This is a genomic window from Flavobacterium sp. TAB 87, assembly GCF_001529295.1.
GTDB lineage: Bacteria > Bacteroidota > Bacteroidia > Flavobacteriales > Flavobacteriaceae > Flavobacterium.
Window position 1 is genome coordinate 807,400 of the sequence record NZ_LLWK01000038.1, and the last position, 57,671, is coordinate 865,070.

Sequence of the window (57,671 nt, forward strand, 5' to 3'; positions counted from 1 at the left end):
AACCCATTTACTTATTGTCATCGCTTTTGTTTTTGGAGCTTTTTTCTCCGCCTTGGCAGGAAATATGGGAATGAAGATTGCAACCAAAACCAATGTTAGAACTACACAAGCGGCAAGAACAAGTTTGCCACAAGCTTTAAAAGTTTCGTTTGGTGGAGGAACCGTTATGGGACTAGGAGTTGCCGGTTTAGCCGTTTTAGGTTTAACCGGTTTTTTTATTCTTTTCTTTCAAATTTTTATGGATGGCGCTTGGACTTCTACTGATGACATGACCAAGGTTTTAGAAACATTAGCAGGATTTTCTTTAGGTGCGGAGTCTATTGCTCTTTTTGCCAGAGTAGGAGGCGGAATTTACACCAAAGCTGCTGATGTGGGAGCCGATTTAGTTGGAAAAATCGAAGCTGGTATTCCAGAAGATGATCCAAGAAATCCCGCTACAATTGCGGATAATGTAGGTGACAATGTAGGTGATGTAGCCGGAATGGGAGCCGACTTGTTTGGTTCGTATGTTGCAACCGTTTTGGCTGCAATGGTTTTAGGAAATTACGTCATCAAGGACATGGGCGGTAATTTACAAGATGCTTTTGGCGGAATTGGTCCTATTTTATTGCCAATGGCCATTGCTGGTTTCGGAATTCTATTTTCTATTATAGGAACCATGTTGGTAAAGATATCAGATGAAAATGCTAAAGAAGCACAAGTACAAAAAGCATTAAATGTAGGAAATTGGATTTCTATAGCCTTAACTGCCCTTTGTTGTTTCTTTTTAGTACAATATATGTTGCCCGAAACCATGCAAATGAACTTTTTTGGAGAAGGAACAAAAGATATATCTTCCATGCGTGTATTTTACGCAACAATTGTCGGACTTATTGTTGGTGGAGCTATCTCTTCAGTAACCGAATATTATACGGGTTTAGGAACAAAACCTGTTATGGCCATTGTTCAGAAGTCTGCTACAGGAGCAGGTACAAATGTAATTGCCGGTTTAGCCACCGGAATGATTTCTACGTTTCCAACGGTGCTTTTATTTGCCGCAGCCATTTGGTCTTCTTACGCCTTAGCGGGGTTTTACGGAGTAGCTTTGGCTGCTTCAGCAATGATGGCGACTACGGCGATGCAATTGGCAATTGATGCTTTTGGACCAATTTCTGATAATGCAGGAGGAATTGCAGAAATGAGCGAATTGCCAAAAGAGGTACGTATGCGAACTGATATTTTGGATTCAGTAGGAAACACCACAGCGGCGACAGGAAAAGGATTTGCAATTGCTTCCGCAGCGCTTACTTCATTGGCTTTGTTTGCTGCTTATGTCACTTTTACTGGCATTGACGGAATTAATATTTTTAAAGCGCCTGTTTTAGCCATGTTATTTATTGGAGGAATGGTTCCCGTAGTTTTTTCTGCTTTGGCAATGAATTCTGTAGGTAAAGCAGCCATGGATATGGTCTACGAAGTGCGCCGTCAATTTAGAGAAATTCCCGGTATAATGGAAGGTACAGGAAAACCAGAATATGGTAAATGCGTGGAGATTTCTACAAAGGCTGCTTTGCGTGAAATGATGTTGCCAGGAGTGTTAACCATTGGCTTTCCTATAGCAATTGTATTGTTAGGAAAGTTGGTTTACGGAAGCAACAATCAGTTGATAGCGGAAATGTTAGGAGGATATATGGCAGGTGTGACTGTTTCAGGTGTGCTTTGGGCCGTTTTTCAAAACAATGCTGGTGGTGCGTGGGATAATGCTAAAAAATCTTTTGAAGCTGGAGTTTTAATTAACGGAGAAATGACTTTTAAAGGTTCTGAGGCGCACAAAGCAGCAGTAACGGGAGATACAGTTGGAGATCCTTTTAAGGACACTTCTGGTCCTTCTATGAATATTTTAATCAAATTAACTTGTTTAATTGGTTTGGTCATTGCGCCGATTTTAGGGGATGGACACAGTTCACAAACGAGCATGAGTTCTAATGCGTGCTGTTCTGAAATGGAAATGCAGATGGGAAACAACATACACAATAGTTCGGCAAAAATGGCACATATGAGTAAAGAAGAATGCATGCAAATGTGTAAAGAGAAAGGCCATACTGAGGAAGAAATGAAAAAATGTATGGCTAGTCATAATGCTGCAAATGAAAAGGGCAAATTCCAAAAAACTGATTGTTTTGATACCACTAAATATAGTAAAAACAGTGTTGAGGTTAATTTGTCTACTGAAAATGGAGTCACGGTGGGAACGCTAACTAAAACCGAAAATGGTAAAGCCACGACTAGAGTTTTTGAAGGGACAGAGGCAGAAGTAAAAGCAAAAATTGACGCGGTACATTAAATGCTATAATTACTTTGAAATATAAAATGCCTCGTTTATAGCGAGGCATTTAGTTTATAATTTTTTGTAGATTTAAAAAAGGCCGTTGATTTCGGCGTCAATTCTATTAATGATGTTTCCTAAATCTTCAGGATTGTCAACAAAATTGATGTTGTCTACATCGATAATCAAAAGTTTTCCTTTGTTGTAGGTTTGTACCCAAGCTTCATATCTTTCGTTCAATCGGCTTAAATATTCGATCGAGATTGAGTTTTCGTAGTCACGTCCTCGTTTATGAATTTGGCCTACCAAGTTTGGAATCGAACTTCTCAAATAAATCAATAAATCGGGTGGCTTTACTAACGATTCCATTAATTCAAATAATGAAGTGTAATTTTCAAAATCACGACTCGTCATTAAACCCATTGCGTACAAGTTGGGAGCAAAAATATAAGCATCTTCATAAATTGTTCGATCCTGAATTACTTTTTTACCTGTTTCTCTTATTTGTTGCACTTGGCGAAAACGGCTGTTTAAGAAATAAATCTGCAAATTAAACGACCAACGCTCCATTTGATGGTAAAAATCATCCAAATACGGATTGTCAACAACGTCTTCATAATGAGGTTCCCACTTAAAGTGCTTCGCTAATAACTTGGTTAGAGTAGTTTTTCCTGCGCCTATATTTCCTGCTATTGCTATATGCATTACGGTAGTATGAGTTTATAATTTGTCTTCTCAGCAGATGTAAAAATAGATAAAATTTGGTCTTTGTAGTAGAAATTTTCAAAGGTTTTTTCCGAAAGTAAAATGGGCATTTTTACGGAATTTTTCTGATCGATAATTTCAGTAAAAAACAAGAGATTATCCTTCATGTAAATAAATTGGGAATCATTTAAAAGCTGAATTCGATCAAAAAGAGGAGCTTTTGCCAGTAGGATAATTTTCCCGAATGGATCGCAACTGTACCAATTTTTGTCTGTATCAATCCAATAGAAATTATTGAAATCTGTCTGATAATAGATAAAATTACTTTTTAAAGGAATTGATATGTTTTTATATTCATTATTCAAATAATTGTAAAGCCCAATTTGCTGCGTTAAACTATTGTAGACCCACAATTGATTTTGAGAAGCCATTCCGACAGCTGTCGCCATAATAGCATTAGATTTCTCCGAAAAATTGATCACAGTAGTTTCGTTGAGCTGATTGTCGATCAACGCGACACTATTAAAACCTTCGTAAAATACGGCAATTCGTAGCGGATTGATTAAATCGACTGTAGCGATTTTTCCTAAATAAATATTCTTATACGTAAACGTTTGATTTTTATCTGATTTAAAGAGTGTGTTATCTTTGATTTTATACAAATAATCAAAGGAATCTACTCCAACAAACAGAGCTTTATCAATAGTTTGAGTCGAAAGATATGACGCTGAAAAAGTTGGTACTTGAGCCACAACTGCGCTAAGTTGTAAAATCAAAAACAGCAGAACTATTTTTTTCATAATTGGTTAAAAAGCTAAAATACAAAAATTAGCGGTACAACAGCTTTTGATTAATGAGGCTTAGTACCTGCTGTTCTCGCTCTAAATTACTTTTTAACCTTTACCAATATTCTCAAAGAATAAGTATTTATCGACTTTTTAGTACTATTTCTAGTTCCGTTTAAATTTATGTACTGAATTGAAATTTGATATTTTGAATGGTCAACCACCTGTGTTATTCTTTTCTTATCAGATCCCTCTTGATCAAACACGAGATTGTTATTTATAAACTCAAATATCTTTAAAGGAATTACATCATTATTTAAATGTAAATCAAGTCCATACTTGCTTTTCGTTGATTTGATTGAGTAGTTTATTTTGTTAATTGCTATACAATCTGTACAATTAAATTCAGAATAATTAGTAACAGTAAGAGCCATGTCGTAACCGCTTATGTTGTCTACAGTACTATCTGAATTTTCGTAAAAAGAGTAATAAAAATTATTTCTAACATCGTTTTCTGTCGCATATTCAGAATGGTATTCTAAACCTAAAGCCTCCATTATTTCAGTTGAACTGGGATTTTTATTCTTTTGAAATAAATTAGTTAGTTTGTCTTTTGTTTGCGGAATGATGAGGATGTTTGCATCATAATTTTTATCTAAAAAATTCACAATGCTACTTAAGTCTTTCTCTTGATTAAAATTTAATTTCTCTTTTTCTGTTTTTTTAATGTATGATTCATAGCGATTCAATTGACTGTTTTTAGAAACGCTGCTGGCACTTTGTGGGCCAATAATCGAAAGAAGTCCTGCAATACACATACTGATAGGTATGAATTTTATTTTAGGTTCTTTTTGAATTAAAAAATAAGCCACCACAAACGCTAGCCAGATGGAAAGTAATAAAACATAAAAGCGTTCAGGAGTAACTCCGTAAAGGCTGATGCGATAAATAATGGCCCAGAAAAGTAAGCCTAATAAAGGAATTAATAGAAAATAAAACCATCGGTTAAAAGTGCGCATCCAAAGATTTCCTACGTTTGAAGCTATAGGGTACACTAGTAGAAAAGATAGAATTCCGAAAATTGCAAATATCAAAACCAAATAGGAAACCCATCCAATTGGCAGAGAGAACGTCAGAATTATTTGTACTTCATAACCAATTAAAATAATTAGGTATAAACTAATCAATGGTAGCAAAATGAACTGCGTAAAATTTTTAAGTCCGTTCGGATACTTTAATTGCAGCGGTTCTGTGTCATTTTTTATGAGTGGAATGCCGTTTAAAAAGAAGATTGAATTGAAAATTCCTGCAATCACATAAAACAGATAAGCAAAAATTTCGTTTGGAAAAGGAACTTGGAATAATTCTTTAACAGCAAATAGGGCTAATGCTAGTCCAGAATAAAGAACAATACTATATAATGATGCCGTTAAAATTCTAAGGAAAAGTTGCTTATTAAATTCCCAAAACTCATTTTGATTGTATTTTTTCGGTAAAAAAGCGGCAAAAGAAACCAGTAAATGCAAGCAAATACTGAGGACCAAGAATTGTTGTGTTTGTAAAGTTGTTATTTCTTTATCAAAATTAAAAACAAAAGCTACTAAAAGTGCTCCTAAAAGTAAGCTAGTAGCAAAGCGAAGCAAACTATTTTTTTGAGAAGTTACAAAGTATAAACTAACAGATATAAATAATACAAAGCATAAAGAACTGCTTAGGATGGCTTTAATAAAAAGTTCTTTTAAAGGGTTGTCGTATTCAGCATTATCAAGTAAAATAGCAAAAATTGTCCCTAATATAGCTGCAGTAACTTCCAACGGAAATCTTAAAACTGTTTTGAAAGTGGCTTTTAAGACGTTTTTTATGGAGGGAAATTTCGACATTTTTTAATAGTTTGTTAAAAGCACAGAAAAATAGCACAAGTTACAAAAGTAGCTTTTTAAGGATGTTTTCTTCTACAGATTTACAAAAAAAAACCGCAATTAGTTACAATTGCGGTTTTTGATGTATTTATAATTTAAATTTTTACAATCCAAAAGCGGTTTTAATTTGGTCAACAAAATCAAGTTTTTCCCAAGTAAATAATTCAACGGTAACTGTTTTTTCATGACCACCGGGAGCCGAAAAAGTTTTTGTTACTGTTTCTGGCGTACGTCCCATGTGTCCGTAAGCAGCAGTTTCACTGTAAATAGGATTTCTTAATTTTAAACGTTGTTCAATAAAGTACGGACGCATGTCGAAAATTTCAGAAACTTTTTTAGCAATTTCGCCATTAGTTAATTTTAATTTTGAAGTTCCGTAAGTATCAATAAAAATTCCCATTGGTTCAGCAACTCCAATGGCATAAGATACTTGTACTAAAATTTCATCTGCAACACCAGCAGCTACTAGGTTTTTAGCAATGTGACGTGTAGCGTAAGCCGCACTTCTGTCTACTTTGCTTGGGTCTTTACCAGAGAAAGCACCACCACCATGAGCACCTTTACCGCCGTAAGTATCTACAATAATTTTTCTTCCCGTTAATCCAGTATCTCCGTGAGGACCTCCGATTACGAATTTACCTGTTGGATTAATGTGGTATTTAATGGTATCGTTAAATAAATGGGCACTTTGTGGATTTTTAGCAACAATTCTCGGAATTAAAATTTCGATGATGTCTTTCTTGATTTTAGCCAACATTTCTGGCTCACTATCAAAATCGTCGTGCTGTGTCGAAATAACAATTGCCTCAATACGAGTAGGTTTGTTGTCGTCGCTATATTCTAAAGTTACTTGCGATTTTGCATCAGGTCGTAAATAAGTGATTTCCTTATTTTCTCTTCTCAAAATTGCTAATTCTTGTAATAACTTGTGTGACAAGTCCAAAGCCAAAGGCATAAAGTTCTCGGTTTCGTTGGTTGCGTAACCAAACATCATTCCTTGATCTCCTGCACCTTGCTCTTCTTTGTTAGAACGATCAACACCTTGATTAATATCAGCAGATTGTTCGTGAATTGCAGATAAAATTCCGCAAGAATTTGCTTCGAACATGTATTCGCTTTTTGTGTAACCAATTTTCTTGATTACATCACGAGCAATTTGTTGTACATCGAGGTAGGTATTCGATTTTACTTCACCAGCCAAAATTACTTGTCCGGTAGTAACAAGAGTTTCGCAGGCTACTTTAGAGTCGGCATCGAAAGCCAAAAAGTTATCAATTAATGCATCCGAAATTTGATCTGCAACTTTATCAGGATGTCCTTCGCTAACAGATTCTGACGTAAATAAATAAGCCATAATAATTGTAAATTAAAATTAATTAAGAGGAGAATTTAATTGCGGAAAATGCTAAAGGAGAGTTCCTGCTTTAGCATTTTTTACTATCGAAATATTTTTTCAATAGTCATAACGAATCGTTTCATTATGAAGAGGTTGCAATCAGTTCAAATTTTTCCTCTGTATTTGATTGCAAAGGTATGAAACGATTTTGATTTGCAAATTAAAGTTTATGTTTTTTTATTTAAAACAAAAGTTAAATATAGCATCGCACCATTGCCTGAAATATTTGCACATAAGCTTGCATATGTAAAAAACTCTTCGCAGTTTTGTCTTTCTAAAAATAGAAAAAATGAATTTAATGATGGTCAACACGTTTTGCATGAAGTCGAATATATCGGCAGAGCGCTTTATTGACTAAATTTTAATTTTTAAAATATACCGATAAAACCTCTGCCCACAGCAGAGGTTTTTTTGTTTACATAGAAATATACTAAAAGATGATTCAGACACTATTAAATAAAATGATAAAGTGCAACACGAAGTTTATGTCCGTGCCCGTCTGTTATTGCCAAAAGCGAAAGAGTTAACTCTTTTTATAGTTCACTATAAGCCCTTTTGGTCACATTCCAAAAGGGCTTTTTTTATAATCTTAAAGTTAAAAAAATCATGAAAACACACTATATATTTAAAATAATTTATTTTTTATTCCATATCAAAAAAGAGGGCTACCTTTTGCACAAAAATAGATTCGAAGGTTTGCTACATAGTGATGAATCACAGTCGCTGCATTCGCAATTGTATTTGCAAGAAGAAGAATCTCTTTTTATTTGAACCATTAAACTATTAACCTTAAAATAAAATTTACAATTATGAACACGCAACAATTTGAAACTAATGCATTGCATGCTGGACACGATGTTACCAAAACCGAAGGAACAAGAGCGGTGCCTATTTATCAAACCTCTTCTTATGTTTTTAAAAATTCAGAACATGCTGCCAATCTATTTGGATTAACAGAGCCAGGCTACATTTATACTCGTTTAAATAACCCTACCAATGATATTTTAGAACAACGTTTGGCTGCCTTAGAAGGTGGAATAGGAGCAGTAGTAACTGCTTCGGGAACTGCGGCAATTACAACGGCCTTATTAGTTTTATTAAAAGCAGGCGATCATATTGTAGCGTCTAGCAGTTTATATGGCGGAACATTTAATTTATTTAATGTTACGTTGCCAAGATTAGGCATTGCAACCACTTTTGTGGATCCTGCTGATCCTGAAAATTTCGCAAACGCAATTAAAGATAATACTAGAACTATTTTTGTGGAGTCTTTAGGGAATCCAAAACTAGATATTTTAGATCTAAAAGCAATTTCTGTTGTGGCCAAGAAATTCGAAATTCCTTTTATTGTAGATAATACGGTTGCCTCTTCTTATTTATTGCAGCCCATTGAGCATGGAGCAGATATTGTAATTCACTCATTGACCAAATATATTGCTGGAAACGGAACTTCTTTGGGAGGAGCTATAATTGATGCTGGAACCTTTGATTGGAGTAGCGGAAAATTCCCAGAATTTACGACTCCATCAGCTGGATATCACGGATTAATTTATCATGAAGCGCTAGGTAAAGCCGCGTTTATTGCTAAAGCGAGAATTGAAGGATTGCGTGATTTCGGCGCTGCTTTGAGTCCGTTTAACGCTTTTCAAATTATACAAGGATTAGAAACGCTTCCGCTTCGTGTACAAAAACACAGTGAAAATGGTTTAGCATTGGCTCAATGGCTAGAAGAGCAAGAAGAAGTGGCTTGGGTAAATTATCCTGGACTTCCGTCGAGCAAATACTACGACTTAGCAAAGAAATATTTTCCTAAAGGACAAAACGGACTGTTGACTTTTGGTTTGAAAGGTGGTTTTGAAGCAGCTAAAAAAGTAGTAGATAACACTAAATTATTCTCCCTATTAGCAAATATTGGAGATACGAAATCGTTGATTATTCACCCAGCAAGTACAACGCATCAGCAATTATCGACTGATGACCAAGCGGCCTCTGGCGTTTTTGCTGATTTGATTCGCCTTTCGGTTGGAATTGAAGCTATTGAAGATCTAAAAACAGATCTAAAAAATGCTTTTGGTGCTATCTAATTGTAGAGATGTTTCTGCTTTCTAGTATTTAGTTTTTGTAAGAATTTTGAATTTAGTACGCATGCATAGTGTTTAGAGCTGTTTTTTTGCTAACCTATTTGTTTGTAAATGATAAGCCTCAATGATTATCTAAATTTTCTTTGTAAAATCACTAAGAAAACATTGTAAATTATTAGGAAAAATTAAATATATTTTGCACTTTTGTAAAACCCAAAGAAAACCAGAATGAAATTTAATATTTGTAACCTAAATATCGTCCGTTCGGAAAAAAATTCCGGGTTGTGATTGCTTTAAAGTAAAGACTTTTTATATAGCAAAAGCCTCCCGTTTATTCAGGAGGCTTTTTGTGTTTACAAATAGAATATTCAAAATTAAATACTATGAATAGTAATTTTTCAAATAAAAAAAACCTTTTCTCTCTTGTCACCATTCGGTTTCAAGTGCAGGTCAGTTGATATCATAAGATTTAAGTTATAGCGCTTAAACCCTTTTGGTATTACAAATTCCAAAAGGGTTTTTTTATTAAAAAAAAGTACGTAACAATAAGATAAAATTAAAATAAACATATACTAACACGCATCTAAAAATAAAAACATGGAAACTAAAAATTACTTCGCAAGAACCTTCGGTTACTTAAGAACTTTTAGAACAAGAAGAAACGCAACAGCAAAAGTTGTAAATGAATTAATTCATTTAAGATTAGGATTTAATACTACAGCCAAAAAAGACGGGGCAGACACGGCCGACTGTTTAACATTTTTAATGTATTCAAAAGAGAATGAAAACCTTTTCATCTAGTAGTGAAAGGTGATCTGTCTTAATTAGCAATCGTTTAGTACTGGATATATGTTATATTCAGCGATTGCTTGCGTCTATATGTTATATTTTTGTGAGAGTTGTAAATGAAAAATTTAAAATTTGTTTGTTTAAAAAATTAGTAGTTAATTTGCGTTAATAAGTTCACATACGTATTGAAATGTTATAAAGAAAGGACGAGGGATTAGACCCGGCGAATCCTTAGCAACCCTTCGGTAAATCGAAGAAGGTGCTGCATTCTACCACGCTCAACGTGGAAAGATAACAACAAGAATATCTCTAGTTCAATTCTAGTTTTTTCTTTTTAATATTTCCAGATACAAATCAAAAATCACAAAAGATTTGAAATTGGAAAATATAATCAACCCAATCCTGTTACAAAATTTTACTACCGAAAGTGGTGCTGTTTATTCTGAGTTACCCTTAAGCTATGCGCTATTTGGTCAACCTTTGCATACTGCTCCGATAGTTTTGGTTAATCATGCCTTGACAGGAAATGCGCAAGTTATTGGTGAAAATGGCTGGTGGAACGATTTGATTGGTGCAGACAAAACAATCGACATTCATAAATACACCATTTTAGCATTTAATGTTCCAGGAAACGGAGTAGATTCTTTTTTAATCGAAAATCATCAAGATTTTACAGCAAGAGATGTTGCTCGTTTGTTCTTAAAAGGAATTGAAGACTTAAATATTAGTAAGTTACATACTGTGATTGGCGGTTCGGTTGGTGGAGGAATTGCCTGGGAAATGTTGGCTTTGTCTCCAAGAATTACCGAAAATTTAATTCCGATCGCAACCGACTGGAAGTCAACTGATTGGCTGATTGCCAATTGCTATTTGCAGGAGCAAATTTTAAAAAACTCCTCTCAGCCCATCGAAGATGCGCGCATTCATGCGATGTTGTGCTACCGTTCGCCCGAATCGTTTAAAGAGAAATTCAATAGAACGATTAATGAAAATTTAGCAGTTTTTAATGTCGAAAGTTGGTTGCAACATCACGGCACAAAATTACAGGAACGCTATCAATTGGCTTCCTATAAAATGATGAATCAATTATTAAAGACAATTGATATTACGCGGAATTCAGATGATTTTGAAACATTACTTTCAAAAACGGATGCTAACATTCATATTGTGGCGATCAATTCGGATTTGTTTTTTACACCCAGAGAAAATTTAGAAACGTATACTGACTTAAAAAAGTTCAAAGAAAATGTTTTTTACAAAGAAATAGATTCTGTTCACGGACATGATGCGTTTTTAATCGAATACAAACAATTAGACAATTTGCTTAAAGATATTTTTTAAGCCAAACAACATACAACACAATGAAAATATTAAAATTTGGAGGTAAGTCGTTATCAAATGGAGAAGGACTTCAAAAAGTGGTTTCAATAATTACAGACAAAGTTAACAATGGAGAGAAAATTGCTGTGGTTGTTTCGGCACGTGGAAATGCAACTGATACTTTGGAAGAGATTCTGAATGTAGCGGCAAAAAACGGCGACTATAAACCGCTATTAGAAAAATTCAAAACCTATCAAATCTCAGATTATGCAGCAATAGATTTTTCGGAAGAGTTTAATGTATTGGATAAATTGTATGAAGGCGTTAGCTTGATTGGCGATTATAGCAACAAAATTAAAGACCAAATTTTATCAAAAGGAGAAATTCTTGCAGCTAAATTATTAACGTCGATTTTAAAAGAAAAAGGAGTAAATGCTCGCTTTGCAGATTCTAGAGATTTTTTAAAAACTGACTCTAAATTTGGAGATGCACAACCGCTAGAACAACTGTCTAAGAAAAATGTGATTCAGTATTTCAAAGAACATGGTGGCGATCTGGTTAATATTGTGACTGGTTTTATTGGATCTAATAATAACAACGATACTACTACTTTGGGTAGAAACGGTAGTAACTATACGGCGTCTTTATTGGCCAATTATTTGAACGCTGAAGAATTACAAAATTTCACGCACGTAGATGGTATTTACACTGCAAATCCTGATTTGGTTCGTGATGCCAAAAAAATAGAACATTTATCATTCAATGAAGCAAATGAGTTGGCAAATTTTGGTGCTACTATTTTGCATGCAAAAACCATCATCCCTTTATTAGAAAAAAACATTCCACTTCGAATATTAAATACCTTTAACCACGAAAATCAAGGTACATTAATTACATCTGATTCGACTAAAGAAGGAATTAAAACACTTTCAGTTTTAGAAAATGTTTCATTAGTCAATCTAGAAGGTCGTGGGTTACTTGGTAAAACTGGTGTTGATGCTCGAATTTTTAGAGTAATGGGGGATAATGACATTAGTGTGAGCATCATTTCTCAAGGATCTTCAGAAAGAGGAATCGGTTTGGTGGTAGATGCTGACAAAGCGACTACGGCGATGATTGAATTGGAAAAAGAATTCGAAAACGACTTTTATTCAAAAGATGTCAACCGCATTTCCGTAACCGATGATGTTTCTGTAATTTCTATTATTGGACAAGATTTAAGCACTTTTCATAAACCTTACACGGCATTGATCAAGAATAAGATTGTTCCAATTTTATTCAACAATACTGTTACTGGTAAAAACGTGAGTTTGGTCGTTAAAAAATCCGAACTAAACAGGGCTTTAAATGTGATACATGGGGAAATCTTCGGTGTATCTAAAAAAATAAATATAGCAGTTTTTGGTCATGGTTTGGTTGGAGGCACTTTGATCGATCAAATTTTAGCTTCGGCGACAGCCATAGAAAAAAGAAAAGGAATTAAGTTGAATGTATTTGCCATTGCAAATTCTAAAAAAGTGCTGTTTAATAAAAATGGTGTTGGCACTGATTGGAAAAATAGTTTGCAAAGCGAAGGAGTTGCTTACACGATGAAAGATGTGATAGCTTATGCAAATGACAATCATTTTGAGAACCTTATCGCTGTAGATAATACGGCAAGCAAGGATTTTGTAGAAAATTACATTCCGCTAGCAGAAAGCAGTTTTGATTTGATTTCTTCAAACAAAGTAGCAAATACATTGAGTTATGGTTTCTACAAAGAATTGAGAAAAATTTTAGAAGAAAATCAAAAAAATTATCTGTACGAAACTAATGTTGGTGCTGGTTTACCACTTATTGATACCATCAAATTGTTGCACCTTTCGGGAGAAAATATCACTAAAATAAAAGGTGTTTTTTCGGGTACATTGAGTTATTTGTTTAATAAGTTCTCGGCTGTCGATGAACCTTTTAGCGCCGTTTTGCAGGAAGCAATTGAAAGTGGCTTTACAGAACCTGATCCAAGGGAAGATTTATGCGGAAATGATGTAGGTCGCAAATTGCTAATCTTAGCGAGAGAGCTGGATTTGCAAAATGAATTTGAAGAAGTAGCGATTGAAAATTTGATTCCAGCGCATTTGCGAGATGGAAATGTTGCTGATTTCTTGACTAAATTAAAAGAATTTGACCCAATTTATAACAAAATAAAGGCCGATCAGAAGCCAAATCATGTGTTGCGATATATTGGTGAATTGTCTGGAGATTTGCAACATGACAAAGGTGTTCTTGAAGTTAAATTGGTATCAGTTCCAAGCGATACTGCTCTAGGTGGCCTTAAAGGATCTGATTCCTTCTTCGAAATTTACACCGAATCTTATGGCGATCGTCCAATTGTAATTCAAGGTGCAGGAGCGGGATCGGCGGTTACGGCAAGAGGTGTTTTTGGCGATATTTTGAGATTGTCGGATAAGGGATAGCAATGGTCTTTCGAAAGAAAATAAAATTAGTTAAGATAAAAAGAATAGTGCTATTCTTAATATATCGGGTACGCATTTCAAAATAGTAAAATCTTTATTTTCTTTAAAAATTAAAAAAACTCAAACTATGAAACAAATTATAATTTTATTGTTGTTTTCGAATATGATGCTGGCTCAGATTTCAAATGTGCACAGAAATAAAGAAAGCTACACGCAAGATGAGTTTCCTTATAAAGGGGTGAGAGCAATTCAAATTGATGAAGTCAACTTTGTTGATAAAGAAGATAATGTATTTATTTTTTCGAAAATAGAGAAAAATGCTAATCCTGATAAAATGTATTTTCAGCGATTTACAAAGGATCAAAATGGCTGGATTTTAAAATCTTTTGTTGAAATTAGTTATGATGGCATAATTTCTTCGTGGGGAAGCAGAAAGGCATTTGCCGATTATGATGGTGATCAAAGTGTAGATGCGCTTTTTATTTACGGTTTGTATGATGCAAACTTTATACAAAAATCAGTGCATTTAATTTATTCCACAAAAGAGCAATTTTATACTATTGAAGCTTCTGTTTCAGATGGCTTCAAAAAAAATAAATTTTCAGCTAATTTTAATAAATTAGACAGCCGTTCGAAAAAGAAAATCTTGGAATACTGGAATAAATTAGATAAAGCAGACCAATCATAATCTGATGAAGACAATAGCCAACTATCTCGTTGTACTAAGCTTAGCTTGTCTTTTGTGGCAGTGTAAGTCAGAAAACAAAGAGGATAATAAAGAAGAAGTTAAAGCTGAAATTGCTTTTGAAATCGCATCAGATCAAATGATAGATGCCATTGTAAAAGATAATTTGAAAAAAGTGACTTTATATCTTGACCAAGGCGAAAGCGTTGATGGCAGAGGTAAAGGTTATTGGCGAGGTGGCAGGCAAAAGGGTGCAAATGACAAATCTGATCAGGATTGGACCCTTTTAATGATAGCGGTTTATAACAATAACGCCGACATTGTTCAATTGCTTTTGGATAGAAAGGCTGCTGTTAATTTAGTAAATGCAGCGGAACACAGTGCATTATTTATAGCGTGTGCCAATAGAAGCGAAGAAATGGCTTTATTGCTATTAAAAAACAATGCCGACGTAAAAAATTCGGGTTCTGATATAAGTGGGATGTCGGCCTTGCAATGGGCACTCGCTTATGAGTGGAATGAAGTAGCACTTAAAATGATTCGATTGGGTGCTAATGTAAATTCCAGTTCTTCAGAGACAGGACATACCGTTTTGTTAGAAGCGATGTCTGGAGATAGCATACATGATGAAGTGGTTCATTTAATCATTGATTCAGGTGCAGCAGTTAATAAAGTCAACTCAAAATACAAAACGACACCGCTGATGTTGGCTTGCCAGCGCAATGATATTGTTAGTGTTAAAAAAATAATTGCTCAAAAAGTAGATGTCAATGTAGAAGATGAAAATGGCAGTACTGCTTTGTGTTATGCATCCAGAAATGATGCCGATGATTTGATTGTTTTAAAATTTTTAGTTGCCAATGGAGCAAACGTAAATATTAAAAATTCCTACGGAAGAAATGCATTGATAGAAGCGGTGAGTAGTAAGAGTATAAAAAAAGCCAAATATCTAATAGACAAAGGCGCAGAAATCAATAGAAAAAGTGACGGTTTTGGTGGTGTAAATGCAATTGGTGACGCGGTTTCAAATGGCGATTTGGAGATGGTTAAACTTTTAATAGAAAATGGTGCAGACGTTACAAGTGAATCTAGTAATGGCGAAACAGTATTGTTGAGAGCAATTGTGAGTGAGGGTAGTAGTGAACCCATTATAAGGTTGCTGATTGCTAATAATGCTGATGTAAATAGTGCAAATAATGACAAACACACGCCTTTAATGAAGGCTGCACAATACAATATGTATAGCGTTTGTAAATTATTATTACAAGCAGGAGCTGTAAAAGAAGGCAAGGACTTTTTTGGTAAAACGGCCAAAGATTATGCTGAAGAAACTGCCAGTAGAACTGGAGACAATGCTATTTTGTCGCTTTTGAATAATTAGATGGAGCGTAAACTAAATGCTGGTTAAAATTGGCCTTCAAAGATTCTTATAAATTCAATTTTTAGTAATACAAAAAACATAAAAATGAAAATTACATTAAATAGAGTAAACGATGATTACCATTTTCGATTGAAAAATGAACGTGGACATGTGGTAGATGTTGATAACCGTTCTGAATTTGGAGGACACGATTTAGGTGCGAGTCCTATGGAATTGGTTTTGATGGGCGTGGCAGGATGCAGTGCTATTGATATGATTTCTATTTTGAAGAAGCAGCGTCAAGAAATTACGTCTTTTAATGCAGAAGTGGAAGGACTTAGAGTACAGGTGGACGAAGCAAAACCTTTTAAGGAAATTGCAGTAGTCTTTGTATTAGAAGGAAATATTGCAGTAGACAAAGCAGCACGAGCAGCACAACTTTCTTTTGAGAAATACTGCTCAGTTTCTAAAACTTTAGAGCCCACTGCAACGGTAACGTATAAAGTAATTTTAAACGGAGAAGAATTAGCTAAATAATAATAAAATGGAAGAACAAGATTTTGGTTTTGAAACCCAAGCCATCCGCACACATTTAGAAAGATCACAATTTCAAGAACATTCGACACCTTTGTATTTATCGTCAAGCTTCGTATTTGAAGACGCGGAGGATATGAGAGCTTCGTTTTCTGAAGAAAAAGACAGGAATATATATTCGAGATTTAGCAATCCAAATACCACAGAATTTGTAGATAAGGTTTGCGCTATGGAAGGTGCTGAAGCCGGTTTTGCATTTGCGACCGGAATGGCAGCAATTTACTCCACATTCGCAGCCTTACTTGTTTCGGGTGATCATATTGTTTCTGCCGGAAGTATCTTCGGTTCGACTCATAGTTTGTTTATGAATTATTTTCCAAAATGGCACATTACTACTTCGTACTTTGATATTAATAAGCCAGAAACGATTGAAAGTTTAATAAAACCAGAGACAAAAATTTTATACGCCGAAACGCCTACCAATCCAGGAGTTGACGTAGTAGATATGGAGTTATTAGGTCAAATTGCTAAAAAGCATAATTTGATTTTAATTATCGACAACTGTTTTGCAACACCTTACATTCAACAGCCAATAAAATACGGAGCACATTTAGTAATCCATTCGGCGACTAAGTTAATGGACGGTCAAGGTCGTGTTTTGGGCGGAGTAACGGTTGGAGAATCAGAATTGATTCGTAAAATATTTCTGTTTTCAAGAAATACGGGACCGGCAATGTCACCTTTTAATGCTTGGGTTTTATCCAAAAGTTTAGAGACTTTAGCCGTACGCGTCGACAGGCATTGCGAAAATGCGATGATCGTTGCAGAATTTTTAGAAGCACATCCGAATGTTAATACGGTTAAATATCCATTTCTGAAATCGCATCCAAAATATGAAATTGCCAAAAAACAAATGCTTTTAGGCGGAAATATAATTGCTTTCGAAATTAAAGGCGGAATTGAAGCAGGGCGTAAATTTTTAGATAAAATAAAAATGTGTTCGCTTTCTGCTAATATTGGAGATGTAAAAACAATAGTTACACATCCTGCATCAACGACACACAGTAAATTATCTGTAGAAGAAAAGTTAGCGGTCGGAATTTCTGAAGGTTTAGTGCGTGTTTCTGTAGGTTTAGAAACGGTAAAAGATGTAATTGCCGATTTAAATCAGGCGCTTTCGTAAAGATTAAACGATTTTGGGATAACGATTTTTGTTTGTGGTGTTACTCGTAGTGTTTTTTTTAAAAGCTACGGTTGCTCTAAAAACAGAAATCGTTATTTTTTTGTTTTAAATCAATCTAAAAATAGTAGTTTTGATTCGTAAATCAAAGAGTAAAAATGCTTTCAAAAAAGACAAAATACGGAATAAAAGCGTTGACGTACTTGGCTCGCCGAGAAGATCAAACACCTGTAGCTATTGCAGATATTGCAAAGAGCGAGAATATTTCGATTAAATTTTTGGAAAGTATATTGTTGTTACTGCGCAATTCTGGTTTTTTAGGAGCTAAAAAGGGCAAAGGTGGTGGCTATTATTTAATTAAAGATCCTGCAGAAATAAGTATGGCAAAGGTATACCGCATACTTGAAGGTCCGATTGCTTTACTGCCGTGTGCTAGCCACAATTTTTACGAAAAATGTGATGATTGCAAAGATGAATCTAGTTGTGCTGCGCGCCGTTTAATGATGCAAGTTCGTGACAATACGCTTAAAATTCTAGAAAGTAATTCACTTGCCGATATCGCGTTTTAAGCAGTTTGTTTTTTTTATATTTGGGAAGCTAGTTCAATATGTTTAAAAAACCAGTTTATAACCGACCATAAATAACATTACAGCAATAGCGTTTCGTAAAAATAAATCAGGAACTTTTCCGCTTAACATACTTCCCACATAAATACCAGGTAGCGATCCAATTAATAGTTGACCTAGTAGACCTAAATCCAAATTTCCCATAGTGGCGTGCCCTAAACCAGCAACCAAAGTCAAAGGAACTGCGTGCGCAATTTCTGTTCCAACCAATTTTGGAGTTGGCAAGAGGGGATATAAAAAGAACAAAGTGACAGTTCCTAAAGCACCAGCACCAATCGAGGTAAGTGTTACTACGGCACCTAGCATCACTCCAATTGCTATAGTCAATAGATTTTGAGTATTACTTTCGTGAAGAAATTTATCACCGGCATGTTTCTGAGATAAAACCAATAATTTCTTTTTAAACAGAACTGCGATCGAAGTGAAGAGTAATGCCCAACCTAAACTGTATCGTATAATGGCATTCATTGCAGTGATGTCTGCTGTACAATTATCTAAGATCCACAAAGTAAGTAATGCGGCAGGAACACTTCCTAAAGAAAGCCAACCTGTAATTTTCCAGTTGATGTTTCGTTTTCGATGATGCACAACCACTCCACCCATTTTAGTGAAAGCCGCATATAATAAATCGGTTCCAACTGCCGTAGTTGGAGGAATTCCAAACCAAAGTAAAATAGGAGTCATTAATGAACCACCACCAACGCCAGTCATTCCTACTACAAATCCAACGAATAAACCAGCTACTACAAGTCCAATATGAAAGTCCATAATTAAAAATTTTTGACAAAAGTAAAACGTAATTAGTTATAATCCTATCGATTTAGTCGAGTTAAGATTTTTATTTTTGACGAGTTAATTTTAAGTAGTTGTAATAGAGCGTTTTGAAGTTAATTATAATGAATGCTTACTTCTGTTTTATCCGGTTTATAGCTTTTTATAACGAATTTTAATTCAATTGTTAGATGCCGTTAAAAACAATAGATATTGTTTTGAATTTTAGAATTTATTACTATTTTTGCAGAGTAATCTAGTAAACCGATAGGGTAATAGGTTTTAAAAAAATTAGAAATAAATGAATTCATCGATAGTAGCTCCTTTATTAGAAAGAACAAAAAATTTTTCGTTAGAAGAGACGTTAACATTTCTAGCAACAGCCTATCCTGGTAAAGTTGTTTTTTCGACTTCATTTGGACAAGAAGATCAAGTAATTACAGATTATATTTTTAGAAATAATAATGCAATTACAGTTTTTACATTAGATACGGGGCGCTTGTTTCAAGAGACGTACGATGTATTTCATAAAACGATTAAAAAGTACAAAAAGCAAATTGCTGTTTGTTTTCCAGAAGCTGCAGCAGTCGAAAATTTATTGCAGACCAAAGGACCAAACAGTTTTTACGAATCGGTTGAAAACAGAAAAGAATGTTGCTTCATTCGTAAAGTTACTCCTCTTAGAAAAGCTTTAGCGGGAAACGAGGTTTGGATTACGGGTTTACGAGCAGAGCAATCGGAAAACCGTCAAAATTTAGATTTATTTGAATACGATAACCACTTTAAAATAATCAAATTTAATCCATTGTTAAAATGGAGTTTGCAAGAAGTGGAAAATTATTTAATCGAAAACAATGTTCCGCAAAACACATTGCATAAAAAAGGTTTCGTAAGCATTGGTTGTGCGCCTTGTACCAGAGCAATAATGCCAGACGAAGACATAAGAGCTGGAAGATGGTGGTGGGAATCTAGTCATAAAGAATGTGGCTTGCATCAGAAATAAGTAATACTAAAGAAAAAAAATAAAGAGAAAAGAGCAAAAGATTGTCCAGTAATGCATCTTTTAATCATTCAATTATTTACTATTTAAATTAAAAAAATGAGTTCAATATTAAAAACAAATGCGTTAGAAGCAGAAGCGATATACATATTTAGAGAAGTAGTTTCTCAATTTGAAAAACCAGTACTACTTTTCTCAGGAGGAAAAGATTCGATAACGTTAGTTCGTTTGGCTCAAAAAGCATTTTTTCCTGCAAAGATTCCGTTTCCTTTATTGCATGTTGATACAGGACATAATTTCCCTGAAACCATTGTTTTTAGAGATAAATTAGTAGAAGAATTGGGGCTGGAGTTGATTGTAAGAAATGTACAAGATGCTATCGATACAGGTAAAGTAATTGAGGAGTCGGGTAAATATTCTAGTCGAAATAGCCTCCAAACCACTACACTTTTGGACGCGATTGAAGAATTTAAATTTGATGCTTGTATTGGTGGCGCACGTCGTGACGAAGAAAAAGCCAGAGCTAAGGAACGAATTTTTTCAGTTCGTGACGATTTTGGTCAGTGGGATGAAAAAAACCAACGTCCAGAACTGTTTGATATTTTAAATGGCAAAATTGAAAATGGTCAGAACGTTCGGGTGTTCCCAATTTCAAACTGGACTGAATTGGATGTTTGGAGTTATATCGAACAAGAACACATCGAAATTCCATCCATTTACTTTTCGCACAAGCGTAAAGTTTTCTTAAGAGACGGCTTAATCTGGTCACATTCTCCTTATGTCTATCAAGAAGAAGACGAGCAAATTGTAGAAAAAATTGTTCGTTTTAGAACAGTGGGTGATATGAGTTGTACTGCTGCAGTAGAATCTTACGCCGAAACAATTGCTGAGGTAGTAGGGGAAATTAGAGAATCTACTATTTCTGAAAGAGGTGCTCGTATCGACGACAAACGTTCGGAAGCTGCGATGGAGAAAAGAAAACAACAAGGATATTTTTAAGAAGTAAGTCATAAGGAGTAAGTCGTTGACTGATCCCTTTTAATACTTAAGCCTTAATACTTAAACCTTAATACTTATAAAATAAAAATGGAAGTTTTAAAAATAGCAACAGCAGGAAGTGTAGATGACGGAAAGAGTACTTTAATCGGACGTTTATTATACGATACCAAATCATTGACTACCGATAAATTGGAGGCAATTGAAAAAAGCAGCAAGCAAAAAGGCTACGATTATTTAGATTTTTCGTTAGCAACTGATGGTTTAGTTGCCGAGAGAGAACAAGGAATTACTATTGATGTGGCGCATATTTATTTTTCGACTGCGAAAAAGAGTTACATAATTGCCGATACGCCAGGTCACGTAGAATATACCAGAAACATGGTTACTGGAGCATCGACTTCGCAAGTTTCAATTATTTTAATTGATGCTAGAAAAGGAGTAATCGAGCAAACCTACCGTCACTTTTTTATCAACAATTTATTGCGAGTTAAAGAGGTAATTGTAGCCATTAACAAAATGGACTTAGTTGATTACTCAGAAGAGGTATACAATAAAATCAAAGCGGACTTTGAAACGCTAAATGCTAAAAGTTCCTTTAAAGAACAAAACGTAAGTTACATACCGATTTCTGCTTTGACAGGAGGAAATGTGGCACAACGTGCTGCCGAAATGCCGTGGTATGATGGGCAAAGTGTATTAGAACATTTAGAGGGTTTAGAGCCTGCTGATGTTTACGAAGCCGAACAAGCCCGTTTTCCGGTGCAAACCGTTATTCGACCAAAAACCCAACAATACCATGATTTTAGAGGATATGCGGGTAAATTATATGGTAGCGCTTTAAAAGTTGGAGATGCTGTAACGGTTTTGCCATCTTTGACAGAGTCTAAAATTTCTAAAATTCACTTTTTTGACAAAGAGTTTAATGAAGCGCCTGCTGGATCTTCTATTACCATTGAGCTAGAAAATGACATTAATGTGACCCGTGGAGATATGATTGTAAAATCGGCAGAACTTCCGAAAATAGAAAAAGAAATCAACACGACTATTTGTTGGATGGATTCGAAGAAGTTGGTGGCTGGAACAAAGTATTTAATTCAGCACAACACCAATCGCATATTAGCTAAAGTCGACCGCGTTAAAAATGTAGTAGCGACCGATTATTCAGGTACAAAAGAGGCTGACCAATTAGCGATCAATGAGATAGGCGAAGTAAGTATTAAATTAAGTAAAGCTATTTATTTTGATGCTTACAACAGTAATAAATCAAACGGTGCATTTATTTTAATAGACACTAATACCAACACCACTGCAGGAGTTGGGTTTATAAATTAAATTTTAGCATTTGGCTTTTAGCCTTATAAGTAGTACGATAAAATATAACAGTAAGCGCTAATAGCTAAAAGCTAGAAGCCAAAAGCAAAATAAAAAATGAAAACTTTTAGATCAGAAATTGAAAATCCAGTAGTTCAAAAAGAAATCATTGAATTAGAGAAAAGAATTCATGCATTTCGTGGCGGAACAATGGATGGCGAGCGTTTTCGTAGCCTTCGTTTGGCACGTGGTATTTACGGACAACGTCAAGAGGGTGTACAAATGATTCGTATTAAGTTGCCTTACGGGAAAGTAACGAGTGAGCAATTAAGCAGAATTATTGCTGTGTCTAACGAATATTCTACCGGACGTTTGCACATTACAACCCGACAAGACATACAAATTCACTTTGTTAGTTTAGACCGAACGCCTGAACTATGGTCGCAATTGGCTAAAGACGATATTACATTAAGAGAAGCTTGTGGAAATACGGTACGAAATATTACTGCTAGTGAATTAGCGGGAGTTGATGTTAATGAACCTTTTGATGTCACGCCTTATGCACATGGAATGTTTCAGTATTTATTGAGAAATCCAATTTGTCAAGAAATGGGACGTAAATTTAAAATTTCGTTTTCTTCTTCTGATGAAGATACTGCATTGAGTTATTTGCACGATTTTGGACTAATTGCAAAAATTGTTGATGGAGTTCACGGATTTAAAGCGGTTATTGGTGGTGGTTTAGGATCTCAACCTGCGCATGCAGAATTGCTGAGCGAATTTATTCCAGCCAATCAAATTGTCCCAACTGTTGAGGGAATCATTCGAGTTTTTGATCGTCACGGCGAACGTACCAAAAGAATGAAAGCGCGTATGAAATTCTTAATTAAAGATTTAGGAAGAGATGCGTTTTTAGAATTGGTTGAAAAAGAGAAAAAAGCAATTGCTTTTGAAACCTATGAAATTGATTCTAGTGGCTACGATGGTGCGATTCCAGAAACACTATTGGAAGTGCCAAAAGTTACAGTCGAAGATACTACTGCTTATGAAGCTTGGAGAGAATCGAACGTTATTGCGCAGAAACAAAAAGGCTATTATGCTATTGGAATAAAAGTATTGTTAGGTGATTTTTATACGGATAAAGCACAAATTTTAGCAGACTTAATTAAAAATTATGGAGCTAATGAGTTGCGTTTTTCACTGCGTCAAAATATTGTTTTACGTAATATAAAAGAAGAAAACTTACCGTTCTTTTATCAAGAATTAGCCAAATTAGATATGGTGGCTTTGGGTTACAATTCAACTGCTGATATTACAGCTTGTCCAGGAACCGATACGTGTAATTTAGGAATTGCAAGTAGTACCGGAATCGCAGCGGAATTAGAGAAAGTAATTCATGCAGAATACCCACAATATCTTAAAAATAATGAGATAGAAATTAAAATTAGTGGTTGTATGAACGCTTGTGGACAACACAATATGTCTGCCATTGGTTTTCAAGGAATGTCTATTAACGCAGGTAAATTAGTAGCGCCGGCGTTGCAAGTTTTATTAGGAGGTGGACGCTTAGGTAACGGTCAAGGTCGTTTTGCAGATAAAGTAATTAAAATTCCGAGTAAAAGAGGACCAGAAGCGTTGCGTACTGTTTTAAATGATTTTAATGCCCACGCTAACGGACGATCATTTTTAAATTACTACGATGAAAAAGGGGAGAAATATTTCTACGAAATTTTAAAACCACTTGCTGATGTAACTAATCTTGCTGAAGCCGATTATATCGATTGGGGAAATGCAGACAACTATGTAAAAGCAGTTGGTGTAGGAGAATGTGCGGGTGTTGTAATTGATTTAGTGGCTACTTTATTGCTAGAAGCCAAAGACAAACTAACGAATGCAAAAGAATCTCTAGAAGAAAATAAATATGCAGATGCCATTTACCATGCTTATGCTGGTTTTGTAAATGGAGCAAAAGCATTATTAATTTCAGAGGATCAAAAAACAAATACACATTTTGGTATCATTGAGTCTTTTGATAAAGTGTTTGTAGCAACAGGGAAAGTGGATTTTAAAAGTTCTTTCAGTGATACTGTTTACCAAATCAACTCAAGTGAGCCAACCCAAGAATTTGCCATACAATACCTTAACGAAGCCATAGCGTTTTTTAATACAATTGAAGCTTTTAGAGCTCAAGAACTAGCCAATGTTTAAAAGAAACCCCAAAGTAACTTTAGTAGGAGCAGGTCCGGGTGATCCCGAATTGTTAACTGTAAAAGGAGCAAAAGCACTAGCTGAAGCCAATGTAGTTTTGTACGATGCTTTAGCGTGTGAAGCTATTTTAGAGTACGCTCCAAAAAATGCGATCAAAATTTTTGTTGGAAAAAGAATTGGTAATCATTCCTATACGCAAGACCAAATCAATCAATTAATTGTTGACAATGCTTTGACTTATGGTAATGTGGTTCGCTTAAAAGGTGGTGATCCATTTGTGTTTGGAAGAGGAAGTGAAGAAATTGACTTTATCGCAAGTTTCGGAATAGAAACGGCGGTTATACCAGGAATATCTTCGGTTATTGCCGTACCAGCTTCACAAGGGATATCCATTACCAAAAGAGGAGTTTCTGAAAGTTTTTGGGCCATAACAGGTACAACTTCCGACAGAAAATTATCAAACGATGTCGCTTTAGCAGCAAAATCATCAGCTACCGTTGTCATTTTAATGGGAATGAGTAAATTGCCACAAATTATTTCTTTGTTTCAAAAAGAAGGAAAAGGCAATCAAGCCGTTGCTATTATTCAAAACGGTACCACACCTCAAGAAAAAGTTGGAACAGGTACGATAGATACGATTGCTGAAATTGTAAAAGAACAAAAATTGGGTTCTCCAGCAATTATAATAATTGGAGAAGTAGTACGAGAAAGCACCAAATTAAAAGGAATTTATCAAGAATTTGCCGCTAATAAATACAGTTTACAAGCACGATGAACACAGTAACAACAAGCAATTTAGAACGAAACGAATTGTATCCCGTTTTTTTAAAACTTCATAATCTGAATGTTTTAATTGTAGGCGGAGGAAATGTGGGTTTAGAAAAATTGTTTTTCATGTTAAAGTCAAGTCCCAATGCTAATGTCGAGGTGGTGGCTCCTTTTTTCTTGCCAGAATTGGTAGAATTAGCCGCTAAACATCCAACAGTTTCTTTGACAAACGTGAAGTATAAAAAGCAAATGTTAAAAAAAAGGCATTTGGTTATTGCTTGTACCGACAAAATAAAAGTGAACGAGAAAATTTTTAAGCAAGCTAGAAAGAGATATTTAATGTGCAATATCGCAGATACACCTGATTTTTGCGATTATTATTTGGGAGGAATAGTGACCAAAGGGCATGTAAAAGTTGCTATTTCAACTAACGGTAAATCGCCTACAACTGCCAAAAGACTTCGTGAATTTTTTGAAGAAATTATTCCAGAAGATATCAATGAAATGGTTCAAAATTTAAATGAATACCGTAAAACGTTAAAGGGCGATTTTGAAGACAAAGTAAAGAAGATGAACGAAATAACGTTGGCATTAAAAAACAAAGAATAAAACAATCTTACAAAGAAGATATTGATAATTGTCATTGCACACTTTTGCTTTTATTTGTTTCTTTGTAGTTATTAAGAATTATTATAAATAATTACACAATGATTAAGACAGACATACTCATAATCGGAGCCGGACCCACTGGCTTATTTGCAGTGTTCGAAGCAGGTTTATTAAAATTAAAATGCCATATATTAGATGCTCTCCCACAAGCGGGCGGTCAACTATCAGAATTGTATCCTAAGAAGCCTATTTACGATATTCCGGGTTTCCCAGAAGTGTTAGCAGGTGATTTAGTAGACGGATTAATGGAGCAAATTAAGCAGTTCGAGCCCGGTTTTACATTAGGCGAACGTGCTGAAACCATTGCAAAACAAGAAGACGGTAGCTTTATTGTTACAACGAATAAAGGCAAGCAATTTAACGCTCCAGTTATTGCTATAGCAGGAGGTTTAGGAAGTTTTGAACCGCGCAAACCACTTATTGATGGAATTAATTTTTATGAAGATAAAGGAGTTAAATACTTTATTAAGAATCCAGAAAAATTTAGAGATAAAAAAGTTGTCATCGCTGGTGGAGGAGATTCTGCTTTAGACTGGAGCATCTTTTTGGCCGATATCGCTTCAGAAGTAACCTTGGTTCACCGAAGAAACGAATTTAGAGGCGCTTTAGATTCGGTTGATAAAGTACAAGAATTAAAAACAGCGGGTAAGATAAAATTAATCACTCCAGCTGAGGTTGTGGGTATTAATGGAGCGGAGCACATTGAATCTGTAGATTTAGATGAGAATGGCGCACACCGTAGTGTGGCATGCGATTACTTTATTCCACTTTTCGGACTGACACCAAAATTAGGACCAATTGGAGATTGGGGATTAGAGATTGAAAAAAATGCCATCAAAGTAAACAATGCCTTGGATTACCAAACTAATATTCCGGGAATTTTTGCAATTGGAGATGTAAATACGTATCCAGGCAAATTAAAGTTGATTTTATGTGGTTTCCACGAAGCAACTTTAATGTGTCAAGCAGCGTATCAAATTATCAATCCTGGTAAAAAATACGTTTTAAAATATACGACCGTATCAGGCGTAGATGGTTTCGACGGAACGCGCAAAGAAGCACCAAAAGCAGTTGTAAAGGCAATTGTTTAAAAAAGAGATTAAGATAGTAAGGTTCTGAGTTGCTGAGTTTTTTACTTGCTAACTCAGGGCCTTTTCACTTAGCAGCTTGCTCCCTTAGATCCCTTGAAACTTTAAAGAAAAAATTTGCAAGTCGCAGGCCTATTGCTTACCTTTGCACTGTTCTTAATTTTATTGAAAGTTATCACGAAAGGCGGAGGGAAAGACCCGATGAAACCTTAGCAACCCTTTACTATAAAGAAGGTGCTACATTCTACTTTAAACTGGTACTCAGTACAAAAGATAGATAACATAAATACATCACGTATTCTTCAAAACTTTTCATGAAACTTTATCGATATAACAACAGTAAGCTGTAGTAGAAGCACTAACATTGGCGCTTTTTTAGCAACAAGGTTCCTGTTTTTCGCTGTATCTTTTTTGCTGAACCCCAGCAAAAAAGGATGCCGCTGCACCCAGGGCTAGAGGCTTACAATAGTGAATTTTTAGAAACAATCCATTTGGATGCAAATAGCTTTGCGCGGTAGCGTCTTAGCAAGAAATTGAATAAAAAAAAGGCAACGTGAGTTTACACTTTGCGAGAAATATAATAGTATGGCAACAATTCAAGAGGCGATAAAGGAAAGAATACTAGTGCTCGATGGAGCAATGGGAACGATGTTACAACGCTACAATTTTTCGGAAGAAGATTTTCGTGGCGAACAGTTCAAAGATTTTCCCTATTCTGTAAAAGGCAATAACGATTTACTATCGCTTACCCAACCGCAAGCGATAAAAGACGTGCACACTTTATATTTTGAAGCAGGCGCAGACATAATCGAAACAAATACATTTTCAAGTACAACAATTGGTATGGCCGATTACCATCTCGAAGATGCGGTTTACGAATTGAACTACCAATCGGCAAAAATCGCTAAAGAAGTAGCCCAAATTTTTACAGCAAAAGATCCATCAAAACCACGTTTTGTAGCAGGTTCAATTGGACCAACAAATCGTACGGCAAGTATGTCGCCCGATGTAAATGATCCCGGATACAGAGCCGTAACTTTTGATGATTTACGAATTGCCTACAAACAGCAAGTCGAAGCCCTGTTAGACGGTGGCTGTGACTTATTATTGGTAGAAACAATTTTTGATACTTTAAATGCCAAAGCAGCACTTTTTGCTATCGAACAAGTAAAAGAAGAACGCAATATCGATGTGCCAATCATGGTTTCAGGAACGATTACCGATGCATCCGGACGAACACTTTCGGGACAAACTGTAGAGGCATTTTTAACCTCTGTTTCGCATATTCCGCTATTGAGTGTTGGTTTCAATTGTGCTTTGGGAGCTGATTTGCTAAAACCGTATTTAAAAACACTATCGCAACGCACTTCTTTTAATGTTTCAGCGCATCCAAACGCAGGTTTGCCCAATGCTTTCGGTCAATACGACGAAACGCCAGAACAAACGCAAGCCTTTATTCGCGAATATTTAGAAGATGGTTTAGTAAATATTATTGGTGGTTGTTGCGGTACCACTCCAAATCACATCCGATTGATAGCAGAAGCTGCAGCAGAATATAAGCCGCGCGTTTCAACAGCGACGATGTAAATAAAAGATTAAAAGATTTTATAACCTTTTAAATAGTAAACATGTTGTCGTTTTTTTGTCAATCTGACAAATGAGAAATAGTCACAAGTGAATTGTCTATCGGAGATTCGTTCTTCGTCGGAAGCGCAAGATTATCGATTACTGTAATTTTAGAGAAATTACAATAATCGATTTAAATTACAAAACCGCGTGAGGGATAGTAGTGGAACTCTTTTTTGTTGGTTTTTTACCAAGAAAAAAAGTGGGAGCGAATAGCCCGACCCTTTAGGGACACGCCCAACTAATGAAATGAATTGCTTTGAAAAGAGCAAACAATATAAACTTAGAACCTAAGCAACTTAGTGTCTCAGTAATTCAAAAAAAGAAATGGCAGAAGTAGAAAAGAGAAGAAACCTTGTTTTATCGGGATTAGAACCGTTAATCATTACACCCGAAAGTGTTTTTGTTAATATTGGTGAACGGACCAATGTAACTGGTTCGCGAAAATTTCTTCGACTAATTAAAGAAGAGAAATTTGAAGAAGCATTGAGCATTGCCAAAGAGCAAGTGGAAGGTGGGGCGCAAATTATCGATATTAATATGGATGAAGGAATGCTCGATGGTGTTGAGGCAATGACCAAATTCTTAAATTTAATTGCTTCGGAGCCTGATATTTCGCGCGTGCCTATTATGATTGACAGTTCGAAATGGGAAATCATTGAAGCGGGATTGAAAGTGGTTCAAGGAAAAAGTGTCGTAAACTCTATTTCATTAAAGGAAGGAGAAGAAGCTTTTATTCATCATGCCAAATTGATAAAGCGCTACGGAGCTGCTGCGATTATTATGGCTTTTGATGAAGTAGGTCAAGCCGATAATTACGAACGACGCGTTGAAATTTGTCAGCGCTCGTATGATATTTTAGTCGATAAAGTAGGTTTTCCTCCGCAAGACATTATTTTCGATTTAAATATTTTTCCCGTAGCGACAGGAATGGACGAGCATCGCTTGAACGCTTTAGATTTCTTTAGAGGGACTAAGTGGGTTCGCGAAAATTTGCCACACGCACACATTAGTGGTGGAGTAAGTAACGTCTCATTTTCGTTTAGAGGAAATGATGCAGTTCGGGAAGCAATGCATTCGGTTTTTTTGTACCACGCCATTAAAAACGGAATGACAATGGGTATTGTTAACCCAGAGATGTTGACTATTTATGATGATATTCCGAAAGATTTATTAGAACATGTTGAAGATGTTATTTTAAACCGTCGCGACGATGCCACAGAACGTTTGTTGGATTTTGCTGAAAATGTAAAAGGAGATGTGAAAAGCAATGAGAAAGCAATTCAAGAATGGCGTTCTGGTTCTATTCAAGATCGAATTTCACATGCGTTGGTAAAAGGAATTGATCAATTTATTGTTGAAGATGTAGAGGAAGCGCGTTTAGCAGCAACCAAACCAATCGAAGTGATCGAAATTAATTTGATGACGGGAATGAACGTGGTGGGTGATTTATTTGGTAGCGGAAAAATGTTCCTGCCACAAGTAGTAAAATCAGCACGTGTAATGAAAAAGGCCGTAGCTTATTTGTTGCCATTTATCGAGGCAAGCAAGCAAGCAGGCGACAAGCAAGGAAACGGAAAAATATTAATGGCAACCGTAAAAGGTGATGTACATGATATTGGTAAAAATATAGTTGCGGTAGTTTTGGCGTGTAACAATTACGAGATTGTAGATCTTGGAGTAATGGTGCCTCCCGAAAAAATTATTGCAGCGGCTATTGAACACGAAGTCGATATTATTGGTCTGAGTGGTTTAATTACACCTTCGCTAGACGAAATGGTGTACGTAGCCAAAGAATTAGACAAACGCGGACTAAAAATCCCAGTAATGATTGGTGGAGCAACCACTTCGCGCGCGCACACTGCCGTGAAAATTGCACCTCAATACAGAGAAACGATCATTCACGTAAACGATGCGTCTAGAGCGGTAACGGTTGCTGGAAATTTATTGGATAAGAATAAAAAAGTCTATGCGAGCGATATTCGTGCGGAATACGATGCGTTTAGAGAAACGTTTTTAAGCCGTTCGAGAGATAAAAATTATCTAACAATCGAACAAGCGCGAAAAAACAAATTGCAATTGGATTGGGAGGCTTACGACTTTGTAAAGCCTAAAAAGATTGGTGCGCAAGTGGTCGACATTGAGTTGGATGTTTTGGTTCCCTATATCGACTGGACGCCGTTTTTTAGAACTTGGGAATTGCATGGTAAATATCCAGCGATTCTTACTGATGAGGTCGTGGGAGAGCAAGCACAAGCGGTGTTTAAAGATGCCCAGGAAATGCTAGACTTAATTTTGAAAGAAAAGAAATTTACCGCCAAAGGTATTTTTGGAATTTTCCCAGCCAATCAAGTTGATGACGATGATATTCAGTTGTACGATGAAAACGGAAAAGCAATCGAAAAATTCTTAACGCTTCGTCAGCAATCACAAAAAACAAAAGGAGCACCAAACATTGCTTTGGCTGACTTTATTGCGCCAAAAGATTCTGGGAAAACCGATTATATGGGTGCATTCTGTGTAACCACCGGATTTGGAGTTGAGGAATGGGCTGATGAATTTCGTGCCAATTTAGACGACTACAACTCGATCATGGTTAAATCATTAGCGGACCGTTTAGCCGAAGCTTTTGCGGAATACCTGCACGAAAAAGTACGTAAAGAATATTGGGGTTATGCGTCTGATGAAGTGTTAAGTACCGAAGCTTTAATTGAAGAAAACTATAAAGGTATTCGTCCTGCGCCTGGATATCCAGCTTGTCCAGACCATTTAGAAAAACCAACTATTTGGAAATTACTAAATGTAGAAGAGGCAATTGGAGTAACCTTGACCGAAAGTATGGCCATGTGGCCTTCTGCGGCAGTATCGGGTTATTATTTCGCAAACCCAGATAGTAAGTATTTCGGCTTAGGTAAAATGAAAGAAGATCAAATTGTAGACTATGCCAAGCGTCGCAGCACATCAACCGACAATGCGACCAAATGGTTGAGTCCTAATATAGCAGATTAATCCCCACCCCACCTCCCCAAAAGGGAGGAGTAGGAAATTAAGAATTTGTAATAATCCTGGTGCCCTCTCAGGAATGCCCCCTTCGGGGGTTAGAGGGATAACTTATGAAAGTAACCGAACACATAACCGAAGCCAAGGGGAAAACCTTATTCTCTTTTGAAATTATTCCGCCTCAAAAAGGTAAAAACATTCAAGAGTTGTACGACAACATCGATCCGTTGATGGAGTTTAAACCACCATTTATCGACGTGACAACTTCTCGCGAAGAGTATATTTATATCGATAAAGGCAACGGACTTTTAGATAAAAAGTTAACGCGCATGCGTCCGGGAACATTGGGAATTTGTGCTTCTATCAAGCATAAATACAATGTCGACACCGTTCCGCATTTACTTTGTGGTGGGTTTACCAAAGAAGAAACGGAATATATGTTGGTCGATTGCCATTATTTAGGGATCAATAACGTGATGGCGTTGCGTGGTGATGCCATGAAAGACGAGCAATCGTTTATTCCTAAAGCAGGTGGAAATTGTTTTGCCACTGATTTGGTGAAACAAATTGATGATTTGAACAAAGGAAGATATTTGCATGAAATGATGGATATCGATAATAAAGCAAACTTCTGTATTGGAGTAGCGGGTTATCCAGAGAAACATTTAGAGTCGCCTTCGTTGATTTCGGACTTAAAACGTCTGAAAGAAAAAGTAGATGCTGGTGCTGATTATGTAGTAACTCAGATGTTTTTTGACAATTCAAAATACTTTGAATTCGTAAATAAAGCGCGCGAAATTGGAATCACGATTCCAATTATTCCAGGAATTAAACCGATTGCCGTACACCGTCACTTGCAAGTTTTGCCACAAATTTTCCGTATTGATCTGCCTGAAGATTTAATCGATGCGGTGGAAAAATGCAAAAATAATGCAGACATCAGACAAGTCGGTATCGAATGGGCCATTCAACAATCGAAAGAATTAAAAGAAGCGGGAGTTCCTGTTTTACACTATTATTCAATGGGTAAATCAGAAAATATTCGTCAGATCGCCAGTACGATTTTTTAAACCAATTGCGGCATATCTACAAAAAAGGAACCTCTATTTGAAATAATTTTCGATGCAGGTTCCTTTTTTTATTATACTATCTTTCAGGAGCTAATCCGGCTGTCCACTGTATCTTTTTTGTCTTCAAAAAATAAAAAAAAGGATGTCGCTCCCATCCGGGCTAGTAGAGTAGTAATTGTTCGCAATTTTATTTCACTAAGAAGTATAGTTTTACAAACATATTTCTTTACGGATACGATGCTAAAACAAAACCAATGCGATTTAGAAAACATTCTGTAAATGTTTAAAAATAAAGGACTTCTTTTTTTTCAAACCTTACCAACAACTATTAGTGGCTTATGTCAAAAATGGAATACAAGAATGATTAGAGCATAGTATCAGATGGCTCGTTTGCTTACTGATTTTATACAGGAAAGTTCTTATTTTTGAATTATTAGTACCCACTATCTTGAATAATGTTTGCTTTACTTTAAAAGGGTAAAAAAATTAAACCAGAGTTTCGGAATAGCTAAAAAACTAAATCATATTGATCAATATTTAATGCCACAAAAGCTCTATCAAGCGAAATACGCAATTTAACCTTCTATTTTGAACTGGAGAACTATCCAAAAAGACGTTCAAATTGTCAGTGAAGCGAAGACTTTTGCCGCAAATAATAAAAGCAGCTATTAAAAAAGCCATTTGGGAGCGTCGCATTAAAATGTTATATTTGAATTTAATACCATAGATTTTCTCCAGATGAAACCCATTTATTATACTTTTTTAGCGGCGGCACTTGTACTTGTTTCTTGTAAAAACAATGCAGAAGAAACCTCAAAAGCAGATCCGAGATTAATTACTCCGTTTACCCAACAAACTACAGACGCGCTACAAACGCAAACTTCGCAAGAGCCCGCAGCACAACAACATAATTTATTTCACGAAACTTCAGCAACTGGAACGCCTTCGATGGCAGCAGGCATTAATCCTGCGCATGGACAACCCAATCACCGTTGCGACATTGCTGTTGGAGCACCATTAAATAGTCAAGCAAACGGAGCAACTACTGCAACGCAAGCGCAAACTGCACAAGTGCAAACGCAGCCGCAAATGCAAACAGTAATGCAAACAGCGAAAACTGCAAAAGGAATGAATCCGCCGCATGGCGAAAAAGGACATCGTTGCGACATTTCTGTTGGAGCACCTTTAAACTCCAAGGCCACTACAACAACTACAGCAGCTACATCCTCTACAGCTTCGGGAGAAGTTACCAATAGTTTTACCGTTCAGCCTCCTGTGCCAACATTATTATCTACTAGTTCTGCAAACACAGAAACTGCCGTTGGAATGAATCCGCCACACGGACAAGAGGGGCACCGTTGTGGTGTTTCTGTTGGAGCACCATTGCCAAAAAGCTAGGTATACGAAAATTAATTATTTGGTCATTTCTCTAAAAACAGCTTCTAAGTTTTTGTTTTTAGTATTTAACTGTAGTGTTTTTAATCCGTTTTCTGTTGCGAAATCAAAGATTGCAGAACGCATATCCTTATCTGATAAAAAAGTCAATTCCCAAGTCATATCATGGGTGTTTTTGTAGGCGGTAATGTTTTCGATACGTGCAATTAATTGTTCTTCTATTTTATAATCAAATTCCACTTCAATCACTTGTTCTTTATCAGCAGATATTAAGTGTTCTAGTTTTTTATCAGCAACAATTTTTCCGTTATTGATAATAATGACACGATCGCAAATGGCTTCAACTTCTTGCATAATATGCGTAGAAAGAAAAACGGTTTTGTCTTTTCCCACGTTTTTAATCACATTTCTAATCTCAACCAGTTGGTTCGGATCTAAACCTGTTGTAGGCTCATCTAAAATTAAAACATCAGGATTGTGCAGCAACGCATTCGCTAAACCCACGCGCTGACGATATCCTTTAGACAATTGCCCAATTTTTTTGTGACTTTCTTTATTCAATCCCGTAAGAGTAAGTACTTCTTCAATCCGCGATTTTGCAACTTTATAAACGTCGGCGTTAAACGATAAATACTCTCGTACATATAAATCTAAGTACAACGGATTGTGTTCGGGCAAATAGCCGATGGACAATTGTACATTTTTCGGATTGATTGTAACGTCAAATTCGTTAACAGTAGCCGTACCTGAATCTGCTTCTAAATACGTAGTTAAGATTTTCATCAAAGTTGACTTTCCCGCACCATTCGGACCTAGGAAACCTACAATTTCCCCTTTTTGTATGGAAAATGAAACAGAATCTAATGCTTTTTGTACGCCGTAACTTTTTGAAAGATTGTTTACTACTATTGACATAACGTAATTTATTTACAGGCAAAAGTACTCAGAAAAAACGATGTATTAAAGAGAATATTTTGTGCATTACCAAGATTTTGTAATGCACAAATTGTCGACCATTCAGAATATCGGTAACACGAATAGCATTTTTGTCATGGGAGAAATTAAACACAGCACCGCGTTGCCATTTGAAGTATAATTTTCTTTGGGGTTAGTTTCTCGATTTTTTAAAGAGATGTTGCGTTTTTGAACTTGATCCGCCTGCAAACATCATAATCATTCCGGTGTGTTCGCTGTAGTTGTTGATAACAAGTAAGTTGTCTTTAGAGATGCTTAATCGGATTCGTTCAATATGCGTAACCCAGTAAAAGGGTGGTAGAATGATTTGATTTCTTTCAAAGAAAATTTGGTAATAATGTTTTTTAAATTTCCCTTTAAGTACGATCGATTTTCGTTCTCCCTTATGATTGTCATAGTCAATTTGTAGTTCTCCATTGTTTTGAATCGCTAACTTTACTTCAGAAATTGTATCGATAGCCTCTATTTTAAGTAGCTGAAGAAGTGACGTTTGACTTTTAAATGAACCTTCTTTGATTGTCCTGTTTTCATAAGATGCTGAAAAGTTACGATCTAAAGAAGACAAGTTGTGATAGCTTATGTTTTTTGAGGTTTTGCAGGAGGTAAGTAATAATCCTAAAATTAGGATGTACAGTAAGTGTTTAGCATTCATTATTTATCTATTTAAAAATCTTTTCAATATCGAATCTCAAAGGAATTATTAGTCGACTAAAATATAAGATTAAATTTTAGATTATCGTAAGAAATTTGTCACGGTAAATTTTTTAAATTTAAATGAAAGTAGGAGTGACATCCAAGGATTTTAGCGAGATATTGGTTTTTTTGTCAGAACTCAAATGGTATAGCACTTATTTTAGGTGTCAATCGGCTTAAACCAACAGTTCCTCTGAAAAAGTTTTAAAATAAAACGTATTTTTGATTTTTTAAAATTCGAAATAAGTCTTAATTATTATTTAGGACGATAATCTACAATCACAATGAACTGGGAACAACTTTTATCTCTAAAGCGTCAAGGCGACACCAACAAACGATTACGCTCCGAACAAGATGATACGCGTTTGGGTTTTGAAGTTGATTATGATCGAATTATTTTTTCGGCTGCTTTTAGAAGTTTGCAAGATAAAACACAAGTAATTCCGCTTTCAAAAACCGATTTTGTACACACGAGATTGACGCATAGTTTAGAGGTTTCGGTAGTAGGTCGTTCTTTGGGCCGTTTGGTTGGAAAGAAAATTATCGAAAAATATCCCTATTTAAAAGAAGTTCATGGCTATCACATGAATGATTTTGGAGCAATTGTAGCGGCAGCATCCTTAGCGCATGATATCGGGAATCCGCCTTTTGGACATTCGGGTGAAAAAGCGATTGGCGAGTATTTTTCTATTGGAAACGGACAACGATATAAAGAGCAACTTTCTGAAAAAGAATGGCAAGATTTAATTGATTTTGAAGGAAATGCGAATGGGTTTTCAGTATTAACAGCCAGTCGTCCCGGTATTGAAGGTGGATTGCGAATTTCGTATGCCACTTTGGGAGCTTTTATGAAATATCCAAAAGAAAGTTTGCCTAAAAAACCAACCAAAAATGTTTCAGATAAAAAGTACGGTTTTTTTCAAACGGATAAAAGATTCTTCGAAAAAGTTGCGGAAGACATGGGAATGTTGGCCAATAAATCTGCTAATGATATTGGTTTTGAAAGACATCCGTTAGCTTATTTAGTGGAAGCTGCCGATGATATTTGCTACACCATCATCGACTTTGAAGACGGTATAAATTTAGGTCTGGTTTCAGAAGACTACGCTTTAGAATATTTGATTAAATTGGTAAAAGACAGTATCGGAGTATCAAAATACAAAACCTTAACAACCAAAGAAGATCGTATAAGTTATTTGCGCGCCTTGGCAATTGGTAGCTTAATTAATGACGCCGTACAAGTCTTTATAGAAAATGAAGAAGCAATTTTAAAGGGGAAATTTCCTTTTGCTTTAATGGATAAAAGTAAGTACAAGCCACAAATGGATGATATAATCAGATTAAGTGTGGCTAATATTTATCAGAGTCGTGAAGTAATCGAAAAGGAAATTGTAGGATATCAAATTATTCAAACGCTGTTGGATAAATTCAGCACTGCTTATAATAATAAATTCGACGATAAGGCGTCAAATTATGACAACCTTATTTTAAAAATGTTACCCGAAAAACACCAGATCGAAAAAGATAGCTTATATGAGCGATTGCTTCATATTTGCCACTATGTTTCGTTATTAACTGATGGAAATGCATTGGAGCTTTTTGAAACCATAAATGGTCGAAAAAGAGAATAATTATTGAAAGGCGTAGACAACACCAACTCCTAAAACTTGTCTTAATTGTGCTTTTGGTCCTTCGGTGATTTGTTTGCCTTCTACTTCTATTTTATTTTTGATATCGTCATCATAAATTAAATGAAAGCCAATATTTGCTCGCACATATTCATTTACAACCAAGTCAAGTTTGGTCTCATAATCGACATCAATATTACCAAATTTGTTTAAGTAGTCGGTATATAAACTCAGACGGTTTTCAAAGACCATATTTTTAAAAATTTCTTTTTTCAAATAGGCAGTTCCTAAAATACCAAATTCTGCTTTTACTTTTTCTCCTGGAGAAATCAAGTTTCCATTAACATCATAGATGGCTTTCTTAACCCCAAATGATCCTTGATTGGCTAAATACTGGTCTAAAACTAAGGTAGTTTTAAGTGTAATTGGAGAGAAGTAGAATACGCGATTTCGATCTTTTGATGCATTTTCAGCTCCAGCTCCTAAAAATATATACGCTGGCGCAAAAGGGCTAGAGATTGGTGTATCCTTATTTGGGTATTTGTAACCGTTCGTAAATTGAGTATTAAAATTAAATTTCCCAGAGTAGAACCAGTTTGAAGTTGAGTCAGATCGGAAGCCGTAGGTTGAGTTAAGCACTAGTGCATCATCTGTTTTACGCAATTCTGTACCATCTTGTTTGTTAAGGCCATATTTCACCAAAAGTTCGTTTGCCCATTTGTGATTTCCATTAATGTAAACACGTGTAAATTCACTTTTAAAAAGTCCCGAAATAGAACTCGTTCCACCAGCACTCCAGTTGACAAAAGCAATTTCGGAAATATCAAAACCCAGTTTATTCTTTTTTGTCCAATTCGAAACGCTGTCGTGCAATTGTGTCTGAATGATCAAACCTTGCGGACTGCTCATTTTGTTTTTAAAAGACCAAATAGAACTAGTGCTTTCTGGTAATTTAGTACGGATGATGACTTCTTGCGACCAAATGATCGTGCAAAATAATAGAGAAAGAACTAAAAGGGAGTAACGTACTAGTTTCATTAAAAAGGTTTTAGTTTTTGGTTGTGCAAAATAATTATTTTTAGTCAGCTGCAAAACGTTTTACTAAACTTTTAACGTCAATTTTACAAATTTGTTGCAATTCTGATACCGTACCATGTGTGATAAATTCATCGGGAACTCCTAAAACATCTAGGTTTCCTACAAAATTTAACTGCGCTGCAATTTCTGCAATCGACGATCCAAAGCCACCAATAACCGTACCATCTTCTATGGTTAATATGGTTTTATATTTTAAAAATATTTCTTGTAGTAATTTTACATCTAAAGGCTTTACAAATGGAAAGTCATAATGCGAAATATTTTTATTTTGACTCTGGTGTAGTGCTTGCGTCACATTATTACCGATAGTTCCTGTAGATAAAATGGCGGTCTGAGTTCCTTGCTGTAAGCAATACGCTTTGCCAAGTTTTATTTGTTGGTACTTTGCAAAATAATCAGTTTTCCAATTGCTAAATTGACCTCTACCTCGTGGATAGCGGATGGCAATTGGTGCGTCTAATCCTAATTGTGCGGTGTGCAATATATTTTGTAAATCGATTTCATTTCGAGGAGCGTAAATCATGAGGTTAGGAATACATCGCAAATAAGCGATGTCAAAAACGCCGTGATGCGTGGCGCCATCTTCGCCAACCAATCCCGCTCTGTCCAAACAAAAAATAACCGGTAAATGCTGCAAAGCAACATCGTGAATAATTTGGTCGTAAGCACGTTGCAAAAAAGTGGAGTAAATGTTGCAATACACAACCATGCCTTGCGTTGCCATGCCTGCAGCCAAAGTTACGGCGTGCTGTTCTGCTATGCCTACATCAAAAGCGCGTTCTGGAATTTCGTCCATCATAAACTTCAAAGAACTTCCTGAGGGCATTGCAGGTGTAATACCGATAATTTTTTCGTTCTTTTTAGCTAAATCTAAAATGGTCAGTCCAAAAACATCTTGATATTTAGGAGGAAGGTTTTCTTCTGATTTTAAAGTTAATTCACCAGTTGCTGCATCAAACTTTCCTGGTGCGTGGTATTTTACCTGATTTTCTTCTGCTTTTTGCAAGCCTTTCCCTTTGGTAGTAATTAAATGAAGAAATTTTGGACCTTTGATTTTCTTTAATCTTTGCAATTCTCTAATCACAGCAAAAATATCATGTCCATCAATTGGCCCCGAATAATCAAAATTCAACGATTTGATCATGTTGTTTTGCTTCGGATTTTTACCATTTTTAACTGCTGTCAAATAATTTTTTAAAGCACCAACGCTTGGATCGATTCCGATGGCATTGTCGTTTAAAATTACTAATAAATTGGCATCTGTCACGCCTGCGTGGTTTAATCCTTCAAACGCCATTCCCGAGGCTATGGATGCGTCGCCAACAACTGCAATGTGGTGTTTTTCGACATCCTTTTTTAGGTTGGACGCTAAAGCCATTCCCAAAGCGGCAGATATCGCTGTAGACGAATGTCCAACCCCAAAAGTGTCGTAAACACTTTCGCTGCGTTTTGGAAAACCCGAAATGCCTCCAAGTTGTCGATTGGTATTAAAAATGTTCTTTCTTTCCGTTAAAATTTTATGCCCGTATGCTTGATGGCCTACATCCCAAACCAATAAATCTTCGGGAGTATTAAAAACGTAATGCAATGCAATAGTAAGTTCAATGACGCCAAGACTTGCTCCCAAATGTCCTTCCTTTACCGATACGATATCAATAATGAAATTGCGTAATTCTTGTGCTAATTGTGGAAGCTGTGCCTCATCAAGTTGACGTAAATCTGCAGGACTATTGATGTTAGAAAGTAATTGTGTTGACATCTCACAAATGTACAAATTGAATTCTTATTTTTGTAGCTATGATAAATCCTTTCACCGACGAATATTTTATGAAAAAAGCTTTGCAGGAAGCTGAGATAGCTTTTGATAGAGGCGAAATTCCTGTTGGAGCTGTCATCGTCATTGCAGATAAAGTTATTGCACGAGGTCATAATGCGACCGAAATGTTAAACGATGTGACAGCCCATGCCGAAATGCAGTCCATCACTGCAGCAGCAAATTTTTTGGGAGGCAAATATTTAAAAGATTGTACCCTATATGTGACTTTAGAACCTTGCCAAATGTGTGCGGGCGCTTTGTATTGGAGTCAGATTTCTAAAATTGTTTATGGTGCCCGTGACGAACAACGAGGTTTTATCACAATGGGAACCAAATTGCATCCTAAGACAACGGTAGTTTCGGGTATTATGGCGACTGAAGCTGCCGATCTAATGAAGCGCTTTTTCGTAGAAAGAAGAAAATAAGTGAAATCCATTTGTCTGATTAATCAATTTGTTATTCTTACACGATAACCGTTGTATCAAAATTATTACTACTTAAAATCGATCGTTTACACTTTTTGTAGTGCTATCGATCTACTTTATTTGCCATCTCATTTTATAGGATTACTGATCTAAGCGAATTTTCTTCTTAAAAATAACAAAAATTACCTAGTTTTACATTTCTTTAATTTGAACAGCATTAAATAGAAGTGTATGCTGTTCTGTTATTTTTAATAATTAATCCTACTTAAATTGAAAGCAAAAAAATTAGTTTACATATTCGTCATTTTCTTCATTTTTCAGGCGTGCGGTAAAAAATCGGGTCTTGATTTTAATTCTGATTTCTCCTTATTCAGACCGTATATTTCTAGCTTTACAGGAGGCATTGTTCCTTCTCAGTCGGACATTCGCGTCGTTTTAGCTTTTGACAAAAAAGAGTGGAAAATAAACGAAGTTTTAGACAATAATTTATTTGATATTTCGCCAAGCGTTGACGGAAAAGTTGTAGCTCTGTCTAGTAATACCATCGCGTTTATTCCGGAAAAGAAATTAAAATCAGGGACAGAATATCAGGTTACTCTAAGGTTAGATAAATTAATTGTACTTCCGAAGGAAGAAGAAAAAACACTGTCTAAATTTAATTTTACGGTTAAAACAATCAAGCAAGATTTTGTAATTAATCCGGCAGACATTCAGTCGCACAGCAAAGAATTTCAGTATTTAAATTGCGTGTTGAAAACGGCAGATGATATTGATTTAGAGACTGCTCAAAAATTAGTTTTAGCGAGTCAGAAAGGAAACGATCTTAAAATTAAATTTGATACTTCTACGAAATCGGGTAAGGAGTTTAAATTTACAATTGATAATATCCAGCGTTTTGCAGAACCAAGTGAACTCGAAATCGCTTATGATGGTAGTAAGTTTGATATTGATCAGAAAGGGACGATTACTTTTCCGATTTCAGGAATCAATGAGTTCAAAGTTGTTAATGTTGTAGTACCAGATGAAGACACACAGTCGGTTTTAATTAATTTTTCGGAACCGCTTGAAAAAGGCCAAGATTTTAAAGGTTTGGTTGCGATTGAAAATACAAACAATTTAAAATTTTCGACTCAAGGAAATCTTTTAAAAGTTTATATTTCTAATGAAAAAGCGACTTCAAGGATAGTGCATGAAGTGGTTGTTGCTGATCCAATAGAAACAGTAGAATCAGACTCGACTGCTGTCGTTGTTGACAGCGTTGCGATTGCTGTCGCAGAAGTAGCTGAAGAACCAGTTGCCGAAGAAGTAGTTGAAGAAAGTAGTGCAGAAGAAAATATTACAGGCGAATTGTTGCTGGAAGTCTTTCAAGGAATTGAAAGTCAATACGGCAAGAAAATGAACGAAAGTTACTCACAGAAAATATCTTTTGACCAGATAAAACCGAATGTCCGCTTTGTGAAAAATGGGACAATCTTGCCAAGTTCTAATAACTTAAAACTGAATTTCGAGACTGCAAATTTGGGTAAAGTTGATGTAAAAGTCTACAAGATTTATAAAAATAATATTTTGCAGTTTTTGCAAGACAATCAATTAAATGGTTCGCAAAACTTAAAGCGCGTATCACAACCCGTGGCAAAAACAACTATAAATCTCAAAGAAAATAGTTTAGTTAATTTGCATAAGTGGAACACTTTTGCGCTCGATTTGTCTACCATTATTAAGCCAGAACCGGGTGCAATTTACAGAGTAGAGTTTTCGTATAAAAAGAAATATTCCATATATAAATGTGACTCTTCCGAAAAAGATTCAGAAGAAAACGAAGACGAGGATGAAGTAGATGAAAACGATGCTAATTATAGTGATAATTCGTACGATGATTATTATTATTACGACGATTATAGCTGGAGAGAAAGTGAAGATGCTTGCAGTGGATCGTATTTTTACAATGCCCGAATTGCGACTAATATTTTGGCATCAGATTTAGGTGTTATCGCAAAAAGAGGCGAAAACAAATCGTATTTATTTGCGGTAAATAATATTCTTACAACGGAGCCTGTTTCAAAAGCAACAGTTGATTTGTATACGTATCAACAACAAAAAATAACTACAGCAACAACAGATAGTGATGGACTTGTTTCCTTTCAGCTTGATAAATTTGCCTATTTTGCCATTGTTACTTTAGGAGAACAATCTACTTACGTTAAATTGGATGATGGAAATTCATTATCTGTAAGTAATTTTGACGTGGCTGGTGAAACACTTCAAAAGGGATTGAAAGGATTTATTTATGGAGAACGTGGCGTTTGGCGTCCCGGCGATAATCTCTATTTATCGTTTATTTTAAATGATGCTTCGAATAAACTACCCAATGCACATCCAATAAAATTTAGACTAACCGACCCCAATGGGAAAGTCGCTTACCAAACTGTACAAAGAACCAATGCACTAAATCACTATGCGTTTGTTGTGCCAACAGATCAAGATGCGCCAACAGGAAGTTGGGAGGCAATGGTAAGTGTTGGTGGCGCGAAGTATTATAAGAATATTAAAATTGAAACGATTAAATCCAATCGGTTAAAAATTAAAAATACGTTTCAAAGAGGCGTATTGTCCTCGTCGTATCCAAATTCAAGCAATTTAGAAGTGACCTGGTTGCATGGTGCTATTGCAAAGAATTTGAATGTAGAAATGCAAGCTAAATTCTCGCAACAACAAACTACTTTTAAAGGATATGAAAAGTACAATTTTGATGATTTAGTGCGTAAGTTTAGCACTGAAGAAGTAAATATTTTTTCTGGCAAATTAGATCACGAAGGAAAAGCTTCGGTGTCTATCAATCCGAAATTGCAAGGGCAAGCACCTGGAATGCTGCGCGCTTCGTTTATTACAAAAGTATATGAAGAAGGTGGGGATTTTAGTATGGATGCCATGGCTACCACCTATTCTCCTTATAAAACCTATGTTGGTGTAAAATCTCCTGAATTAAATAAATACGGAATGTTAGAAACTCGAACCAACAATCGATTTGATGTTGTGACAGTCGATGAAAACGGGCGACCAAAAGCAGTACGTAATCTTGAAGTTAAAGTATATAAAGTTGAATGGCGTTGGTGGTGGGATGCTGCCAACGATAATTTATCAAATTATAATTCATCGGAAGCAACAACTTCGTATAAAACATTTACCATAAGTACTAATGCCAGCGGAAAAGGAAGTGTGCAATTTGCATTGAGTGATGAAGAATGGGGTCGCTACTTAATTCGAGTTTCAGATAAAATCAATGGTCATGCGACGGCGCTGACCGTAAATATTGACTGGCCAATTTGGTCAGGAAAGACTAGAAATAACGATGCTTCATCTGCTAATATGCTTGTTTTTTCTACGGATAAAAAAGACTATGCGGTGGGAGAAAATGCATTGATTTCTTTCCCTTCTAGTGAAGGTGGTAGAGCTTTAGTCTCTATTGAAAACGGATCAAAAGTGGTGCAAACGCTTTGGGTACAAACGCAAAAAGGGGAAACAAAAGTCAAAGTGCCAATAACGGCTGCAATGGCTCCCAATGTTTATTTTAATATTACCTTATTACAGCCACACGCCACTACAAAAAATGATTCCCCAATTCGTATGTATGGAATTGTGCCAATTGGTGTGGTGGATAAAAACACTAAACTTGAACCACAAGTTATAATGGCAGATGTCTTGAGACCAGAACAATCATTCCCAATAAAAGTGAGTGAAAAATCGGGTAAAGAAATGACCTATACTATTGCTGTTGTGGATGAAGGTTTGCTAGATTTAACGCGTTTTAAAACGCCAAATGCTTGGGATGCCTTTTATATTCGCGAAGCTTTGGGTGTAAAGACTTGGGACGTCTATGATGATGTTATTGGCGCTTATGGCGGAAAAGTAAATCAAATTTTTAGTATCGGTGGAGATCAGGACTTAGGCGGAGGAAAGGCGAAAAAAGCCAACCGATTTAAGCCTGTTGTTATTTATTTAGGTCCATTTAAATTAGAGAAAGGACAAGCTAGAACGCATCAAGTTACTTTGCCAAAATATATTGGTTCGGTACGAACAATGGTTGTGGCTGGTGATGCGACAACTAGTGCTTATGGAAGTATAGAAAAAGCGACCGCCGTTCGCAGTCCATTAATGGTTTTGGCTACTTTACCGCGAAAAATTTCTCCGTCAGAGAAAGTAACGATTCCGGTAACGGTTTTTGCGACAGAAAAAAACATTAAAAATGTAAAAGTTCAGATTAAAACCAGTAATGGATTACGCGTGGTTGGAAGTGCAGTTCAAAATGTAAGTTTCGAACAGCCTGATGAAAAAATGGCTTATTTTAATCTTGCCGTAGGAAGTTTGACAGGAATTGCGAAAGTGCAGATTATTGCGACTTCAGGAGCTGAGAAATCATCGTATGACGTAGAGATTGATATGACGAATCCAAATCCGGTAACGAATACCTACACCGATGTGATTTTAGAACCGAATAGCACAAAAACAATTTCTTGGAAAACCTTTGGTGTAGCAGGAAGTAACAAAGCAAAATTAGAAGTGTCTTCTATGCCGACTATTAATTTAAATGGCAGATTACAATTTTTGATTCAGTATCCGCACGGCTGTGTAGAGCAAACGACTTCAGCTGTTTTTCCGCAATTGTTTTTAAATGACGTAGCCGATATCGATGCGAATCGCCAACAATTGATTCAGAAAAATGTAACGGCTGGAATTACAAGATTAGGAAGTTTTCAATTAGCAAACGGCGGATTGCCGTACTGGCAAGGAAATGCGATTGCAGACGATTGGGGAACTTCTTACGCTGGACATTTTTTAATTGAAGCAGAAAAAAAAGGATATGTTTTGCCAATTAATTTCAAATCAAAATGGCTTTCCTATCAGAAGAAAGAAGCTAAAAAATGGCGTTTTGAGCCTCGATATGGAAATGATTTAGCGCAAGCCTACAGATTATACACGATGGCCTTAGCAGGTTCTTCTGATTTGTCTTCGATGAACAGATTGCGAGAAACAAAAGGAATTTCAAACGAAACAAAATTACGATTGGCAGCGGCCTATGTTTTAGCAGGACAAAAAAGTGCAGCGACATCGTTACTTTTAAGTAGTAAAATTGATGATGATTCAAGTAGTTATCAACATTACTATTACGGCTCAAGTGATCGAAACAGAGCGATGGCGTTAGAAACTTTACTATTGTTAGATCTCAAACAAAAAGCGTTTGAAATGGCGACAAAACTAGCTAAGAGCATGGCAAGTGATCAGTGGATGAGTACGCAAACTACTGCGTATTCGCTATATGCAATGTCAAAATTTGCACTGAATAATGGACCTAAAGGAATCGATTTGCAATTTAGTAAAGAGGGTAAAGCGCAAACTATAAAAACAGGAAAATCAATGGCGGACCGTACCTTGGCGGTGAAATATGGTGCCAACAGTCTGACTTTAAAAAACAACAAAAAGAACACTATTTACGTACGAGTGTTAAATACGGGTATTTTACCGATTGGTCAAGAAAATGTAATTCAGAGTAATCTTGCTGCAGCAATTGTTTTCAAAAACAGAAAAGGCAGCGTTATTGATGTTTCTAAAATTGCACAAGGGACCGAGTTTATTGCTGAAGTTAAAGTGAGAAATCAAAGTAATGAGCGTTTAGAAAATGTAGCTCTAACCCAAATTTTACCTTCTGGTTTTGAAATTGTAAACACTCGCTTTACCGACTATGGTGAAGCAACGAACAATACGGCAGATTATATCGATATTCGTGATGATCGAACTAATTTTTACTTCGGATTAAAAGCAGGCGAGGCTAAAACCTTTACGATATTGCTCAATGCTTCGTATTTAGGGAATTATTATATGCCTGGATTGCAATGTGAAGCAATGTACGATCATACGTTTTTGGCCAGAACAAAAGGATTTTGGGTTGAAGTAGTAAAGTAATAGTTTTGAATTATAGATTTTGAAAAACCACCTAAAAACGTTTTTACAGCGATTGATCAATTGGGTACAAAGAAATAAGATAAAATCACTAATAGTATTTGTGCTGTTAGTGATTTATTATTTCTCGCTACCATCAACCTTGTTTAAGGAGCCCTATTCTACAGTAATTGAAAGTAGAGAAGGAGAATTGCTTGGCGCTAAGATTGCTGGAGACGGCCAATGGCGTTTTCCGGCACACGATAGCGTTCCAGATAAGTTTAAACAATGTATCGTTTATTTTGAGGATGAGTATTTCTATACACATCCTGGGTTTAATCCCGTGGCAATGGTCAATGCGATGCAACAAAACAGCAAAGCAGGCAAAGTGGTTCGTGGGGGGAGTACGTTAACGCAGCAGGTGATTCGATTGTCTAGAAAAGGCAAACGAAGATCTTATTTTGAAAAAGTTATAGAACTTATTCTGGCCACTCGATTGGAATTGGGTTATTCTAAAAATAACATCCTCGAATTGTATGCGGCTCATGCTCCTTTTGGAGGTAATGTGGTCGGCTTAGAAATGGCTGCATGGCGTTATTTTGGTGTTCAATCGAACCAGTTGTCTTGGGCTGAAAGCGCAACTTTAGCGGTTTTACCAAATGCACCAAGTTTAATTTATCCAGGTAAAAATCAAATTACACTAGTAGCAAAACGCAATAGACTTTTACTGAAGTTAAAAAGCGAAAGTATTATTGATGAGCAAACGTATGAATTGGCTATAGAGGAACCTTTGCCGCAAAAACCTTTTGATTTGCCTCAGATTGCACCACACTTATTAGAACGTGTGGCAAAAAATGCAAAAGGAACACGAGTAGAAACTACAGTCAATTTTGAGTTACAAAACAGAGTCAATCAAATTGCTAAGTATTACTACAATCAATACCAGCAAAATGAGGTTCATAATTTGGCGATATTAGTGATTGATGTTCAAAATAGAGATATTATAAGTTATGTGGGCAATGCTCCAACAGATCGTGATCATCAAAAAGATGTAGATATTATTGAGGCAGCCAGAAGCACAGGAAGTATTTTAAAACCTTTATTGTATGCTGCGATGCTCGATGATGGCGAGATTTTGCCAAACACTTTAATTGCCGATGTTCCTACTCAAATAGCGGGTTATACACCACAGAATTACAATTTAACTTTCGATGGAGCGGTTCCTGCGCATCGGGCATTGTCTCGTTCATTAAATATTCCGTCTGTCTTAATGTTGCAAGATTTTGGCGTACATAAGTTTTATGAAGAGTTGCAGAAATTCAAGTTGCGTAATATCAATAAATCGGCGGATCATTATGGATTGTCACTTATTTTAGGTGGCGCCGAAAGTAATTTATGGGATTTATGCCGATCGTACGCAGGCTTGTCGTCGACGTTAAATTATTTTACTAAAAATGATGGAAAGTATCGTACGCATGAATTTGCGGAACTAAATTACAATACTGCTTTTAAGACCGATTTTGGAGAAGAATCGAGTCAAAAGAATATTGTGGGAGCCGGATCAATTTGGATGACTTATAATGCCATGGAGGAAGTAAATAGACCAGAAGGTGATGAGTCTTGGAAATTTTATGACAGCTCTTTAAAAATTGCTTGGAAAACAGGAACCAGTTTTGGAAACAGAGACGCATGGGCCATAGGAACCAATTCGAGATATGTAGTGGGTGTCTGGGTCGGAAATGCAACTGGCGAAGGACGACCAACTTTAACAGGAGTCACTAGTGCAGCGCCTATTTTGTTTGATGTATTTAATTTGCTGCCAAGACAAAGATGGTTTGAAACACCTTACAAAGATTTAGCTGAAGTAGAAGTTTGCAAATTAAGTGGTTATTTGGCGAAAGACGGATGTCCCAAAATCAAACAATGGGTTTCGAAAAAGGGAAAATCGACTGCAGTTTGTCCGTATCATAAAATGATCCATTTAGATAAAGCGCAGCAGTTTCAGGTTAATAGTAGTTGCGAAAGTGTCGAAAATATGATAGTGAAGAACTGGTTTATCTTGCCGCCCGTTATGGCTTGGTATTACAAAAGTAAACATATTGAATATGTGCCTTTGCCGCCTTTTAAAGACGATTGTATTGGAACACAAACCGGTGCTATGGACTTTATTTATCCAAAATCGGGTAGTAAAATATACCTAACAAAGAATTTTAGTAGCGAGGTGCAACCAGTAATTTTTAAAGTTGCTTATTCTGATCGAGAGAAACAATTATTTTGGTATGTAGATCAGGTGTATAAAGGCGCAACTTCCGTTTTTCACGAAAAGCCAATTTTGATGAGTGCTGGGTTTCATTACATTACTGTAGTGGACGAACTGGGAAATGAAATTAGCCGAAAAGTTGAGGTGGTTAGTGAATAATCTTTTTAGCACTAAATTCTAGCCCTGATAGAAGCGGCATCCTTTTTTGCCTTTCTTTAAGGCGAAAAAGATACAGCGAATAGCAGGAAATAGCTCCTTCAAATTTTCAAAAAAGACACAAAAAAACCGCCAATCTTTCGAGAGGCGGTTTTATTATTTATTCTTTGATAACATTTCCTTGTTTGTCGTAGAAATGATATTCTAAGTACGTGTAAGCGTCACGTGGTATGATTTTTACCCATTTTTTGTATTCAAAAAACCATTTTGAACGCAATGATGGAAAACCTTGACTGAGGTATGCAGCCACAAACGGGTGTACATTAAGTACGACGTTTTTGTGGATTTTTAAAATTCGTTCTAGATCAAGAGCGATTTTATCAATGATTTGAATTGGTGCTTCAATTTCACCATTTTCATTGTTTGGATCTTCTTCTCTAGTTTTAATGTTTACTTCGGGTCTTACTCTCTGTCGAGTAATTTGAACAAGTCCAAATTTACTAGGAGGCAAGATTTTATGCTTGGCTTTATCGTCGCTCATTTCTTCTCGCAAGAAGTCGAACAGAACTTTCCTGTTTTCTGGATTAGACATATCGATAAAATCAATCACTATGATTCCGCCCATATCACGCAAACGCAATTGTCTGGCAATTTCGGCAGCTGCAATCATATTTACTTCAAGAGCTGTGTCTTCTTGGTTGGTGGCTTTGTTTGATCGGTTACCACTGTTGACGTCAATGACGTGCAAGGCTTCGGTATGTTCGATGATCAAATAAGCTCCTTTACTCATAGAAACCGTACGGCCAAATGAAGTTTTGATTTGTCTCTCAATGTTGTATTTCTCGAAAATTGGAGTGTCGTTTGATTGATAAAACTTTACAATCGATTGTTTGGAAGGTGCAATTTCTTGCAAATATTCCTTCGTTTGATGGTACAACTCTTCGTCATCTATCTGAATACCACTGAAGGTATCGTTGAAAACATCTCTTAATATCGAAGACGCTCTATTGAGTTCTCCTAATACTTTGGATGGATGATGAGCAGTTGGTAATTTTTTACACATTGCAGTCCATCTGCCTAGCAGGTTCTGCAAATCTTTTTCTAATTCTACTGTACTTTTGCCTTCGGCTACTGTGCGAACAATAACACCAAAACCTTTTGGTTTGACTGATAGAACAAGTTTTTTAAGTCGATCCTTCTCTTTTTTGTCTTCTATTTTTTGTGAAATAGAAACACGGTCGGAAAAAGGAACTAGAACAATAAAACGTCCGGCAAGAGAAAGCTCAGCGCTAATTCTTGGTCCTTTGGTTGATATTGGTTCTTTAACTACTTGAACTAAAACAGATTGATTGGCACTTAAGATATCAGTAATGATACCGTCTTTGTCAATCTCTTTTTCAAACTGAAAAGCTTTTAGGGAGAAATCTTTTAATTTACCTGCGCTTACAAGTTTTATGAATTTCAGTTGGGAAGCTAAGTTAGGACCTAGATCGTGATAATGTAAAAAGGCATCTTTTTCAAAGCCTACATTTACAAAAGCAGCATTAAGTCCGGCAACTGGTTTTCGTATTTTGGCGATAAAAATATCACCAACTTGAAAGTTGCTTTTCTCTTCTTCCTTGTGTAATTCAATTAGTTTTCCATCTTTTAATAAGGCAAAATCTACGGCTTCAGAACTAGATCTAATGATTAATTCTTTATTCACACTGTAAATTTTTATCCGAACTTTTTAGTTTTCAGTTTTAGGTTTTAGTTTTCAGTTTTACAACTCATAACTCCTAACTTATAACTCGTGACTGAATTGTAAGGATGGATTAAACAATATTTTAACAGGTATTGAACCCGGGGAAAATTAGCTTGCAACAAACAGTTTAAAGTGATCAGCGAACTGAAGACTTATTACTGACGGGCGAATACTAACTTTCGATTTCAATGAACGTTTAAAAAGAAAAAAGTAGTTTAAAACTACTTTTTCTTTTTGTGACGGTTAGCTCTCGCTCTTTTCTTTCTTTTGTGCGTAGCTACCTTATGTCTCTTTCTTTTTTTACCACTTGGCATATCGTATCGATTTTATGATTAATTAATAGTGTTATTTTGCTTCGTTATTTATTTTTACTCCTTCTACAAAAACTTTTGCAGGTTTAAACGCAGGAATGTTGTGAGCAGGGATTTTGATCGTGGTATTTTTAGAAATATTTCTTCCTGTTTTTTCAGCTCTTGTTTTTACGATGAAACTACCGAAGCCTCTTAAATAAACATTGTCTCCAGTTTCTAAAGAAGATTTAACCTCTTCCATAAATGTTTCAACTGTTGCTTGAACATCTCCTTTTTCAAGTCCTAATCTCTCTGAAATTTTCGCTACGATATCTGCTTTCGTCATTTTCTTTCGTATTTATAAATGGTGTACTATTTTTTTTGAGTGTGCAAATATAACAATTAAAAAAACAATAATTCAAGCTAAATCGTTAAATTTTAATAACATAAACTTTTACTTTTGTGGTCTAATAATTAATAATGAATTTTTCTAAATTGCTTATAAAGTGGTATTTACAAAACAAACGTGATTTGCCATGGCGAAATACAACCAATCCTTATCCTATTTGGCTCTCCGAAATTATGTTGCAGCAAACGCGTGTAGCGCAAGGAATGCCTTATTTCATGTCATTTACAACCGCTTTCCCAACCATTTTTGACTTGGCTGCTGCAGAGGAGCAGCAAGTACTTAAGTTGTGGCAAGGCTTAGGTTATTATTCTAGAGCGCGCAATTTGCATTACACCGCAAAATATATAGCAACCGAGTTAAATGGAGTTTTTCCGGCAACTTATAAAGAACTCTTGCAATTGAAGGGAGTAGGAGAGTACACGGCGGCAGCCGTTGCTTCTTTCGCCTATAATGAAGTTGTTCCTGTGGTTGACGGAAACGTGTTCCGGGTTTTATCGCGTTATTTTGATATAGAAACCGATATTGCCAATGCTGGTGCTAAAAAGGAATTTGCCGCATTGGCTTTTGAATTGATGCCCAAAGATAATCCCGCAATTTTTAATCAGGCGATAATGGAGTTTGGTGCGTTGCAATGTGTACCTAAAAGTCCAAATTGTTCCATTTGTGTTTTTAACTCGAGCTGTTTGGCTTTGCAAAAAAATAAAGTGGGTGTGCTTCCTGTAAAATTAAAGAAGGTGAAAGTGACCAATCGGTTCTTTAATTATTTTATTTTAGAAGATACGCTTGGCAATACGATTTTGCAACAAAGAACAGCCAAAGGCATTTGGCACAATTTATACGAGTTTCCGCTTTTGGAAACTGAGGAGGAAAAGGAATTTGAGTTTGTAGCTACAGTGCTTACAAATGAATTCTTTAGTCATTATACTATTGCAGGTATAGAAGAATTAAATACTAAAGCGATTATGCATAAATTATCACATCAGCATCTTAATATTAAATTCTGGAAGATTCGCGTTGATCAATCAATTGAAAATGGAATTTCGATCGCAGAAGCTAAAAAATTTCCGTTCCCGATTGTCATTCATAATTTTTTAGAAAGGCTTTTCGTATAGCTTAGGCAAACTGTTTTTAGGTGAAGAATTATTTTTTGTAGTTAATTTGTAAGATTTTTATCTTTTTTTCAACTAGTTTCGCGTTGCTATACAAACTAATAAGCTTTGTCGTACTAAAATCTTAAGGTGTCTACTCATTTTTAAAAGTAAAAAGAGAATAATTTATTTGATTGTGTTCGACTTTTGAAAATTAGGTTTAACCGTGTTTAATAATGGTATAAGGCGGAAGTGTACCTTCTTAACACAGGCACGAAGATGCTTTTCTAGTATGAACATTGTAAAAATTAAAACTATGAGAAATTATTTTATGTTGTTTTTTCTTCTAATGTTTACGATCATCGGAACTGCTCAAGCAGTTACAGTGAATTATTCGGAAAAAAGCATTATCAGTAAAGAAAAGCTGGAAGCTACACCCGAATTTGCTAGAAAGCATATTTTAGCATCGTATAATTATACTTTAAAATATCAGAATGGAATTTCGCTTTATGAAAATAGTTCCGAAACGAAAAATACCGAAAATTCAGTAAATGAAATTGCGAATGAAACAAATGATGGAGGGGGAGTTTATAAAAATACTGCTACTTATAGAATAACAGACAAAACAAAGGAGAAATACTACTATAAAGATATAGCTGGTAATGAACTACTCTTTAGGTTTTTTAATGGCAATAAAGATTTCTTTGGTAAAGATCATTTACTAAATTGGAATTGGCAAATCACCAATGAAACTAAAGAAATGAATGGTTTCACTTGTAAAAAAGCTACATCTGATGCGTTTGGTTATTTTTTTACAGCTTGGTTTACTGAAGATATTGCGATAAGTGCAGGTCCGGAAAAATTTGATGGACTTCCGGGGCTCATATTATATCTAAGCACAGGAGGAATTGAGTTTGTAGCCACTAGTGTGAAAATTGATGAAAATCCAATAATAATAGTAAAACCCGAAACACCAAAAGAAACCGTTACCATGGCGGAAGTAGAGCGTTTCGTAAAAGAGAAAGTAAGTAAATTGGAATCGAGTTCTACAACTACAGTAAATGGAAATACAACCACTACCAGATCTACGATTATTATAAAATAGGCTATACCATTTATGCGAATCATATTGTTTTTTTTTATTTTTTCATTTCTCCAAATTCAAAGTCAAACCACTATTAAAGGAACAATAAAAGATTCATTGCAAAATCCAGTGTCACTTGTAAATGTACGATTGTATAATAAACTGGATAATGTACTTATTGATTTCAAACAGTCCAATAATTTGGGACAATTTGAATTGGTTTGTCCTGATGCTGAAACTAAAATTTTTCTACTCAAGGCAAGTTTTTTGGGATATAAGCCAGTTATTTTTGAATTTAGCACTGATGGCAATCGTTCAATTATTGAGAAAAACATTATTTTAAAAAATGAGGTTGTAGCCATGAAAGAGGTTGTGATCAAAGCTGATTTTCGTGATGTTAATGAAAAGAACGATACAATAACTTTTAATCTCAAAAGATTGCTCAATGGATCCGAGCAGAAACTAAAAGATGTAATAAAGAAATTACCTGGACTCAGTATCGATAAAAATGGTAAGATAAGATATCAAGGAAAAAAAATTGATGATGTGTTGATTGATGGCGATGAGTTTTTTGGAACTCAACATCAACTAGCTACAGAAAATCTTAAATCGGAAATGATTGAAAAGATTGAAATCCTTAAGAATTTTAAAAATTTATCTTCTATTACAGGATTTGACAATAATAAGCGAACAGCACTAAACCTTTCTCTAAAGAATCAGTATAAAAACACTATTAAAGGTGATGTTAGCCAAGAATATGGTTATAAGAAAAGTTACAGACAGCACAACACTATCTATAATTTTGGTGGTAAAATAAAGGTGAATGTTATTACAGATGTCAATAACACAAACAATCCGGCTTTTACAGTAACTGACTACTTAGAGCTTAAAAAAGGGATTCAAAATGAGTTGTCTAGTGAGAACTCAACCAGTTCTATAACTGTTGACGAAGACGTGCCTTCTTTTTTGTTTGCTACTGATAATGTTAATGCTAAAGAAATTCGGTTTTACTCTGTCAATTTTAGTGACAAAATTTCTAAAACGAGCAAGGTCAAGTATTCTTCAATGTTAAATTATATTAAGCAATCGGAGTTTCTGCAAGCCAAGCAAAACTTTTTTTCTGCTACTGATATTATAATTGATAAAAATTCAAGTATTGCTGGTAAATCCCTCTTTAGTACAAATAAAATCAGTTATGAGTATAAGCCAAATGAAAATAATTATTTTAATTACGTCTTAGCTGTAAATTACAGCGCGAATAAGCGAATTAATCTTGTTCGTACGATGTTAGCTACTAACCAGGCCAATTTTGATGATAGTAAAAATAACGTTGATACGGGTGTTGGTCAATTTTTTTCGCACAAAATTAAATTGAATGACAAATTTCTTTTCGAGTATAATTTGTTTACCGACTTCACGAGTTTTACCAAACATTTAAATATTACTGCTAATCAGCCTTTTTTTAATTTAAAATTTAATGAAGATTTCTTAATCAATCAAAGAACTGATGGGTACAATAATTCTTTAGGAGTGAACTCTAAGTTGCGAATAAAGAATCAATTTGGAACTTTATTTTTAAATGCTGGTTCTTCACTTAAAAACGATTCTTTTAATAATTTTTTAGATGACTTGAATCCGCAATTTAGTACTGAGCTAAATTTGGTAAGAACCAACAATTATTTGGGCGTTAATTTTAGTAAAAAGAAAATTTATAAATTTAATTATGCTCTAGGTGCTCGCTTAGAGTATGTTCAGTTTGAACACAATTCTAAAAGAGCCGATAACTTGGTATTTTTGCCATCTGCTAATTTTTCTTATGAAGTTTCAAATGAAATAAATATTAATTTAAACTATAAAAGAGATTTTTCAAACGTGACTATAGATAAAGTTATAACAGGTATGCTGATAGAGGACTATAGAACGGTTTTTAGAAGTAAGAATGTTTTTTATAATTCGATTTTACCTAAAAACACAATTACATTAAACGGTTCGTTTTCTAGTTCACGCACTGGCTTAAGGTCGTTTTTTGGTTTGGTTTATACGGATAAAGTAACAGATGTTGGTTTTAACACTTTTAATTCTGAAAACATAAGCATTAGAGAGTATGATTATATCGATTTGGATAATTCAAAATATTTGTTTTTCACAATCGAAAAAAAATTAAAAAGCATTCCTTGGTCGGCTAAATTGGAAACGTTGCAATCTTTTTCGAAACGAGAATCCTTCATTAATTCTAACGCGACAACTTTTGGTACGAATCAAACTAAACTGGATGTTACTCTTTTGTCTTATTTTAAATCCAATGATTTTAATGTCAGTTTAGGTTTAGAATACCTTGTAAATTCTTCCGTAAATGATTCTAATAAAGAAAAAAGTCAACTAAACACAGTATCTGCTTTATTCGGGTTTAATGGTGTGGTTTTTAAAGATAAATTAAATTGGGATTTAGAAAGTAAAATTATTCACTTTGATTCCGCTAATTCAAAGCAGAAAGATGTTTTTGAATTGAATCCAAGCATTACTTATTCAATTAAAGATTGGAAATTTATGTTAAGAGGCGTGAACATATTAAATATTAGAGATAATAATACCCGCTTACGAGTTAATAATAGTGATTTTTATTTTGAAGCACAACAGTACAGTTCTCTGGCAGGATTTGTTACCACGGGTTTTTCGTATTCATTTTAATTTTCAAAAGAGAAGAAAACTACACCCGTGTACTCTACTAGCAATACATTTTCACTTCAATATTTGCTCCTTTATTTTAAAAATTTTAAAAAAAATTCCGTTCCCCATTGTCATTCATAATTTTTTGGAAACGCTTTACTATTGTTTTTAAAAAAATGTATCTTTGGTAAAACACCTTAAATACCATGAGCGGAACGTTAAACAAAGTAATGTTGATAGGCCATTTAGGCGAGGATATAAAAATGCATTATTTTGAAGGAGGCAATTGCATTGGACGGTTTCAGTTGGCAACCAATGAAGTGTATATTAATAAATCAACTAGCGAAAAGATAACGTCGACCGAGTGGCACAATTTGGTGGTTCGCAATAAGGCTGCCGAAATTTGTGAAAAATATTTGTCTAAAGGAGATAAAATTTATGTCGAAGGTCGAATTAAATCGCGTCAGTGGCAAGGTGAAGATGGTGTGACTAGAAATACGGTTGAAATTCAGGTTACAGAATTTACTTTTTTGTCTACCAAAAAAGAGAATGAAAGCAATAAGCAAAATCAAGTTACAGAATTGCCAAAAAACACTAACTTTGACGCTTCAAATAATGGTTTGCCTATTAACGATTTGCCATTTTAATTGTTTAACTAATCTTTTTTAATTTGGACCCAGAGCCCAGTTTGTACCTTGCAACAATTGTAGATCCTATTATTGTCATTGGATTTGTCGGAATAGTTATTTTACTATTTTTTTCGGCTTTGGTTTCTGGTGCCGAAGTCGCGCTTTTTTCGCTTTCGCAGAAAGATATCGAGGAAGCAACACAAGAAAATCAATCTAAAGGAAAAATTATTGCCAATCTTTTAGAAAAACCCAAAAAATTACTCGCTACTCTTTTAGTTTCCAACAATTTTATCAATATTGCAATTGTGATTTTGTTCTCTTTTGTGGGAAAAAATATCTTTAGCGCCATCGAGTCGCCAATTCTTAAATTTATATTAGAAGTAATTTTAGTTACTTTTTTAATCTTGTTGTTTGGCGAGGTTTTACCAAAAGTATACGCAAGTCGTAATAATATTAAATTTGCGAAACAAGTCGCTTACCCAATGGCTTTTTTGGATAAAATTTTGTCGCCTTTAAGTATTCCAATGCGTTGGACGACCATTTATTTGCACAACAAACTGGGGAAACAGAAATCTAATTTTTCGATCGATCAATTGTCTCAAGCTTTAGAATTAACTGATTCTGATGAAACATCAACCGAAGAACAAAAGATTTTAGAAGGAATTGTCTCTTTTGGAAATACAGATACCAAACAAGTAATGAGTCCGCGAATTGATATTTTTGCGTTGG

General features: G+C 35.4%; 41 protein-coding genes and 2 riboswitches (2 of these 43 only partly in view). Of the genes, 30 read left to right on the forward strand and 11 right to left on the reverse strand.

Annotated features, from left to right (window positions below):
• Window positions 1-2,323, forward strand: partial view of a sodium-translocating pyrophosphatase gene (locus AP058_RS15600; protein WP_066312971.1) — the 3' portion only. 239 nt of this gene lie to the left of the window's left edge; 2,323 of the gene's 2,562 nt are visible here — the last part of the coding sequence; its start codon lies beyond the left edge, outside the window; it ends in the stop codon at window positions 2,321-2,323.
• A gap of 72 nt (window positions 2,324-2,395) precedes the next feature.
• Here AP058_RS15600 and AP058_RS15605 read toward each other — a convergent pair whose 3' ends face one another.
• The 4 genes from AP058_RS15605 to metK form a co-directional block, all read right to left on the reverse strand.
• Complete coding sequence (locus AP058_RS15605) at window positions 2,396-3,010, reverse strand: deoxynucleoside kinase (RefSeq protein WP_066312974.1); 615 nt, start codon at window positions 3,008-3,010, stop codon at window positions 2,396-2,398.
• Window positions 3,010-3,810 carry a hypothetical protein gene (locus AP058_RS15610; protein WP_066312976.1) on the reverse strand — a complete coding sequence of 267 codons (801 nt, stop codon included), beginning with the start codon at window positions 3,808-3,810 and terminating at the stop codon, window positions 3,010-3,012. The genes AP058_RS15605 and AP058_RS15610 overlap by 1 nt, the downstream gene beginning before the upstream one ends.
• A gap of 86 nt (window positions 3,811-3,896) precedes the next feature.
• Window positions 3,897-5,675, reverse strand: coding sequence for a DUF4153 domain-containing protein (locus AP058_RS15615; RefSeq protein ID WP_066312979.1), 1,779 nt, complete (start codon window positions 5,673-5,675; stop codon window positions 3,897-3,899).
• Window positions 5,676-5,817: 142 nt separating this feature from the next.
• Window positions 5,818-7,068 (reverse strand): methionine adenosyltransferase, encoded by a 1,251-nt coding sequence (metK, locus tag AP058_RS15620; protein ID WP_066312981.1) that lies wholly within the window; start codon window positions 7,066-7,068, stop codon window positions 5,818-5,820.
• Between the two features lie 851 nt (window positions 7,069-7,919).
• Here metK and AP058_RS15630 point away from each other — a divergent pair.
• The 9 genes from AP058_RS15630 to AP058_RS15670 all read left to right on the forward strand — a co-directional run bounded on the left by AP058_RS15630 (window position 7,920) and on the right by AP058_RS15670 (window position 18,084).
• Window positions 7,920-9,194 (forward strand): O-acetylhomoserine aminocarboxypropyltransferase/cysteine synthase family protein, encoded by a 1,275-nt coding sequence (locus tag AP058_RS15630; protein WP_066312987.1) that lies wholly within the window; start codon window positions 7,920-7,922, stop codon window positions 9,192-9,194.
• A gap of 594 nt (window positions 9,195-9,788) precedes the next feature.
• Window positions 9,789-9,992 carry a hypothetical protein gene (locus AP058_RS15635; RefSeq protein ID WP_066312990.1) on the forward strand — a complete coding sequence of 68 codons (204 nt, stop codon included), beginning with the start codon at window positions 9,789-9,791 and terminating at the stop codon, window positions 9,990-9,992.
• Window positions 9,993-10,170: 178 nt separating this feature from the next.
• Window positions 10,171-10,278: riboswitch (SAM riboswitch) on the forward strand.
• Between the two features lie 80 nt (window positions 10,279-10,358).
• The gene (locus AP058_RS15640; protein WP_231739703.1) at window positions 10,359-11,321 is read left to right on the forward strand and encodes an alpha/beta fold hydrolase; all 963 of its coding nucleotides are present in this window, start codon (window positions 10,359-10,361) and stop codon (window positions 11,319-11,321) included.
• Window positions 11,322-11,341: 20 nt separating this feature from the next.
• On the forward strand, window positions 11,342-13,756 hold the full coding sequence (gene thrA / locus AP058_RS15645) for a bifunctional aspartate kinase/homoserine dehydrogenase I (RefSeq protein ID WP_066312996.1): 2,415 nt from the start codon (window positions 11,342-11,344) through the stop codon (window positions 13,754-13,756).
• A gap of 127 nt (window positions 13,757-13,883) precedes the next feature.
• Entirely contained in the window at window positions 13,884-14,444 is a 561-nt protein-coding gene (locus tag AP058_RS15650; RefSeq protein ID WP_066312998.1) for a hypothetical protein, read from the forward strand.
• Window positions 14,445-14,448: 4 nt separating this feature from the next.
• On the forward strand, window positions 14,449-15,822 hold the full coding sequence (locus tag AP058_RS15655) for an ankyrin repeat domain-containing protein (protein WP_082706675.1): 1,374 nt from the start codon (window positions 14,449-14,451) through the stop codon (window positions 15,820-15,822).
• 84 nt (window positions 15,823-15,906) lie between these two features.
• Complete coding sequence (locus AP058_RS15660; protein ID WP_066313002.1) at window positions 15,907-16,338, forward strand: OsmC family protein; 432 nt, start codon at window positions 15,907-15,909, stop codon at window positions 16,336-16,338.
• 7 nt (window positions 16,339-16,345) lie between these two features.
• Entirely contained in the window at window positions 16,346-17,518 is a 1,173-nt protein-coding gene (locus tag AP058_RS15665) for a PLP-dependent aspartate aminotransferase family protein (protein WP_066313005.1), read from the forward strand.
• Window positions 17,519-17,673: 155 nt separating this feature from the next.
• Entirely contained in the window at window positions 17,674-18,084 is a 411-nt protein-coding gene (locus AP058_RS15670; protein WP_066313007.1) for an Rrf2 family transcriptional regulator, read from the forward strand.
• Window positions 18,085-18,126: 42 nt separating this feature from the next.
• Here AP058_RS15670 and AP058_RS15675 read toward each other — a convergent pair whose 3' ends face one another.
• Complete coding sequence (locus tag AP058_RS15675) at window positions 18,127-18,909, reverse strand: sulfite exporter TauE/SafE family protein (protein WP_066313012.1); 783 nt, start codon at window positions 18,907-18,909, stop codon at window positions 18,127-18,129.
• A 304-nt stretch (window positions 18,910-19,213) separates the two neighbouring features.
• On the opposite strand from AP058_RS15675, the gene AP058_RS15680 reads away from it, so the two are divergent.
• From AP058_RS15680 to AP058_RS15730, 11 genes are all read left to right on the forward strand, one after another.
• The gene (locus AP058_RS15680) at window positions 19,214-19,915 is read left to right on the forward strand and encodes a phosphoadenylyl-sulfate reductase (RefSeq protein ID WP_066313015.1); all 702 of its coding nucleotides are present in this window, start codon (window positions 19,214-19,216) and stop codon (window positions 19,913-19,915) included.
• A gap of 96 nt (window positions 19,916-20,011) precedes the next feature.
• Complete coding sequence (cysD, locus tag AP058_RS15685; RefSeq protein WP_066313017.1) at window positions 20,012-20,911, forward strand: sulfate adenylyltransferase subunit CysD; 900 nt, start codon at window positions 20,012-20,014, stop codon at window positions 20,909-20,911.
• 87 nt (window positions 20,912-20,998) lie between these two features.
• Window positions 20,999-22,243, forward strand: coding sequence for a sulfate adenylyltransferase subunit 1 (locus tag AP058_RS15690; protein ID WP_066313019.1), 1,245 nt, complete (start codon window positions 20,999-21,001; stop codon window positions 22,241-22,243).
• Window positions 22,244-22,339: 96 nt separating this feature from the next.
• Window positions 22,340-24,430: a HEPN domain-containing protein gene (locus AP058_RS15695; RefSeq protein WP_066313020.1), complete on the forward strand. Its 2,091-nt coding sequence runs from the start codon at window positions 22,340-22,342 to the stop codon at window positions 24,428-24,430.
• Window positions 24,423-25,205: a uroporphyrinogen-III C-methyltransferase gene (cobA, locus tag AP058_RS15700; RefSeq protein WP_066313032.1), complete on the forward strand. Its 783-nt coding sequence runs from the start codon at window positions 24,423-24,425 to the stop codon at window positions 25,203-25,205. Before AP058_RS15695 ends, cobA begins: the two co-directional genes overlap by 8 nt.
• Complete coding sequence (locus AP058_RS15705; protein ID WP_066313034.1) at window positions 25,202-25,807, forward strand: bifunctional precorrin-2 dehydrogenase/sirohydrochlorin ferrochelatase; 606 nt, start codon at window positions 25,202-25,204, stop codon at window positions 25,805-25,807. The genes cobA and AP058_RS15705 overlap by 4 nt, the downstream gene beginning before the upstream one ends.
• Before the next feature lie 98 nt (window positions 25,808-25,905).
• On the forward strand, window positions 25,906-26,958 hold the full coding sequence (locus tag AP058_RS15710; RefSeq protein ID WP_066313036.1) for an NAD(P)/FAD-dependent oxidoreductase: 1,053 nt from the start codon (window positions 25,906-25,908) through the stop codon (window positions 26,956-26,958).
• Window positions 26,959-27,124: 166 nt separating this feature from the next.
• A riboswitch (SAM riboswitch) is annotated at window positions 27,125-27,239 on the forward strand.
• 301 nt (window positions 27,240-27,540) lie between these two features.
• The gene (locus tag AP058_RS15715; RefSeq protein ID WP_066313039.1) at window positions 27,541-28,542 is read left to right on the forward strand and encodes a homocysteine S-methyltransferase family protein; all 1,002 of its coding nucleotides are present in this window, start codon (window positions 27,541-27,543) and stop codon (window positions 28,540-28,542) included.
• 366 nt (window positions 28,543-28,908) lie between these two features.
• Complete coding sequence (metH, locus tag AP058_RS15720; RefSeq protein WP_082706676.1) at window positions 28,909-31,590, forward strand: methionine synthase; 2,682 nt, start codon at window positions 28,909-28,911, stop codon at window positions 31,588-31,590.
• Between the two features lie 104 nt (window positions 31,591-31,694).
• Window positions 31,695-32,651, forward strand: a complete 957-nt coding sequence (gene metF, locus AP058_RS15725; protein ID WP_066313041.1) for a methylenetetrahydrofolate reductase [NAD(P)H] — start codon at window positions 31,695-31,697, stop codon at window positions 32,649-32,651.
• A 738-nt stretch (window positions 32,652-33,389) separates the two neighbouring features.
• Entirely contained in the window at window positions 33,390-34,049 is a 660-nt protein-coding gene (locus AP058_RS15730; RefSeq protein ID WP_066313044.1) for a hypothetical protein, read from the forward strand.
• Between the two features lie 15 nt (window positions 34,050-34,064).
• On the opposite strand, the gene gldA is transcribed toward AP058_RS15730, so the two are convergent.
• Together gldA and AP058_RS15740 are read right to left on the reverse strand one after the other, a co-directional pair.
• On the reverse strand, window positions 34,065-34,961 hold the full coding sequence (gldA, locus tag AP058_RS15735; protein ID WP_066313047.1) for a gliding motility-associated ABC transporter ATP-binding subunit GldA: 897 nt from the start codon (window positions 34,959-34,961) through the stop codon (window positions 34,065-34,067).
• Window positions 34,962-35,154: 193 nt separating this feature from the next.
• Complete coding sequence (locus AP058_RS15740) at window positions 35,155-35,673, reverse strand: hypothetical protein (RefSeq protein ID WP_066313049.1); 519 nt, start codon at window positions 35,671-35,673, stop codon at window positions 35,155-35,157.
• A 325-nt stretch (window positions 35,674-35,998) separates the two neighbouring features.
• Between AP058_RS15740 and AP058_RS15745 the strand changes: the two genes are divergently transcribed.
• Entirely contained in the window at window positions 35,999-37,345 is a 1,347-nt protein-coding gene (locus AP058_RS15745) for a deoxyguanosinetriphosphate triphosphohydrolase (protein WP_066313051.1), read from the forward strand.
• Here the strand turns inward: AP058_RS15745 and AP058_RS15750 are convergent, their stop codons facing one another.
• Both AP058_RS15750 and AP058_RS15755 read right to left on the reverse strand, forming a co-directional pair.
• Window positions 37,346-38,380 carry a DUF3078 domain-containing protein gene (locus AP058_RS15750; protein WP_231739706.1) on the reverse strand — a complete coding sequence of 345 codons (1,035 nt, stop codon included), beginning with the start codon at window positions 38,378-38,380 and terminating at the stop codon, window positions 37,346-37,348.
• A 40-nt stretch (window positions 38,381-38,420) separates the two neighbouring features.
• Window positions 38,421-40,199: a 1-deoxy-D-xylulose-5-phosphate synthase gene (locus AP058_RS15755; RefSeq protein ID WP_066313053.1), complete on the reverse strand. Its 1,779-nt coding sequence runs from the start codon at window positions 40,197-40,199 to the stop codon at window positions 38,421-38,423.
• Window positions 40,200-40,237: 38 nt separating this feature from the next.
• Between AP058_RS15755 and AP058_RS15760 the strand changes: the two genes are divergently transcribed.
• From AP058_RS15760 to pbpC, 3 genes are all read left to right on the forward strand, one after another.
• On the forward strand, window positions 40,238-40,681 hold the full coding sequence (locus AP058_RS15760) for a nucleoside deaminase (protein WP_066313055.1): 444 nt from the start codon (window positions 40,238-40,240) through the stop codon (window positions 40,679-40,681).
• Window positions 40,682-40,951: 270 nt separating this feature from the next.
• On the forward strand, window positions 40,952-46,639 hold the full coding sequence (locus tag AP058_RS15765) for an alpha-2-macroglobulin (protein WP_066313058.1): 5,688 nt from the start codon (window positions 40,952-40,954) through the stop codon (window positions 46,637-46,639).
• Between the two features lie 19 nt (window positions 46,640-46,658).
• Complete coding sequence (gene pbpC / locus AP058_RS15770; protein WP_066313061.1) at window positions 46,659-49,034, forward strand: penicillin-binding protein 1C; 2,376 nt, start codon at window positions 46,659-46,661, stop codon at window positions 49,032-49,034.
• A 157-nt stretch (window positions 49,035-49,191) separates the two neighbouring features.
• Here pbpC and AP058_RS15775 read toward each other — a convergent pair whose 3' ends face one another.
• Together AP058_RS15775 and AP058_RS15780 are read right to left on the reverse strand one after the other, a co-directional pair.
• The gene (locus AP058_RS15775; RefSeq protein ID WP_066313064.1) at window positions 49,192-50,736 is read right to left on the reverse strand and encodes a ribonuclease E/G; all 1,545 of its coding nucleotides are present in this window, start codon (window positions 50,734-50,736) and stop codon (window positions 49,192-49,194) included.
• A gap of 384 nt (window positions 50,737-51,120) precedes the next feature.
• Entirely contained in the window at window positions 51,121-51,411 is a 291-nt protein-coding gene (locus tag AP058_RS15780; RefSeq protein ID WP_066313067.1) for an HU family DNA-binding protein, read from the reverse strand.
• A 134-nt stretch (window positions 51,412-51,545) separates the two neighbouring features.
• Between AP058_RS15780 and mutY the strand changes: the two genes are divergently transcribed.
• The 5 genes from mutY to AP058_RS15805 form a co-directional block, all read left to right on the forward strand.
• Entirely contained in the window at window positions 51,546-52,586 is a 1,041-nt protein-coding gene (gene mutY / locus AP058_RS15785; RefSeq protein WP_066313070.1) for an A/G-specific adenine glycosylase, read from the forward strand.
• A 292-nt stretch (window positions 52,587-52,878) separates the two neighbouring features.
• Window positions 52,879-53,667 carry a GLPGLI family protein gene (locus AP058_RS15790; RefSeq protein ID WP_197413415.1) on the forward strand — a complete coding sequence of 263 codons (789 nt, stop codon included), beginning with the start codon at window positions 52,879-52,881 and terminating at the stop codon, window positions 53,665-53,667.
• 12 nt (window positions 53,668-53,679) lie between these two features.
• Window positions 53,680-56,334, forward strand: a complete 2,655-nt coding sequence (locus tag AP058_RS15795; protein ID WP_066313077.1) for a hypothetical protein — start codon at window positions 53,680-53,682, stop codon at window positions 56,332-56,334.
• Window positions 56,335-56,519: 185 nt separating this feature from the next.
• Complete coding sequence (locus tag AP058_RS15800; RefSeq protein ID WP_066313079.1) at window positions 56,520-56,960, forward strand: single-stranded DNA-binding protein; 441 nt, start codon at window positions 56,520-56,522, stop codon at window positions 56,958-56,960.
• A gap of 23 nt (window positions 56,961-56,983) precedes the next feature.
• Window positions 56,984-57,671, forward strand: the 5' portion of a protein-coding gene (locus AP058_RS15805; RefSeq protein ID WP_066313081.1) for a gliding motility-associated protein GldE. The gene runs 608 nt beyond the window's last position; only the first 688 of its 1,296 coding nucleotides appear in the window; it begins with the start codon at window positions 56,984-56,986; the stop codon falls past the right edge of the window.

What these genes read in the sequence shown, in the direction of transcription:
- AP058_RS15610 (WP_066312976.1), bottom strand. Translation starts at nt 3,810, where the DNA reads ATGAAAAAAATAGTTCTGCTGTTTTTGATTTTACAACTTAGCGCAGTT.
- AP058_RS15670 (WP_066313007.1), top strand. Translation starts at nt 17,674, where the DNA reads ATGCTTTCAAAAAAGACAAAATACGGAATAAAAGCGTTGACGTACTTG.
- AP058_RS15690 (WP_066313019.1), top strand. Translation starts at nt 20,999, where the DNA reads ATGGAAGTTTTAAAAATAGCAACAGCAGGAAGTGTAGATGACGGAAAG.
- mutY (WP_066313070.1), top strand. Translation starts at nt 51,546, where the DNA reads ATGAATTTTTCTAAATTGCTTATAAAGTGGTATTTACAAAACAAACGT.
- AP058_RS15680 (WP_066313015.1), top strand. Translation starts at nt 19,214, where the DNA reads ATGAATTCATCGATAGTAGCTCCTTTATTAGAAAGAACAAAAAATTTT.
- AP058_RS15675 (WP_066313012.1), bottom strand. Translation starts at nt 18,909, where the DNA reads ATGGACTTTCATATTGGACTTGTAGTAGCTGGTTTATTCGTTGGATTT.
- AP058_RS15655 (WP_082706675.1), top strand. Translation starts at nt 14,449, where the DNA reads ATGAAGACAATAGCCAACTATCTCGTTGTACTAAGCTTAGCTTGTCTT.
- gldA (WP_066313047.1), bottom strand. Translation starts at nt 34,961, where the DNA reads ATGTCAATAGTAGTAAACAATCTTTCAAAAAGTTACGGCGTACAAAAA.
- AP058_RS15650 (WP_066312998.1), top strand. Translation starts at nt 13,884, where the DNA reads ATGAAACAAATTATAATTTTATTGTTGTTTTCGAATATGATGCTGGCT.
- cobA (WP_066313032.1), top strand. Translation starts at nt 24,423, where the DNA reads ATGTTTAAAAGAAACCCCAAAGTAACTTTAGTAGGAGCAGGTCCGGGT.
- AP058_RS15740 (WP_066313049.1), bottom strand. Translation starts at nt 35,673, where the DNA reads ATGAATGCTAAACACTTACTGTACATCCTAATTTTAGGATTATTACTT.
- AP058_RS15605 (WP_066312974.1), bottom strand. Translation starts at nt 3,010, where the DNA reads ATGCATATAGCAATAGCAGGAAATATAGGCGCAGGAAAAACTACTCTA.
- metF (WP_066313041.1), top strand. Translation starts at nt 31,695, where the DNA reads ATGAAAGTAACCGAACACATAACCGAAGCCAAGGGGAAAACCTTATTC.
- AP058_RS15790 (WP_197413415.1), top strand. Translation starts at nt 52,879, where the DNA reads ATGAGAAATTATTTTATGTTGTTTTTTCTTCTAATGTTTACGATCATC.
- AP058_RS15760 (WP_066313055.1), top strand. Translation starts at nt 40,238, where the DNA reads ATGATAAATCCTTTCACCGACGAATATTTTATGAAAAAAGCTTTGCAG.
- thrA (WP_066312996.1), top strand. Translation starts at nt 11,342, where the DNA reads ATGAAAATATTAAAATTTGGAGGTAAGTCGTTATCAAATGGAGAAGGA.
- AP058_RS15795 (WP_066313077.1), top strand. Translation starts at nt 53,680, where the DNA reads ATGCGAATCATATTGTTTTTTTTTATTTTTTCATTTCTCCAAATTCAA.
- AP058_RS15660 (WP_066313002.1), top strand. Translation starts at nt 15,907, where the DNA reads ATGAAAATTACATTAAATAGAGTAAACGATGATTACCATTTTCGATTG.
- AP058_RS15750 (WP_231739706.1), bottom strand. Translation starts at nt 38,380, where the DNA reads ATGAAACTAGTACGTTACTCCCTTTTAGTTCTTTCTCTATTATTTTGC.
- metH (WP_082706676.1), top strand. Translation starts at nt 28,909, where the DNA reads ATGGCAGAAGTAGAAAAGAGAAGAAACCTTGTTTTATCGGGATTAGAA.
- AP058_RS15615 (WP_066312979.1), bottom strand. Translation starts at nt 5,675, where the DNA reads ATGTCGAAATTTCCCTCCATAAAAAACGTCTTAAAAGCCACTTTCAAA.
- AP058_RS15730 (WP_066313044.1), top strand. Translation starts at nt 33,390, where the DNA reads ATGAAACCCATTTATTATACTTTTTTAGCGGCGGCACTTGTACTTGTT.
- AP058_RS15745 (WP_066313051.1), top strand. Translation starts at nt 35,999, where the DNA reads ATGAACTGGGAACAACTTTTATCTCTAAAGCGTCAAGGCGACACCAAC.
- AP058_RS15715 (WP_066313039.1), top strand. Translation starts at nt 27,541, where the DNA reads ATGGCAACAATTCAAGAGGCGATAAAGGAAAGAATACTAGTGCTCGAT.
- AP058_RS15710 (WP_066313036.1), top strand. Translation starts at nt 25,906, where the DNA reads ATGATTAAGACAGACATACTCATAATCGGAGCCGGACCCACTGGCTTA.
- AP058_RS15695 (WP_066313020.1), top strand. Translation starts at nt 22,340, where the DNA reads ATGAAAACTTTTAGATCAGAAATTGAAAATCCAGTAGTTCAAAAAGAA.
- metK (WP_066312981.1), bottom strand. Translation starts at nt 7,068, where the DNA reads ATGGCTTATTTATTTACGTCAGAATCTGTTAGCGAAGGACATCCTGAT.
- cysD (WP_066313017.1), top strand. Translation starts at nt 20,012, where the DNA reads ATGAGTTCAATATTAAAAACAAATGCGTTAGAAGCAGAAGCGATATAC.
- AP058_RS15630 (WP_066312987.1), top strand. Translation starts at nt 7,920, where the DNA reads ATGAACACGCAACAATTTGAAACTAATGCATTGCATGCTGGACACGAT.
- AP058_RS15705 (WP_066313034.1), top strand. Translation starts at nt 25,202, where the DNA reads ATGAACACAGTAACAACAAGCAATTTAGAACGAAACGAATTGTATCCC.
- AP058_RS15755 (WP_066313053.1), bottom strand. Translation starts at nt 40,199, where the DNA reads ATGTCAACACAATTACTTTCTAACATCAATAGTCCTGCAGATTTACGT.
- AP058_RS15665 (WP_066313005.1), top strand. Translation starts at nt 16,346, where the DNA reads ATGGAAGAACAAGATTTTGGTTTTGAAACCCAAGCCATCCGCACACAT.
- AP058_RS15800 (WP_066313079.1), top strand. Translation starts at nt 56,520, where the DNA reads ATGAGCGGAACGTTAAACAAAGTAATGTTGATAGGCCATTTAGGCGAG.
- AP058_RS15780 (WP_066313067.1), bottom strand. Translation starts at nt 51,411, where the DNA reads ATGACGAAAGCAGATATCGTAGCGAAAATTTCAGAGAGATTAGGACTT.
- AP058_RS15635 (WP_066312990.1), top strand. Translation starts at nt 9,789, where the DNA reads ATGGAAACTAAAAATTACTTCGCAAGAACCTTCGGTTACTTAAGAACT.